General features: G+C 54.2%; 50 protein-coding genes (1 of these 50 running past the window's edge). 25 read left to right on the plus strand and 25 right to left on the minus strand.

Going from position 1 to position 57,671, the window contains the following annotated elements:
- Positions 1 to 313: 313 nt before the first annotated feature.
- Positions 314 to 943: a flavin reductase family protein gene (locus WFP70_RS20055; protein WP_337024188.1), complete on the minus strand. Its 630-nt coding sequence runs from the start codon at positions 941 to 943 to the stop codon at positions 314 to 316.
- A gap of 235 nt (positions 944 to 1,178) precedes the next feature.
- Here WFP70_RS20055 and rlmF point away from each other — a divergent pair, with 235 nt between their 5' ends.
- Entirely contained in the window at positions 1,179 to 2,105 is a 927-nt protein-coding gene (gene rlmF / locus WFP70_RS20060) for a 23S rRNA (adenine(1618)-N(6))-methyltransferase RlmF (protein ID WP_337024187.1), read from the plus strand.
- Between the two features lie 276 nt (positions 2,106 to 2,381).
- Here rlmF and ybiO read toward each other — a convergent pair whose 3' ends face one another.
- From ybiO to rhtA, 6 genes are all read right to left on the minus strand, one after another.
- Positions 2,382 to 4,616, minus strand: a complete 2,235-nt coding sequence (gene ybiO / locus WFP70_RS20065) for a mechanosensitive channel protein (protein WP_337024192.1) — start codon at positions 4,614 to 4,616, stop codon at positions 2,382 to 2,384.
- Positions 4,617 to 4,778: 162 nt separating this feature from the next.
- Positions 4,779 to 5,501 carry a glutamine ABC transporter ATP-binding protein GlnQ gene (glnQ, locus tag WFP70_RS20070; protein ID WP_038647952.1) on the minus strand — a complete coding sequence of 241 codons (723 nt, stop codon included), beginning with the start codon at positions 5,499 to 5,501 and terminating at the stop codon, positions 4,779 to 4,781.
- On the minus strand, positions 5,498 to 6,157 hold the full coding sequence (glnP, locus tag WFP70_RS20075) for a glutamine ABC transporter permease GlnP (RefSeq protein WP_034820909.1): 660 nt from the start codon (positions 6,155 to 6,157) through the stop codon (positions 5,498 to 5,500). Before glnP ends, glnQ begins: the two co-directional genes overlap by 4 nt.
- Positions 6,158 to 6,242: 85 nt before the next feature.
- Positions 6,243 to 6,989: a glutamine ABC transporter substrate-binding protein GlnH gene (gene glnH / locus WFP70_RS20080; protein WP_038647947.1), complete on the minus strand. Its 747-nt coding sequence runs from the start codon at positions 6,987 to 6,989 to the stop codon at positions 6,243 to 6,245.
- 320 nt (positions 6,990 to 7,309) lie between these two features.
- Positions 7,310 to 7,813: a DNA starvation/stationary phase protection protein Dps gene (gene dps, locus WFP70_RS20085; RefSeq protein WP_034820903.1), complete on the minus strand. Its 504-nt coding sequence runs from the start codon at positions 7,811 to 7,813 to the stop codon at positions 7,310 to 7,312.
- Positions 7,814 to 8,106: 293 nt separating this feature from the next.
- A complete protein-coding gene (gene rhtA / locus WFP70_RS20090; RefSeq protein WP_337024186.1) occupies positions 8,107 to 9,015 on the minus strand; it encodes a threonine/homoserine exporter RhtA in 909 nt (302 codons plus the stop codon).
- Between the two features lie 379 nt (positions 9,016 to 9,394).
- On the opposite strand from rhtA, the gene ompX reads away from it, so the two are divergent.
- Positions 9,395 to 9,907, plus strand: coding sequence for an outer membrane protein OmpX (ompX, locus tag WFP70_RS20095; protein ID WP_034820897.1), 513 nt, complete (start codon positions 9,395 to 9,397; stop codon positions 9,905 to 9,907).
- A gap of 59 nt (positions 9,908 to 9,966) precedes the next feature.
- Here ompX and WFP70_RS20100 read toward each other — a convergent pair whose 3' ends face one another.
- From WFP70_RS20100 to WFP70_RS20115, 4 genes are all read right to left on the minus strand, one after another.
- On the minus strand, positions 9,967 to 11,235 hold the full coding sequence (locus WFP70_RS20100) for a c-type cytochrome (RefSeq protein ID WP_442956361.1): 1,269 nt from the start codon (positions 11,233 to 11,235) through the stop codon (positions 9,967 to 9,969).
- An 11-nt stretch (positions 11,236 to 11,246) separates the two neighbouring features.
- A complete protein-coding gene (locus tag WFP70_RS20105; protein ID WP_097119369.1) occupies positions 11,247 to 13,025 on the minus strand; it encodes a GMC family oxidoreductase in 1,779 nt (592 codons plus the stop codon).
- Complete coding sequence (locus tag WFP70_RS20110) at positions 13,025 to 13,753, minus strand: gluconate 2-dehydrogenase subunit 3 family protein (protein WP_166933170.1); 729 nt, start codon at positions 13,751 to 13,753, stop codon at positions 13,025 to 13,027. Before WFP70_RS20110 ends, WFP70_RS20105 begins: the two co-directional genes overlap by 1 nt.
- 305 nt (positions 13,754 to 14,058) lie before the next feature.
- Positions 14,059 to 14,253, minus strand: coding sequence for a hypothetical protein (locus tag WFP70_RS20115; protein WP_034820886.1), 195 nt, complete (start codon positions 14,251 to 14,253; stop codon positions 14,059 to 14,061).
- 265 nt (positions 14,254 to 14,518) lie between these two features.
- Between WFP70_RS20115 and mntR the strand changes: the two genes are divergently transcribed.
- The 8 genes from mntR to WFP70_RS20155 all read left to right on the plus strand — a co-directional run bounded on the left by mntR (position 14,519) and on the right by WFP70_RS20155 (position 24,876).
- On the plus strand, positions 14,519 to 14,977 hold the full coding sequence (gene mntR / locus WFP70_RS20120) for a manganese-binding transcriptional regulator MntR (protein WP_034820884.1): 459 nt from the start codon (positions 14,519 to 14,521) through the stop codon (positions 14,975 to 14,977).
- A 21-nt stretch (positions 14,978 to 14,998) separates the two neighbouring features.
- A complete protein-coding gene (locus WFP70_RS20125; RefSeq protein WP_337024185.1) occupies positions 14,999 to 16,108 on the plus strand; it encodes an SLC13 family permease in 1,110 nt (369 codons plus the stop codon).
- 187 nt (positions 16,109 to 16,295) lie between these two features.
- The gene (locus WFP70_RS20130) at positions 16,296 to 17,426 is read left to right on the plus strand and encodes an HlyD family secretion protein (protein WP_160869708.1); all 1,131 of its coding nucleotides are present in this window, start codon (positions 16,296 to 16,298) and stop codon (positions 17,424 to 17,426) included.
- Positions 17,423 to 18,991, plus strand: a complete 1,569-nt coding sequence (locus WFP70_RS20135) for a DHA2 family efflux MFS transporter permease subunit (protein ID WP_034820876.1) — start codon at positions 17,423 to 17,425, stop codon at positions 18,989 to 18,991. The genes WFP70_RS20130 and WFP70_RS20135 overlap by 4 nt, the downstream gene beginning before the upstream one ends.
- A 1-nt stretch (position 18,992) precedes the next feature.
- Positions 18,993 to 20,510 (plus strand): efflux transporter outer membrane subunit, encoded by a 1,518-nt coding sequence (locus WFP70_RS20140; RefSeq protein ID WP_337024184.1) that lies wholly within the window; start codon positions 18,993 to 18,995, stop codon positions 20,508 to 20,510.
- A 270-nt stretch (positions 20,511 to 20,780) separates the two neighbouring features.
- Positions 20,781 to 22,262: a sugar porter family MFS transporter gene (locus WFP70_RS20145; RefSeq protein ID WP_337024183.1), complete on the plus strand. Its 1,482-nt coding sequence runs from the start codon at positions 20,781 to 20,783 to the stop codon at positions 22,260 to 22,262.
- Between the two features lie 434 nt (positions 22,263 to 22,696).
- A complete protein-coding gene (locus WFP70_RS20150) occupies positions 22,697 to 23,098 on the plus strand; it encodes an H-NS family histone-like protein (protein WP_034820857.1) in 402 nt (133 codons plus the stop codon).
- Between the two features lie 185 nt (positions 23,099 to 23,283).
- A complete protein-coding gene (locus WFP70_RS20155; RefSeq protein ID WP_097119365.1) occupies positions 23,284 to 24,876 on the plus strand; it encodes an ABC-F family ATPase in 1,593 nt (530 codons plus the stop codon).
- Between the two features lie 423 nt (positions 24,877 to 25,299).
- On the opposite strand, the gene WFP70_RS20160 is transcribed toward WFP70_RS20155, so the two are convergent.
- From WFP70_RS20160 to WFP70_RS20175, 4 genes are read right to left on the minus strand one after another with little or no spacing between them, the layout of a single operon-like run.
- Entirely contained in the window at positions 25,300 to 26,739 is a 1,440-nt protein-coding gene (locus tag WFP70_RS20160) for an NAD-dependent succinate-semialdehyde dehydrogenase (protein ID WP_337024182.1), read from the minus strand.
- Positions 26,736 to 27,785 (minus strand): aldo/keto reductase, encoded by a 1,050-nt coding sequence (locus tag WFP70_RS20165; RefSeq protein ID WP_034820847.1) that lies wholly within the window; start codon positions 27,783 to 27,785, stop codon positions 26,736 to 26,738. The genes WFP70_RS20160 and WFP70_RS20165 overlap by 4 nt, the downstream gene beginning before the upstream one ends.
- A gap of 13 nt (positions 27,786 to 27,798) precedes the next feature.
- On the minus strand, positions 27,799 to 28,299 hold the full coding sequence (gene fae, locus WFP70_RS20170) for a formaldehyde-activating enzyme (RefSeq protein ID WP_034820831.1): 501 nt from the start codon (positions 28,297 to 28,299) through the stop codon (positions 27,799 to 27,801).
- A gap of 12 nt (positions 28,300 to 28,311) precedes the next feature.
- Entirely contained in the window at positions 28,312 to 29,676 is a 1,365-nt protein-coding gene (locus tag WFP70_RS20175; protein ID WP_160869702.1) for an MFS transporter, read from the minus strand.
- A gap of 221 nt (positions 29,677 to 29,897) precedes the next feature.
- Between WFP70_RS20175 and WFP70_RS20180 the strand changes: the two genes are divergently transcribed.
- Both WFP70_RS20180 and WFP70_RS20185 read left to right on the plus strand, forming a co-directional pair.
- Positions 29,898 to 30,815, plus strand: coding sequence for a LysR substrate-binding domain-containing protein (locus WFP70_RS20180; RefSeq protein WP_034820825.1), 918 nt, complete (start codon positions 29,898 to 29,900; stop codon positions 30,813 to 30,815).
- Between the two features lie 18 nt (positions 30,816 to 30,833).
- Positions 30,834 to 31,406: a glycerol-3-phosphate responsive antiterminator gene (locus WFP70_RS20185; protein WP_160869700.1), complete on the plus strand. Its 573-nt coding sequence runs from the start codon at positions 30,834 to 30,836 to the stop codon at positions 31,404 to 31,406.
- On the opposite strand, the gene WFP70_RS20190 is transcribed toward WFP70_RS20185, so the two are convergent.
- Positions 31,403 to 32,848, minus strand: a complete 1,446-nt coding sequence (locus tag WFP70_RS20190) for an FGGY-family carbohydrate kinase (RefSeq protein ID WP_337024181.1) — start codon at positions 32,846 to 32,848, stop codon at positions 31,403 to 31,405. The two genes, WFP70_RS20185 and WFP70_RS20190, sit on opposite strands and share 4 nt — an antisense overlap.
- Before the next feature lies 1 nt (position 32,849).
- Positions 32,850 to 34,127 carry an MFS transporter gene (locus tag WFP70_RS20195; protein WP_337024180.1) on the minus strand — a complete coding sequence of 426 codons (1,278 nt, stop codon included), beginning with the start codon at positions 34,125 to 34,127 and terminating at the stop codon, positions 32,850 to 32,852.
- 391 nt (positions 34,128 to 34,518) lie between these two features.
- Here WFP70_RS20195 and WFP70_RS20200 point away from each other — a divergent pair, with 391 nt between their 5' ends.
- Both WFP70_RS20200 and WFP70_RS20205 read left to right on the plus strand, forming a co-directional pair.
- Entirely contained in the window at positions 34,519 to 35,304 is a 786-nt protein-coding gene (locus WFP70_RS20200; RefSeq protein ID WP_337024190.1) for an SDR family oxidoreductase, read from the plus strand.
- Positions 35,305 to 35,334: 30 nt separating this feature from the next.
- On the plus strand, positions 35,335 to 36,786 hold the full coding sequence (locus WFP70_RS20205) for an FAD-binding oxidoreductase (RefSeq protein WP_337024179.1): 1,452 nt from the start codon (positions 35,335 to 35,337) through the stop codon (positions 36,784 to 36,786).
- A gap of 32 nt (positions 36,787 to 36,818) precedes the next feature.
- Here WFP70_RS20205 and moeB read toward each other — a convergent pair whose 3' ends face one another.
- Complete coding sequence (gene moeB, locus WFP70_RS20210; RefSeq protein WP_337024178.1) at positions 36,819 to 37,574, minus strand: molybdopterin-synthase adenylyltransferase MoeB; 756 nt, start codon at positions 37,572 to 37,574, stop codon at positions 36,819 to 36,821.
- On the minus strand, positions 37,574 to 38,809 hold the full coding sequence (gene moeA / locus WFP70_RS20215; protein WP_337024177.1) for a molybdopterin molybdotransferase MoeA: 1,236 nt from the start codon (positions 38,807 to 38,809) through the stop codon (positions 37,574 to 37,576). The genes moeB and moeA overlap by 1 nt, the downstream gene beginning before the upstream one ends.
- 228 nt (positions 38,810 to 39,037) lie before the next feature.
- Here moeA and WFP70_RS20220 point away from each other — a divergent pair, with 228 nt between their 5' ends.
- The 5 genes from WFP70_RS20220 to gsiD all read left to right on the plus strand — a co-directional run bounded on the left by WFP70_RS20220 (position 39,038) and on the right by gsiD (position 45,355).
- A complete protein-coding gene (locus WFP70_RS20220) occupies positions 39,038 to 40,003 on the plus strand; it encodes an isoaspartyl peptidase/L-asparaginase family protein (RefSeq protein ID WP_337024176.1) in 966 nt (321 codons plus the stop codon).
- Positions 40,004 to 40,012: 9 nt separating this feature from the next.
- Positions 40,013 to 41,869 carry a glutathione ABC transporter ATP-binding protein GsiA gene (gene gsiA / locus WFP70_RS20225; protein ID WP_337024175.1) on the plus strand — a complete coding sequence of 619 codons (1,857 nt, stop codon included), beginning with the start codon at positions 40,013 to 40,015 and terminating at the stop codon, positions 41,867 to 41,869.
- Positions 41,870 to 41,933: 64 nt separating this feature from the next.
- Positions 41,934 to 43,469 carry a glutathione ABC transporter substrate-binding protein GsiB gene (gene gsiB / locus WFP70_RS20230; RefSeq protein WP_034820792.1) on the plus strand — a complete coding sequence of 512 codons (1,536 nt, stop codon included), beginning with the start codon at positions 41,934 to 41,936 and terminating at the stop codon, positions 43,467 to 43,469.
- A 49-nt stretch (positions 43,470 to 43,518) separates the two neighbouring features.
- Entirely contained in the window at positions 43,519 to 44,439 is a 921-nt protein-coding gene (gene gsiC / locus WFP70_RS20235) for a glutathione ABC transporter permease GsiC (RefSeq protein WP_034820789.1), read from the plus strand.
- 10 nt (positions 44,440 to 44,449) lie between these two features.
- A complete protein-coding gene (gene gsiD, locus WFP70_RS20240) occupies positions 44,450 to 45,355 on the plus strand; it encodes a glutathione ABC transporter permease GsiD (protein ID WP_038647910.1) in 906 nt (301 codons plus the stop codon).
- A gap of 93 nt (positions 45,356 to 45,448) precedes the next feature.
- Here gsiD and WFP70_RS20245 read toward each other — a convergent pair whose 3' ends face one another.
- Positions 45,449 to 47,116: a methyl-accepting chemotaxis protein gene (locus tag WFP70_RS20245; RefSeq protein WP_337024174.1), complete on the minus strand. Its 1,668-nt coding sequence runs from the start codon at positions 47,114 to 47,116 to the stop codon at positions 45,449 to 45,451.
- 114 nt (positions 47,117 to 47,230) lie between these two features.
- Here WFP70_RS20245 and WFP70_RS20250 point away from each other — a divergent pair, with 114 nt between their 5' ends.
- Positions 47,231 to 47,680: a DUF4385 domain-containing protein gene (locus WFP70_RS20250; RefSeq protein WP_337024173.1), complete on the plus strand. Its 450-nt coding sequence runs from the start codon at positions 47,231 to 47,233 to the stop codon at positions 47,678 to 47,680.
- On the opposite strand, the gene rimO is transcribed toward WFP70_RS20250, so the two are convergent.
- Complete coding sequence (rimO, locus tag WFP70_RS20255) at positions 47,677 to 49,002, minus strand: 30S ribosomal protein S12 methylthiotransferase RimO (protein ID WP_039336388.1); 1,326 nt, start codon at positions 49,000 to 49,002, stop codon at positions 47,677 to 47,679. The genes WFP70_RS20250 and rimO overlap by 4 nt on opposite strands.
- 330 nt (positions 49,003 to 49,332) lie before the next feature.
- Between rimO and WFP70_RS20260 the strand changes: the two genes are divergently transcribed.
- The 3 genes from WFP70_RS20260 (at position 49,333) to WFP70_RS20270 (ending at position 51,981) form a co-directional block, all read left to right on the plus strand.
- Positions 49,333 to 49,968, plus strand: a complete 636-nt coding sequence (locus WFP70_RS20260; protein ID WP_058961964.1) for a carbonic anhydrase — start codon at positions 49,333 to 49,335, stop codon at positions 49,966 to 49,968.
- Positions 49,969 to 50,085: 117 nt separating this feature from the next.
- Positions 50,086 to 50,742, plus strand: coding sequence for a DUF3313 domain-containing protein (locus WFP70_RS20265; protein ID WP_160832410.1), 657 nt, complete (start codon positions 50,086 to 50,088; stop codon positions 50,740 to 50,742).
- A 105-nt stretch (positions 50,743 to 50,847) separates the two neighbouring features.
- Positions 50,848 to 51,981: a PQQ-dependent sugar dehydrogenase gene (locus WFP70_RS20270; RefSeq protein ID WP_337024172.1), complete on the plus strand. Its 1,134-nt coding sequence runs from the start codon at positions 50,848 to 50,850 to the stop codon at positions 51,979 to 51,981.
- Between the two features lies 1 nt (position 51,982).
- On the opposite strand, the gene WFP70_RS20275 is transcribed toward WFP70_RS20270, so the two are convergent.
- The gene (locus WFP70_RS20275; protein WP_337024171.1) at positions 51,983 to 52,639 is read right to left on the minus strand and encodes an HAD family hydrolase; all 657 of its coding nucleotides are present in this window, start codon (positions 52,637 to 52,639) and stop codon (positions 51,983 to 51,985) included.
- A 276-nt stretch (positions 52,640 to 52,915) separates the two neighbouring features.
- Between WFP70_RS20275 and WFP70_RS20280 the strand changes: the two genes are divergently transcribed.
- The gene (locus WFP70_RS20280) at positions 52,916 to 54,121 is read left to right on the plus strand and encodes a serine hydrolase (protein WP_337024170.1); all 1,206 of its coding nucleotides are present in this window, start codon (positions 52,916 to 52,918) and stop codon (positions 54,119 to 54,121) included.
- A 37-nt stretch (positions 54,122 to 54,158) separates the two neighbouring features.
- Here WFP70_RS20280 and ybjG read toward each other — a convergent pair whose 3' ends face one another.
- The 3 genes from ybjG to WFP70_RS20295 all read right to left on the minus strand — a co-directional run bounded on the left by ybjG (position 54,159) and on the right by WFP70_RS20295 (position 57,397).
- The gene (ybjG, locus tag WFP70_RS20285; protein WP_337024169.1) at positions 54,159 to 54,764 is read right to left on the minus strand and encodes an undecaprenyl-diphosphate phosphatase; all 606 of its coding nucleotides are present in this window, start codon (positions 54,762 to 54,764) and stop codon (positions 54,159 to 54,161) included.
- Entirely contained in the window at positions 54,745 to 55,506 is a 762-nt protein-coding gene (locus WFP70_RS20290) for a phosphatase PAP2 family protein (RefSeq protein WP_337024168.1), read from the minus strand. The genes ybjG and WFP70_RS20290 overlap by 20 nt, the downstream gene beginning before the upstream one ends.
- Positions 55,507 to 55,708: 202 nt before the next feature.
- Complete coding sequence (locus WFP70_RS20295) at positions 55,709 to 57,397, minus strand: aspartate:alanine antiporter (protein ID WP_097119352.1); 1,689 nt, start codon at positions 57,395 to 57,397, stop codon at positions 55,709 to 55,711.
- A 255-nt stretch (positions 57,398 to 57,652) separates the two neighbouring features.
- Here WFP70_RS20295 and ybjM point away from each other — a divergent pair, with 255 nt between their 5' ends.
- A protein-coding gene (ybjM, locus tag WFP70_RS20300; RefSeq protein WP_034820751.1) for an inner membrane protein YbjM crosses the window boundary here: on the plus strand, positions 57,653 to 57,671 show its start. 353 nt of this gene lie beyond the right edge of the window; only the first 19 of its 372 coding nucleotides appear in the window; its start codon is at positions 57,653 to 57,655; its stop codon lies beyond the right edge, outside the window.

Genomic DNA, 57,671 nt, shown 5'->3' on the forward strand with positions numbered 1-57,671 from the left:
TCTTACCTTAATGGACGCGTCAGATTCACCCTGTTTCAGGTGAAGGTAGCTAACCATCACCTACTGCAGGATTCAAGATACAAGGACGCGGGCGAAAGGCGGGGCGGCACAGTGATGTGCCATCCCCGCCGTTCCGTGAGGCAGACGAACGAAGTGAGGGAACCGCGTCAGCGGCGCGAGGACGCTAGCCCCCCTGGCCCCCAGCCAGCGTTGACTCGATTTTAAGCCAACCCGTATTTCAGTCAGCAATCCAAACTCGTGTTTCAAACTGCATTCAAACTGCATTCCAACCGCAACCGCCAACCCACAAAATTTAACCGCAGCGCGCATCCGGGCGCACCAAATCAAACCGCAAATCCTCACTGATGCCGTAATACGCAGATGGGCCGCCGGCTCGCAGAATAGGTTGTGCCTTAGCGGTCTGGTAAATGCCATCTTCCAGCAGCGCTTCATCAATATGAATTGCCACCACTTCACCCAACACCAACCAACTCTCCAGTTCAGTGCCTTGCACATCCTGCAGGCGAATCAGCTGGGTCAGGCGGCACTCAAAATTCACCGGGCTCTCTGCCACCATACTGACGTTCACGTGCGAGGCAGCGATGGGTGTCAATCCCGCGAGTGCGAACTCATCTTGTTCAGGCGGCACAGAAGCCGAGCTTTCATTCATCGCTTCGGCGAGCGGGCGAGTAGCCAGATTCCAGACGAATTCTTTGCTTTCACTGATATTGCGTACACTGTCTTTCCAGCCGCTACTGGCAAACCCAATAATCGGCGGATGATAGTTAAAGCAGTTAAAGAAACTGTACGGAGCCAGGTTGCGCTGGCCACTGGCGCTCAGCGAACTCACCCAGCCGATCGGGCGAGGACCAACAATGGCGTTCAGCGGATCGTGTGGCAAACCATGCCCGCTCCTTGGCTGATAAGTATAACGTTGTCGCATTAGCGCTCCTGGCTTGTCTGTTAAACTTCGCACCGCAACGGTGTCATGGCATTCCTGTCGCTATCATCAGGAAGCACTAGCGGATGACCATCACGACAGCCTTGCTGCAGCACGAATTATTTTGGACTCAATTTTGGGATATCAGGTTTAAATGCAATACAGATAATCGTGTAAGCGGATTGTGCGATGCCGCCATCCAGCGTATCTTACGCCCGCGCTACTATCCGGAGAATCTATGAACAAGCCAACCGCCACCTCGCCATTCCATCCCCGTAATCGCCATCAGGGCCGTTATGATTTTGCTGCTCTGACCGCGGCTCATCCGCCGCTGGCGGTGAAAGTCCGTCCTAATGGCTACGGCGAGTTGTCGGTGGATTTTGCCGATCCTGAAGCGGTAATGCTACTCAATCAGGCACTGATTAAGCTGTTTTATAACCTGAACTGGCAGCTACCGGAAGGCTACCTGACGCCACCCGTACCGGGCCGTGCTGACTATGTGCATGCGCTCGCAGATTTGCTGGCCAGTGACAACGGCGGCAAAGTGCCACGCGATGTCGATGTGATGGATATCGGTTGCGGTGCCAACCTCATTTATCCATTGATCGGGCATGCGGAGTACGGCTGGCGTTTTACCGGTACCGATATCACGGCGGAAGCTATCACGGCGGCAAACCAGATTGTCGCGAGCAATCCCGGCTTGCAGCGCGGCGTGCGTCTGCGTCGTCAGAAAGACGAGTCCGCCATTTTCGCCGGTGTGGTGCACAAAAATGAACGCTATCATGCCGTGCTCTGCAATCCGCCATTCCATGGTTCGGCGCAGGAAGCAGCGATGGTCGGTCAGCGTAAAACACGCAATCTGGGCTTAGGTAAAAATGCACCGCTCAACTTTGGCGGTCAACATAAGGAGCTGTGGTGCGAGGGCGGCGAGCGCCAGTTCGTGGGTAAGATGATCGATGAAAGCGTGGCTTATGCCGATCGCATTGTCTGGTTTACTTCATTGGTTTCGCGCAAAGAGAACCTGCCTGCGCTGCGCGATCAGTTGCGCGACCTCGAGGTTGAGGAAGTGCGCATCATCGAGATGGCACAGGGGCAGAAACAGAGCCGCTTTATCGCCTGGACATTCCTGCTGCCAGCCGCGCGCACTAAACGCTTCGCGCGCTGAACCAGCGAATCCTGAGGCCACATTCCACATTGTGTCGTTAGTGGGTGCGAACTCGGGATCGCTCATTTAAAAACGTGTGCTGAATCGTACGGACTCAAGACCCTAGTCCACATCGGTTGAACATTGGGGCGAGCACTGGAAATATCCCACTTGAGTTCTCGCGTTGAGACTGACGGTTAAAGGCTGCAGCCTGCATGTGTTCGGATGCAGGGGCGAGTCTTAGCCCGCGAATGTAAGCGTTTAATCCGGTGTCCTAAGGTTTCACCCAACGTGTTTTTATGATGGGTTGGGCGGCGGCAGCGCTGCCAGCGTGGCCGCAGAACCCACATCGCTGCCCGTTTGCATCACTTCCACCGTCTGATGCGGCGCTTTAATCCCTGCAGCATCAAAATGCTTCTTCACCTTGTCATCCAGCGCAAAACGCACTGTCCACTGCTTCAGCGGTTGGGTGGTGAACGACACGCGCACGGTAAAGGACTGGTTGGTCAGGCCCACCAGTCCGGAAAAACTCGGTTCGCCAATCACCATGCCGCGAATATCCGGATTCTCCAGCAACTCCTTCACCGCTGCCTGCAAGGTCGCATTCACACGCTCGGTGTCTTCACTGCGGTCTACATCATAGTTGGCGACAAACGAGCCAATACCGCGCACAAAGTTGGCGAAAGTGGTGATCGAAGACCACGGAATGATGTGATATGCGCCGGTATCCTGACGCACGCCGACGGAGCGAATTGACATGCGCTCCACCGTGCCAGTGATCGGGCCAATGGTCACCAAATCGCCGGTGTTCATGCCGTTCTCAAACTGAATAAAGATACCGGTGATAATATCCTTCACCAGTGTTTGCGAACCGAAAGACACCGCCAGACCGAGCGCCCCGGCACCCGCCAGCAGCGGCGCGATGTTAACACCCACTTCTGACAGCAGAATCATAATGGTGATGGTGCTGATCACCACCGCCAGCGCATTACGGAATAGCGTCAGTAAGGTGCGCGTACGTGCGCTGGGCATCGGCCTTCCGTGTGAATCCGAAGCCAGACGGCTTTCGATCAGGCTGGCCAGCAGCGTCCAGCCGATGGCGGAGAGCAGCAAAATCATCACGATACGAATCAGCACATCCACCATTTTCTGCCCGGCTCCCAGCGTGAGCCAGTGCCAGAGATCAAACAGATTCCAGGCGTTGAGCAGCAGCAATAGCGTGGCGAACACGGTGATCACACGCGCCAGTTTTAGCAGCGCTTTGACCCAATCATTGACGCGTTTTTGCAGTTCCGGATAGTTACGGCGCAGATCCGGCGACAGCGTCAGCGTTTTGCCAATCCAGCGCGTTAGCATGCCGGAAATCAGCGCGGCGATAACAATAATCGCCATGCTGCGCACCGTGGCCGACATCATAAACTTCAGACTGTCACCCGGATTGAAGATCGAGAACAGGAACAGCGCGATAAAGTAGGCACTCGCCAGCCAATGCCACACCATACCGAAGGCGCGGATAAACAAGGCAAAGAAGCTCATACTGCGATCGGCCAAACGCGACAACTCGTCGTGGATGTTGCGTCGATTGCGGAAAATCAGCCACAGCGCCCAGCCAGTCATGATGCACATGATCAACACATTCACCAACGCAGCGATTTGCATATTCACCTGATTGCCGACAATCGGCACCACCACGAGCAAACCATAACCGATGATGCCGCTGAGCCAGCTAAGACGTGTGTTCCAGTAAGCGGCACGCACATCGGAAAGATGAAAGAAGCGCAGGGTGGGGAAGCGTGGGCAGAATATCAATCGCAACACCGCTTTGAAAAACTCAATCAACGCGAAGGCATTAAGGAATAGTCCCTGCTGATAGGCAATGGTGCGGTTATTGTTGTGGTAGTTGTCACTGATAATCTGACCAACAAACAGCGTCAGCGCCAGAAGCACTAAGTCGAGAAGAAAGGCGACGATAATGGTGGCAGGAAGATGCAGCCACTTGGTGCGATCCAGATTATGATTGCGCCCCCAGCGGCCCATGCGCTGCCACACGGGATACATCAACAGCCGCGTGAACCAGTAGAAAGCAAAAACGGCAGCGGCGAGCCCGGCGAAATACTTCAGTGCATTGAAGAAGGTTTGCTGATTAAAGGATTTGTGCGGTGCGTTAACGATGTTGTCGTGCAAACGGACAAACTGCGAGGCAACGGCTCCTCCGTATTCGCGTGTGACGTTGGTGACGCTCTCCAGTACCGTGGGATCTTCCTGATCGGCCTGCGGCGGAGCCAATACCGGCTGTTCATTATTGGCTTTGCTGGTGGCGGCCTGACGAAGTTGATCGATCAGTTCCTGACGCGAATCGTTATTCTCCAGAATATTCGCCAGCGCGGCATAAGCGGCTTTTTTATCTTCCAGCGTCGGCTCACTCTCAGCGGTGGTGCTGGCAGCAGGCGTTGACGTTTGCTGAGCGGCGACGGCGGCCTGCGGTAGATTGACCGCGTTTGCGGTGGGAACGAGGAACAGACAGATCAGCATCCATATGGTCAGGCCCCATGATGGGCGGGCAAACGACATGACCTTCTCCTTGAGCAACGCACAACGGCACAAGAGAAAAAGTATAGTCAGCGATGGAAGGTGAAGATTCTGAAAGGAAATTTCTTTACGGAAGAAGAGGCGGCTTTACAGCCGCCTCGTCATTTATGACACGTGCTGCAGGAACTCGCGCAGACGATCGCTCGGTGGGTTGGTGATCAACTCATCCGGGTTGCCATCTTCCGCGATGGTGCCTTTATCAATGAAGATCAGGCGCGAAGCCACTTTCTGAGCAAAGCCCACTTCGTGCGTTACGATGACCATCGTCATGCCTTCTTCGGCCAGATCCTGCATCACCTTGAGCACTTCATGGCGCAGTTCTGGATCGAGTGCAGAGGTTGGCTCATCAAACAGCATCATCTTCGGTTTCACCGCCAGCGCACGAGCAATGGCAACACGCTGCTGCTGACCACCGGACAGTTCGGCAGGGAAGTGGTGCGCACGCTCGGCGAGGCCGACTTTACCCAACAGTTCACGTGCCAGTTTCTGTGCGTCGTCCTTCTTCGCACCGCGCACGCGAATCGGGCCGAAAGCCACGTTATCCAGCGCACTCATCTGCGGGAACAGATGGAACTGCTGGAACACCATGCCCGCTTCCTGACGAATCAGGCGTTCGTCGACTTTAGGATCGTTAACTTTCATGCCATCAACGATCAGGTCACCGGTGGTGATCTCTTCCAGCTTGTTGATGCAGCGCAGCAGGGTCGATTTACCTGAGCCAGATGGCCCAATAATCACCACCACTTCGCCCTGATTGATCTTCAGGTTGATGTCATGCAGGACTTTGGTCTGGCCGAAGTTTTTAGAGACGTTTTTAAATTCAATCACAGGATTTTCACCTTCTTCTCAATACGGCGCAGTACAAAGCTCAACACCAACGTAATAATCAAATAGATAATGGCAACGGCACTCCAGATCTCCAGCGCGCGGAAGTTTCCGGCGATGATTTCCTGGCCCTGACGGGTCAGTTCCGCCACGCCGATCACGATAAACAGCGAGGTATCTTTGATACTCACGATCCACTGGTTACCGAGCGGTGGCAGCATACGACGCAGTGCCAACGGCATGATGACGTAACGCAGGGTTTCACGGCGGGAAAGACCCAGCGCCAGGCCTGCTTCACGAAAGCCTTTGTTGATCGACAGCACGGCACCACGCGTGATTTCCGCGATATAGGCACCGGAGTTAATCATGATGGTGACCACGGCGGCGGTAAACGGATCGATACGCAGGTCCGGGAAGGCCATCGGCAAGGCGAAGTAAATAAACATCACCTGCACCACGATTGGCGTACCGCGGATCAGCTCGATAAACACCAGCGCGATATTATTGGCGATCCATCCGCCGTACGCGCGCGCGAAACCGGCGACTAAACCAATGATTAACCCGCCAATTAAGCCGAGTACGGAAATTATCAGGGTCATTTTGGCGCCTTCGATCAAAATCGGCAGGGCTGGCCAAATGACGCTCCAGTCAAACTCCATGGTGTAACTCCAAAATCTGTTGCGATGGAAATGTAAAAAGCAGGGAGACTAAGCTCCCTGCTGGAAAAATCGGCTTAGGCCGGAATTATTTTGGCTCGCTGCCGAACCATTTTTTATAAATTGTGTTGTAAGTGCCGTTGTCGCGCAGGGTTTTCAGCGCGCCATTAATCTGGTTACGCAGTTCATCGCTGCCTTTAGGCAGGGCGATACCATACTGCTGAGCTTCGATAGACTCGCCAACCGCTTTGAAGCGACCTTTACCGGCGGTGTGGATGAAGTACAGGATGTTTGGCGTGTCGTGCAGCACGGCGTCAGCACGATTGGTGCCCAACTCCATGTAAGCGTTGTCGATGTTCGGGAACTGACGCAGATCTTTAGACTTGATGTGCGCTTTCGCGTAATCAACAGAACCGGTACCGCTCTTCACCGCAACCACTTTGCCGTTCAGATCGTCGATGCCTTTGATGTTGTTTTCGTTCTCACGCACCATCACCAACAGACCACTTTTGTAGTAGCCGTCAGAGAAGTCGATAGCCTTTTTGCGCTCGTCGGTAATGGTGATGCCGGCCAGAGCCACGTCAACGTTTTTGGTTTGCAGTGCTGGGATGATGCCGCTGAAATCCATTGGCTTCAGGGTGTAATCCAGCTTCAGTTCTTTGGCGATAGCGGCCCACAGGTCGATGTCGAAACCAACATATTCGTTACCCTGTTTGAATTCAAAAGGAACGAAAGCGGTGTCGGTCGCAACAACCAGTTTCTTATCTGCTGCAGTGGAAGAAAGCGAGAAGGCCAGCGCCAGCGCGGCCACGGAGACTTTAATCAAAGACTTCATCATTATTTTCCTTATTACCCTTCAGACCTGATGGCCTGATGTACGGCTATTCATATGAAAAAATTATGCCAACTTTTCATTTTGGTCGAAATCAGCAGGATGCAGGGCCTGGCTGAAGCGATTTTGCTGTAGTCGAAAAGTCTGCACTAATATGGGTCACCAAAATAGTGCATCGTGCTGTTGTGGTGCAGGCACAGTGTGCACCAAGGGCTGAGCAAGGGAAAGGCAGGATTAAGATTTTGTTAACGACGTCAAAAAAAGCACCAAAATGTTACAGATATAAAAAAAGGCGGGATAACCCGCCTTCGCTGTAACGTACATTATTCAATGTTGGATTCGATAAACCACAGGAATTTATCCAAATCACGCGATGCCGCCGTGAAAATATCAGCGGTATCTTCATCACTCACTTCACTGATGGCCTTACGCGTGTCGTTCGCGACAATCGCGTAACGATCGGCCAGCGCCTTCAGGTGATCCTGAACGGTATGAATGTTGAGCGGATAGCTCTTCAAAGGCGTTTTATCGTTAACGATCTGGGTGGTCCCCAGCGCCACGCCGCCGAGCTGTACAACACGCTCTGCAATGGTGTCCTGATGATCGGTAATAGCAGTACGGAAGCCATCCAGCATTTCGTGTACTGCAATAAAGTTGGCGCCACGCATGTTCCAGTGCGCCTGTTTGGTGATCAGTGACAGGTCAATGTATTCCACTACCAGACGGTTGAGCACCTCGATGGTCGCTTTCTTATCGCTATCAGCAACATCATTACGGGTGTAAATGAGATCAGACGATTTAGTTTTAACCAGTTTTGCGGTACTCATCATTAATGTCCTCTAATTGATGGTTGTCCTAATCAAGCACGGAAATAAGTATAGCAGCAGTTTTCTGCTGTGCCGGATTGTTTAAACCGATGACAGGAATAGATAAACCTTAATGTTGTTTGGGATTTGAGCGTTTGATTTATTTTTCTTTTATAACAGCTGGTTATGCTGTGTGTTAATTATTTTTCAATGATGTTGCAAAATAATAACAAAGAGGGAGTCTGAGATGAAAAAAGGGAATGAGAATGCTTATATATTCAGCCTGCAGCTTAGCAGGCTTAATTTGGCATTATTTATTGCGGATTATTAATATTCACTTCGCTTATTTTGGCACTCTTCTGTTTCATAGTGAGGGTCGAACCCGCCGAGGCGGCAATAATGGCCAGCAGCGCAATCCACTGCTTCAGCGTCAGCAATTCCCCGAGGAACAACATCCCGGAAAGCGCTGCCATCGCGGGTTCCAGGCTCATCAGCGTGCCAAAAATGCGAGCGGGCAGACGGGTCAGGGCCATCATCTCCAGTGAATAAGGAATCGCACTGGAGAGCAGGGCGATAATCAGCGCCAGGGGCAGAATTTCCCAGTGCCAGATGCCGGGTGCTGCAAAGGTTAATCCGAGTGGTACGAAGATCACCGAAGCAATCAACGATCCCATGGCAACGGTTGCTGGACCATGTTCCGCACCGGCGCGTTGCCCCGCCAGGATATAGACCGCCCAGCAGGCACCGGCTCCCACCGCTAATAGTGCACCCAGCGGATCAATATGGCTGATGCCATCACCAATCGGCAGCAGAAACCACAAACCGGTTACCGCCAAAAGTACCCAGAGGAAATCGAGCGGACGTCGCGCACCGGCCAATGCCAGGGTTAAGGGGCCGAGAAACTCCAGGCCAACGGCAACGCCCAGCGGCACGGTGCGAATGGATAAATAGAAGAGATAGTTCATACAACCGAGCGCCAGACCGTACATCAAGAGCGGTTTGCGCTGTGCAGGAGTGAAACGAAGGCGCCACGGCTTAAAGATGATGCACAGAATCAGGGTGCCCAGTCCGAGACGCAATGCGGTGATGCCAGGAGCCCCTACGGTAGGAAACAGTGATTTTGCCAGGGAAGCACCGCCCTGAAGCGAGAGCATGGCAATCAGTAGCACGGCAATCGGGAACAAAACCGGGGCCATTTTGGTGTTCGTCTGAGGCGTAGACATCCTGTAATTCAATCCTGTAGTGATTAACAACACAGCAACAAAACGCCAGTGTAAAGGAATCTTCAGGAAATAAGGAGGTGTGTAAGTGGGAAAATAAATGCGGCGACCGCCTGGGAAATAACCGTTTTCCGGACCATTTAAGTAAAGAAATGTCAGGTTAGTTTAGGAATATCCTTAAAGGCATTATTTGCAGCCCGAAATATTATTGCAGGAAGATGACACTTTTTATAAGTAAAATGAATGACATAGGAAACTTCATTAACTTTCTGTTACACCAAACAATCTGTTAGACAACAAATAGCGGGCAGAGTTTCTTGCTAATTTTTGTTATATTTTCAGCGTTGTCAGGAGAGAAGTATATTCACATTTGAGGTGGTTTATGAAAAAAATTGCATGTCTTTCAGCACTGGCTTGTGTACTGGCAGTTTCAGCAGGTTCAGCCATGGCGCAGAGCACCGTTTCTGCTGGTTACGCGCAGAGCGATTATCAGGGCGTTGCTAACAAAGCAAACGGCTTCAACCTGAAATACCGTTACGAAGATGGTACTAACCCACTGGGTTGGATCGGTTCTTTCACCTACACCGAGAAAGACCGCACTGACGCTGGCGTTTACAACAAAGGCCAGTACTACGGCATCACCGGTGGTCCTGCTTACCGTCTGAACGACTGGGCAAGCATCTACGGCGTGGTCGGTATCGGTTACGGTAAATACCAGGCGAATGACGCTGCTGCACAGTCTAAATCTGACACCAGCGATTACGGTTTCTCCTACGGCGCAGGCATGCAGTTCAACCCAATCCAGAACGTTGCTGTTGACGTGGGTTACGAGCAGAGCCGTATCCGTAGCGTAGACGTAGGCACCTGGATTGCTGGCGTAGGCTACAGCTTCTAAGTTTTTGCTTAGACCAGAGTTGCACAAGAAACGGCCCTTTACGGGCCGTTTTTTTATGCTTACTTTTGCGGGGCGGGAGGAAGCGTGGCGCGGATCTTCTTCACCTGATCGGCCGTTACCGGTGCCGCTTTGTTACCCCATCCATTGCGAATAAAGTTAGCGACATCAGCGACCTGCTGATCATCCAGGCGCCAGGCGAAATCTGGCATGGTGAAACCGGTCGGCGCCTGTTGCGTAATCGCACGCTGGCCGCCTTTCAGAATCACACTGATCACTGATGACGGGTCTTCACTCAACAAGGCCGGATTGTGTGCCAGCGCCGGGAAGGTACTGGCATAGCCTTTACCGTCCGTACGATGGCAGGCAGCGCAGTTATCCACGTACACCTGCGCACCTGGCTGGCTGACATCCCCTTTGAACAGCGCTTGCGACGTCGCATCGCTGACCTGTGGTGCAGCGGTGTTATCCGCAGCCGGTAAAGACTTCAGATAAACGGCAATCGCATTCAGATCTTCATCACTGAGATACTGGGTACTGTGCGCGATCACATCCGTCATCGAACCAAAGGCAGCGCCTTGCTTATTCGCGCCGGTTTTCAGGAAGGTGGCGATATCTTGCTCAGACCAACTGCCCAAACCCGCTGCCGGGCTGGCGGTCAGATCTGGCGCATGCCAGCCTTCCAGTGTGCCGCCGGTCAGATAGCCTTTGCTGTTCTGATCCATGGCTTTCTCCTGGAAGCCGATGCCACGAGGCGTATGGCATGAGCCACAGTGGCCAAGCCCCTGCACCAGATAAGCACCGCGTTGCCACTGTGCCGATTGACCGGCTACAGGAGCGTAAGTGCTGTCATCGGCAAAGGTCCAGCGCCAAAACGCCAGCGGCCAACGCATGCTGAGCGGCCAGGGGATATCACTTTTGCGATTCTCCTGACTCACCGGTTTCACACCCTGCATAAAGTAGTCATACAACGCGTGCATATCGCTGTCGCTGATTTTGGCATACGACGGGAACGGCATGGCGGGGTAGAGCGAGCTGCCATCTTTCGCCACACCGCCACGTACCGCTTTGACGAAGTCGTCGTAGCTGTAGTCGCCAATGCCGTGCGTTTTATCTGGCGTGATGTTGGTGGAGTATATGGCACCAATCGGCGTGCTCATTTTGAGCCCACCGGCGAAAGGTTGCCCGCCTGCTGCGGTATGACAAGCGGCACAATCGCCCGCTTTGGCCAGATACTCGCCTTGCTTAACCGAGGCATCGGTTGCGGCCGATGCGGCGTGGCTGATCAGTGCGCCGCCGAGAGCGAAAAAGAGTGCGGAAAATTTCACTATAACGCTCCTTATCAGGCCTGAACCAGCGGACCAGGGTTAGCCAGATAGCGGTTGCGAATCGCATCCGCCGCGAATAATGCGGTGGCACAGACAATCCCGGTTGGGTTGTATGCCAGGTTTTGCGGGAAGCAGCATGCGCCCGTAACGAATACGTTCGGTACATCCCAGCTTTGCAGGAACTTATTCACCACGCTGGTACGCGGATCGTCGCCCATCACTGCACCACCGGTGGTGTGCGTTGATTGGTAAGGGCGGACATCGTAATGGCTGTTGAGCGTTTTGAAGCCCACTTCATAGTGCTTAGGATTCATCACCTTGACGATCTCCTCGGCCTTATCTTTGATGAAGTTGGTCATCTTCAGTTCATTCTGCTGCCAGTCAAAGGTCATACGCAGTAACGGTTGGCCGTAGATATCACGGTACGTAGGATCAAGGTCGAGATAGCACTGCTTATACGGCATCACTGAACCTGACGAGCCGACGTTCATGTTGTGCAGATAATTATCTTTGATGGCCTGTTTCCAGCCGGAACCCCAACGCGGCGCATCTTTAGGGATGCCCATCTGCTGGATAGGACGTCCACCGGAGAAGGCCGCAGAAATGGTGGCACCGCCAACAAAGCCGACTTTGCTGTGATCGAAGTTTTCCGCATTGAAATCATCGATAACGGTGGAGGTGGCACCCGTGGCGGCAAATGGATTGAACCAATTGTCGTTGTCATAGAACAGCTTGATACCGCCGGTCATCTGATAGGCATAGTTTCTGCCCACCACGCCGTCACCGGTTTGTGGATCGTATGGCTTACCGATTTTTGACAACAGCAGTAAGCGCACATTGTGCAACTGGAAGGCACTAAGGATCACCAGGTCAGCCGGTTGCTCGACTTCGTTACCTTGCGCATCGATATAGGTCACGCCAGTGGCTTTTTTACCGCTGCTGTCGGTATTGACACGAATCACGTGCGCCTGCGTGCGCAACTCAAAGTTACTAAACGGCTTCAGAGCAGGGATAACACAGCTTTGCGGTGAACCTTTGGAGTAGTTGAAACAACCGAAGCGTTCGCAATAACCGCAGTAGTTACACACGCCAAGCTGCACGTTGTAAGGGTTGGTCCAGGGTTCGGTGGTGTTGGCTGCAGGGCACTCAAAGGGGTGATAGCCCAGTTGCTTTGCGGCTTTAGAGAATAATTCGCCGGCATACAGAGTTTTTAACGGTTTGGTGGGATAGCCATTTTTACGCGGAGATTCGAACGGGTTACCGCCTTCGACGGTTTCACCGTTGAGGTTACCGACCTGACCGGCCGCGCCGCAAATTTTCTCAAACTTATCGAAATAGGGCTCCATCTCGGCATAAGAGAAGGGGTAATCCTGCACCGTCATGTCTTTAGGGATGAAGTCAGCACCGTATTTTTCGATGACTGTGCTGCGCATTTTTAAGTCCGCTTCCAGCGGACGCCACAGCTGACCGTTCCAGTGGGTACCGGCGCCGCCCACACCATCACCGGGCAGGAAGGAACCGAATCGGCGATAGGGCAGCGCGGTTTCCTGCGTGGTGTGACGAACCGTCACGGTCTCTTTCGAGGCGTTTTGGAACAGTTTTAAACGAATGCCGTAAGTCAGTTCATCGGCAATACGCGGATAGGAGAAGTCGGGGTAGGTATCGCGATTTTCGCCGCGCTCCAGTGCCACAATATTCAAACCAGAACTGGCCAGTTCCATCGCCATGAGCGAACCGGTCCAGCCGAACCCGACGATGACCACATCGACGGGCGCTTTTTTTACTGCCGCCATTACACGCTCCTTTTACTGGAAATGCTGACTGGGCCAAGAGGGTAGGGTTTATTAGGCTGCTGTACGGTATCGACGAAATCCGCACGTGCACCGGGAAAACCGATCATTTTCCACGAGGCCAGCGTTTGGTTGCCGCCGTGAATCGGATCGGCGAGATAACCCTCTTTGGTGTTCTCCAGCAGTTGCTCGAAAAACTGCTTGCCGTGAATGGCATCGTTACGCAGTTTGTCGGCTTCCAGCGCACGCAAAACCTCTTCTTGTTGCGCCGTCTCCAGTTGGTAAAAATCTTTTTGGTACTGCTGCTGACAATGCTGGTCAGCTAAGGCGATGCCTAACCGATAGGTATCGCGTGGCACCAGATGGGATTGGTAACCCATTTCAGGAATCGAATCGGCGAACGGACCTTGCATGTACCACAAGCGACCATAGCCGTAAGGCAATTCCATCTGCTTATCGATAAACACCTGTACACCTTCACTGACGGCGCCAGGACCGTTGGCATCGGCAGGGATCAGGCGATCCAGCGCGGCGAGCAGAAATTTCCACTCTTTATCGTTGAAGTAAGCGGGAACATAGTCGGATAACACGCCTTGCGGCTTGTCGGCAGCGGGGGAGGAGAGTGACACCACACCGGTACTGGCTGCGGCGGCGAGGGGAATGAGCGAGAGCGATTTTTGTAAAAATCGTCTCCTGCCCGATGGTTGCTCTTCAGGCTTTTTAAGTGACATTGCTAATCTTCCTTACGAAAAACCCACCCTGGGTTGATTTTGTTATAAGTATGTAATTTTTTGTTATGAGGAGATTAATCAGACGTCACAATAGGTTGCAAGCTAAAAGTTAGCAGCCTAATCGTTTAAGCGTTGTTGAAGGTAAAGTTATGTCAGCGCCTGAAGCGATTCAGCCACAGAGAGCGCAAGGGTTTAGAATTTGTTCAATAACAATAGGAAGAGTGGGACTAAAAAGGTAACAAAATGTGAGATCGTGCAAAGGATCCGTTGAGAAAACGGATCCTGAGAAGGAATTTATGGATGAATCAGCCGCGCCAGATCAGATTTGGGCAAGGGCGCTCGGTCAGCTGTTTGCCGGTCAGCTTTTCAATCAGCATCAGACGCAGGGCAAAAGGCGAGCGTTTAAACAGGCACAGCAGCGATTTCAGCTCAAAAGCCGGTTTGCTTTGCTCAACCTGGAAGCATTTGCCACAGTCGAGGCAGCTTTTCATGGTGGTCATGTTCACCTCCCGAATGAATAACGACGTAACAGTAAGCACAAACCTGCGATAAACAGCAGGAAAAGGAGTAGCAGCAGATAGGGTGCGTTCATCGTTGCCTCCTAAATAAGCTATTCGCTTACATTACGAACAAAGATAGCACTGGCTATACTCTTTAGCCAACACTATTTAGGAAAAATTTGTGCTTATTTGTGCCTGGTTTACAATGAGCGCAGCCAGGCCCGCACCGCAGGTAAAGTGCGGCAGATAATAAAGAGGAAGCTGAATGAGTCGTCGTGCAAAGAGCGCCACCAATACGCCCCAGGGGCCGCTTAAAGATATAGAGGAGCATGTCGAAGGATTTCGCCAGGTGCGCGAAGCGCATCGACGTGAACTTATTGATGACTACGTAGAGTTAATCTCTGATTTGATTCGTGAATTTGGTGAAGCCCGCCAGGTCGATATGGCCGCGCGCCTCGGCGTTTCACAGCCCACCGTGGCAAAAATGTTGAAGCGTTTAGGCACCACCGGTCTGGTGGAACAGGTTCCTTATCGCGGTGTGTTTCTGACGCCTGAAGGTGAAAAGCTGGCTGAAGCGAGCCGCGTACGTCACCATATTGTTGAAACTTTCCTGCTGGCGTTAGGTGTCAGCCCGGAAACTGCCCGCCGGGATTCTGAAGGCCTGGAACATCACGTCAGTGATGAAACCCTCGCCGTCTTCCAGAAGTTTTACGAGAGCCGCTAACCTACAAGGCCTTCCGCCATCATGCCCATCGTGCTGCGTTCCTTAATGCGTGATCGTATTTTGCATTTGCTGTTGCTGTTGGGTGTGATTTTATTGCCGCTGGCGGAGTATCGTTGGTCGCAATTGCCTGCCGCCGTTGACTGGCACACTATCATGACGCTCACCGGGCTATTGATGTTGACCAAAGGGCTGGAAAACAGCGGCTATTTTGATGTGCTCGGCGCACGTCTGGTCCAGCGCTTTCAACATGAGCGCACCCTGGCGCTGTTTATGGTCTGTGCTGCGGCGCTGCTTTCCACTTTTCTCACCAATGATGTGGCACTTTTTATTCTGGTGCCGCTGACGCTGACGCTGCGCAAATTTTCACGTCTGCCGATTTCCCGACTGATCATTTTTGAAGCGCTGGCGGTGAATGCCGGATCGCTGTTGACCCCGGTGGGCAATCCGCAAAATATTTTGTTATGGAGCCACGGTACGCTCAGCGTGCCGGGATTTATCCTGCAGATGGCACCGCTGGCTGCAGTATTAATGATCAGCCTGATGGCGCTCACCTGGTGGAGTTTTCCCAAACGAACCATCCAGAAGCATGCGCAAAGCGAAGCGCATCAATGGCAAAAACCGTTGTTTATCATCAGCGTGCTGCTGTATCTGGTGTTTATTGTGGCTTTAGAACTGAAAATGACCGGATGGGCACTGTTATTGGTGGCAGGCTGCTTCCTGATCATGGCGCGCAGCGTATTGATCAGTATTGACTGGAGCTTGTTGCTGGTATTTGTCGCGATGTTCATCGATGTGTTTTTACTGATGCGTCTTCCCCTGCTGCAACCCTATTTCGCCGCGATAGGTCATTTAAGCGAAGGGGGAGTATATTTGCTGGCGATCGGTCTTTCACAGGTCATCAGCAATGTGCCGGCAACCATCCTGTTGCTGCAAAAAGTGCCGCCTACAGAGGCGCTCGCCTGGGCCGTCAACATTGGTGGATTTGGCTTGCTGCCGGGTTCATTGGCTAACCTGATTGCGCTTCGTATGGCGCAAGACAGCAAAGTCTGGTGGCGCTTTCACCTGTTTTCTTTACCCATGCTGGCGTGGTCGATGCTGTGTGGCTGGTTCCTGTTGCGCTGGCTACACTAAGCCTGCCATTTTGTTCTGCCCGATGAGCTGACGCGCTGATTATTCAGCGCGTTATCGCACTCAGTGGCAGAAAATGCGTTGATTGTTGGCTTGTGTAAAGTTGTACTGGCATTTGTCAATTTTCGATCTAAGGTTAAGTTGACCGTTTTTGCCCGTGGATCGGGATCACAGCCAGCGATGATAACCTATGAGTGATAACCACAATCAGCCGCCCGCACGCGAGCAGCAGGATGCGCAGCACGCTTCAGACTCCAGTCAAGACAATAACGAACCACAACGTAAACGCCCCGGCAAAAAGCCACTGGTCATTCTCGCCATCGTGGTGGTGATCATGCTGTTGGTGGGCCTGTGGTTCTGGTTTACCACGCGCAACATTGAAACCACGGATGATGCCTTTACCGAAGGTGATGCCGTGACCATCGCACCGAAAGCGGCCGGTTATGTGGTGAAACTGCTGGTGAAAGATAACCAGCGGGTGAAGCAGGGCGATTTACTGGTGGAGATCGACCCACGCGACACCAGTGCCCAACGCGATCAGGCTAAAGCCCAGCTTGGCCTGGCTCAGGCGCAACTTCATCAGGCGCAGGCACAGTTAGCGCTGTCACGCGTGCAGTATCCTGCGCAGCGCGATCAGGCGTTAGCCGATCAAGCCAAAGCGCAGGCCAATCTTTTGAATGCGCAGGCGGACTATCGTCGTCAGCGCGGCGTGGATCCGCGCGCGACGTCACAACGCAACATCGATACCGCAGCCGCGCAGCTGCGATCCGCTGAAGCACAACTGCAAAGCGCCAAAGCGCAGGTCGAAGTGGCTTCGCAGGTGCAATTGCAGATTCGTCAGCAGGAAACCAATGTGGAAGCGCGCCAGCAGCAGGTTGAGCAGGCGCAGGCACAGCTCAACACCGCCGAACTGAATCTCTCTTATACCCAAGTGCGCGCCCCGTACGATGGCTTTGTCACCAAGCGCAACGTGCAGGTCGGTACGCTGGTACAGGCTGGCACGGCACTGTTTTCACTGGTGTCGCCGGATATCTGGATCAACGCTAACTTCAAAGAGTCCCAACTGGCGCGGATGAATCCTGGTGACAAAGTGGATATCAGTATCGACGCCTGGCCAGATATGAAGCTGGAAGGTCACGTTGATAGCGTGCAGATGGGATCCGGCTCGCGCTTCTCCACCTTCCCGGCTGAAAACGCCACCGGTAACTACGTGAAAATTGTGCAGCGCGTGCCGGTGAAAATCGTCATCGATAAAGGATTGGATCCGAATCATCCATTGCCACTGGGCCTGTCGGTTGAGCCGAAGGTCACCGTCGAATGAGTGCGAGCGAAAGCTGGCGTCCGGCCAGCAATCCCTGGCTGGTCGCCATCACGGTGACGCTGGCGGTGTTTATGGAGATCCTCGACACCACCATCGTTAACGTGGCGCTACCGCACATTGCCGGCTCACTCTCTTCCAGTTACGACGAATCCACCTGGGTGCTGACTTCCTATCTGGTGGCCAACGGCATTGTGTTGCCCATTTCGGCCTTCTTTAGCCGCTTGTTTGGGCGTAAACAGTTCTTCCTGATCTGTATTGTCATGTTCACCATCTGCTCGTTCCTGTGCGGTATCGCCACTGAGCTATGGCAAATCATTCTGTTCCGCGTGTTGCAGGGCTTTTTCGGCGGCGGTTTGCAGCCGGTGCAGCAATCGGTGCTCCTCGATTACTTTAAAGCGGAAGATCGTGGCAAAGCTTTTGGTCTCTCCTCGATTGCGATTATCGTCGCGCCAGTGATCGGCCCAACACTCGGCGGCTGGATCACCGATAACTACAGCTGGCGCTGGGTGTTCTTCATTAACATCCCGGTCGGAATTTTAACGGTGCTGGCGATCTATCAACTGCTGGAAGATCCACCGTGGGAACGTAAATGGGCGAAGGGCAAGCTGAAGATCGATTACATCGGTATCAGCTTGATCACTCTTGGACTCGGCTGTTTGCAGGTGTTCCTTGACCGTGGTGAAGATGAAGACTGGTTCGCCTCGCACTTTATTCGCCTGTTTTGCATGCTGGCGGTGATCGGCATTGTCGGCGCCGTCTACTGGCTGCTGTATGCACGTAAACCAGTGGTAGATATCACGGTCATGAAAGATCGTAACTTCTGGGTGGCCGGTTTGCTGATGGCAGGCATGGCGATGATTCTGTACGGCAGTTCGGTAGTACTTCCACAACTGGCGCAGCAGGATCTGGGCTATACCGCGACCTGGTCGGGGCTGGTACTCTCGCCCGGTGCGATATTGATCGTCCTGACCATTCCGCTGGTGCTGAAGCTGATGCCGATTGTGCAAACACGCTACATCATTGCTTTCGGTTTTACCTGTCTCGCCAGCGCCTTCTTCTATTCCACGACCTTGACGCCGAACGTTGATTTTACCACCCTGGTATTAATGCGCAGTGCGCAATCGATAGGGCTGGGTTTCCTGTTTGTGCCGCTGACGACCATTGCTTTTATTACGGTGCCGCAACGGCTCAATGCAGATGCATCGGCATTGTTTACCATGTTCCGTAATGTGGCGGGATCGATCGGTATTTCACTGGCAACGGCGGGGATCACTGAGCGTATGCAGGCGCGGTCGGCGAGTATGGTGCATAACATGACGCCGCTCAACGAGCCGTTCAATCTCACTTTGCAGCATTGGGCGCAGTCGATTCGCGACTTTACGTCTGCGGTGGGCGATCCCCTGACGCTGGCGACCGGTCAGCTGTACAAAGAGATGATTGCACAGGCGCGAATCCTGGCGTACATCGACGTATTTATGGGCCTGAGTATTGTGGCCTTGCTGTTGATTCCATTTTGTTGGTTGCTTTCGCCGATCAAGAGCGAAGGCAGTGCAGGAGCACACTAAGATGATCACCTCTCCGCGCTTGAGTTTGCTGGCGCTGTCTCTGCTTCTGGCGGGTTGCGCTGTGGGCCCTGATTATCAGCCACCCCATGCGCAGACGCCGGGCAGCTATCGCGATTTGCCGTCGCAGGAAGCCTCAAAACCGCAATCGGCGGCCACCAACCCGCTGTGGTGGAAAAGCTTTAATGATCCACAACTGGATAGCCTGATTGAACGCGCCATTGCCGGTAACTTATCCCTGCAGCAGTCGGTGTTGCGCATTGCTGGCGCGCGTGAGCAACTGGCGCAGGCGCGCGGCGGGCTTTTTCCGTCACTCAATGGCTCGGCTAAAGTCACACGTCAGCAGTTGGGCCTAAAAGGCATACTGAAATCCAACGGGGTTTACGATCAGGTGGACAGTGACGTCGCCAATCAACTGAACGGCCTCGATCATTCTGTCACCCTTTATCAAGGCAGCTTTGACGCCAGCTGGGAGCTGGATCTGTGGGGCAAAGTGCGCCGTCAGATGGAAGCCGCAGATGCGCAGCAGCAGGCTGCCATCGAACAGCGCAATGATGCGCTGGTGTCACTTGAAGCAGAAGTGGCACGTGCCTATCTGCAATTGCGCGGCGCGCAAGCGGTACTCATTACGCTGCAGCAGCAAATCGATGTGGCGCAGCAAACCTGGGAACTGACGCAAAGCCAGCAGCGTAACGGCATGGCGCCGCTCACCGATGTGGAAAATGCGCGCGCACAACTTGCCTCGCTGAACGCGCAATTGCCGGGCTATCAGTCGCAGGAACGTCAGGCCATGAATGGTTTAGCGGTATTGCTGGGCAAAACGCCGGGCGCACTGGATAACGAGCTGATGAGCAGTAAAGCGTTACCGGCGTTGCCGAAAATGGTGGCGGTGGGGATTCCATCCACGCTGGCGCGACGACGTCCGGATATTCGCCAGGCGGAAGCCAATCTGCATGCGCAGACTGCCAACATTGGCGTGTCGGTGGCGGAACTGTTCCCCAGCCTGTCACTGACGGGTCAACTCGGGGTTCGCAACACCGATGCCAGCTATCTGGATGACTGGAGCAGCCATTTCTACAGTATCGGGCCCTCGCTCTCCATTCCGATTTTTCAGGGCGGGCGTTTGGTCTCCAGCGTGAAACTGGCACGCGCGCAGCAGGCCAATGCAGCGCTGGAATATCGTCAGACGGTGCTGACCGCCTTGCAGGATGTCGAGAATGCCCTGGTCAGTTATCGCGCCGATCAGCAGCAGGTGACCGCTCTGGATGAAACCACTGGCGCATTGCAGAGAGCATTTGATCTCGCCAGTGATAGCTACAAGCAGGGGATTTCCAGCTTCCTGGATGTGTTGGACGCACAGCGTCAGTTAGCGCAGGCAGAAGCACAATCGACACAGGCACGAATGCAGAGTGCACTGGATTTAGTCGCGTTGTACAAAGCGCTGGGCGGCGGCTGGGAACCTTATCAAAACGTTAATATGCCGGAATATTCTGTGTTTGGCCCTGCCACCACGGTGCCTTAGTCGTAATAGGGGGGGCAGTCTGCGGGTTGCCCCAGCATCAGGCATCACAATTCGCCCATTTTGAAACGAAAGTTTTCATTTTGGACTAAATGCAAATTCCCCTCTGATCACTCTTCACCGATTTACACGCAGTAAAGCCCCTTTTTGTGATCTGCTCCGCATGTAGATGCGGGGTTTATGATCTGTAGCGCAAAATTTAAATTTCATAATTATTCCTGTTGGTTGAAATAAACTATTTTTAAATCTTCTCTTACTGTTAAGGAGTGGATTATGCCGCGGGAAAACTACCTTACCCCCAACAAAGCATCAGGGCCGAACAGCAGCACGCGCACTGAACCCTTTGTGAAGGTGATAGCAATGATTGCCACCTTAGGGGGGTTGCTGTTCGGCTATGACACCGGTGTGATTTCTGGCGCACTGTTATTTATGGGCAACGATCTCCATCTGACACCCTTTACCACGGGGTTGGTCACCAGCAGCCTGCTGTTTGGCGCGGCTTTTGGTGCCCTGGCATCAGGCCACTTTGCCGCCGCGGCCGGGCGGAGAAAAATCATTCTGGTGCTGGCGGTGATTTTCGCCATTGGCGCAATCGGCACCGCGTTAGCACCTGACGTTGAATGGATGATTTTCTTCCGCCTGGTATTGGGTGTGGCGGTGGGGGGCGCGTCAGCGACAGTCCCGGTGTACATCGCGGAGATGGCGCCCGCCAACAAACGTGGCCAGTTAGTGACCATGCAAGAACTGATGATCGTCTCCGGGCAGATGTTGGCTTACATCTCCAACGCCGGTTTTAACGCGGTATGGGGCGGTGATACCACCTGGCGTTGGATGCTGGCGGTAGCGACGGTGCCTGCCGTGCTGCTGTGGTTTGGCATGCTGTTTATGCCCGACTCACCGCGTTGGTATGCGATGAAAGGGCGGTTAACAGAAGCGCGTCAGGTGCTGGAACGCACGCGAGCTAAACAAGATGTTGAGTGGGAACTCACGGAAATAGAAGAAACCTTAGCTGAAGAGCAATATGAAACGCGCCCACGCCTGCGTGAACTTCGTCAACCCTGGCTGTTTAAATTATTTTTGATTGGCGTGGGTATTGCGGTCATACAGCAGTTAACCGGGGTGAATACCATCATGTATTACGCTCCGACCATGTTAAAAGCCGTGGGCATGAGCGATAACGCAGCATTAATTGCCACCATCGCCAATGGTGTTATTTCAGTATTAATGACTTTCGTCGGTATCTGGCTGCTGGGGCGCATTGGGCGCCGTACCATGACGATGTTAGGACAGTTTGGCTGTACCGCCTGTCTGGTATTTATTGGTGCCGTCAGTTATTTCATGCCGGAGACGGTAAATGGTCAACCTGATGTTCTGCGCAGTTATATGGTGTTGCTGGGAATGCTGATGTTTTTGAGCTTCCAGCAAGGTGCACTCTCACCCGTGACCTGGTTGCTATTGTCTGAAATTTTCCCTACACGTCTGCGTGGGATATTTATGGGCGGCGCCGTGTTTGCAATGTGGATCGCTAATTTCCTTATCTCGCTGATGTTCCCGATCCTGTTGGCATCGGTGGGTTTATCGGGAGCGTTCTTTATTTTTGCGCTAATCGGAATAGGGGGAGCCATTTTTGTGGTTCGCTTTGTACCGGAAACACGAAATCGTTCACTGGAACAGATCGAGCATTATTTGCACGACTGGCTGTCAAATGAAGAACCGCAACCGCAGTTGACGCACGCTGTGAAGAAAAGCTTGTAACCTGAGGTGACGTTTTTATGAGGGTAAAAGCCGGTGCATGCACTGGCTTTTTATCGATAAGTGGGGATAAAAATGCGATTGTGGTCTCAACTGTCAGAATAGAATAATCACCTGTGAAAATAGATTTTCGGCCATAACATTAATCTTCATTAATCTGCTAACACACATCAGCCAGGCAAGGCATTAACCGCTAAATGCTTGTTTATCAGCCGGGAATAACCTCTGAAATCGGTACCAGTTCCAGTCGGTGGTACTAAAGTGCTGTTGTTAATTCACCGTTAATTAAAGCTTCTCGCTGGGGATATCGCTCAAATTGTGAATACGTTAATCAGTTAGGAATTATCCGTCCGCATAAATTAATTTATTTTTTTATTTGAATTGGGTAATCTTGCCACTACAGTTTATTTAAACCCCCCTTAAGCAAGGACCTTGTGATGAGTGACGCATTTAAAGTTCTGAACAACATTCGCACATTACGTGCGCAGGCTCGTGAACTGCCATTGACCGATCTGGAAGAGATTCTGGAGAAATTAACCGTGGTGGTGACTGAGCGCCGCGACGAAGTTCATGCAGAAGAAGCGCAGAATCGCGAGAAAGAAGAAAAGCTGTCTAAATACCGCGAAATGCTGCTGGCTGACGGTATTGACCCGAACGAATTGCTGGGTGCGTTGGAAACCGGTAAAAAACGCGCGAAGCGTGCACCGCGTCCGGCTAAATATTCTTACACCGATGAGAACGGTGAAGAGAAATCATGGACCGGCCAGGGCCGTACCCCAGCAGCGATTAAGAAAGCGCTGGACTCTGGTAAAAGCCTGGACAGCTTCCTGATCAAATAATCGACACAATCCTTGTAAGCGGGAGCCGAAGACCACGTTGTCTTCGGCTTTTTTATTTCTCTATTTGCAACAACGCGTTTAGCGCCTTCGCTCGCTGCCTGCAGGCGCAGAGGTGGCGTCCCGGTGCTGCTTTCTGGCATAATGCCCGCTGTTTTTTCCTCCACTGCGTAACAAAGGTCAATGCCGTGTTAGTTTCCAGCAATATTACTATGCAGTTCGGCAGTAAGCCGCTGTTTGAGAATATCTCCGTTAAGTTTGGCGGCGGTAATCGTTACGGTTTAATCGGTGCGAACGGCAGCGGTAAATCGACCTTCATGAAAATACTGGGCGGCGACCTGGTACCGACCAACGGTAATGTTTCACTCGACCCTAACGAGCGTATCGGTAAGTTACGTCAGGACCAGTTTGCCTTTGAGCAATTCAGCGTGCTGGATACGGTGATTATGGGTCACGCCGAATTATGGGCGGTGAAGGAAGAGCGCGACCGTATTTATGCTTTGCCAGAAATGAGCGAAGAGGAAGGCTATAAAGTTGCCGACCTGGAAGTTGAATACGGCGAAATGGATGGTTACAGCGCAGAATCTCGTGCCGGGGAATTATTGCTGGGCGTGGGTATTCCGGTGGAACAGCATTACGGTCCGATGAGCGAAATCGCACCAGGTTGGAAACTGCGTGTGCTGTTGGCGCAGGCATTATTCTCAAACCCAGATATTTTGCTGCTCGATGAACCGACGAACAACCTGGATATTGATACCATTCGTTGGCTGGAGCAGGTGCTTAACGAACGTAACAGTACCATGATTATCATTTCGCATGACCGTCACTTCCTGAATATGGTGTGCACACACATGGCGGATCTGGATTACGGTGAACTGCGCGTGTATCCAGGTAATTATGACGAATATATGACCGCGGCGACTCAGGCGCGTGAACGTTTAATTTCTGATAACGCGAAGAAGAAAGCGCAAATTGCTGACCTGCAATCATTCGTTAGCCGTTTTAGTGCCAACGCCTCTAAATCGCGTCAGGCGACTTCGCGTGCCAAGCAGATTGATAAAATTAAGCTGGATGAAGTGAAAGCCTCCAGTCGTCAGAACCCTTATATCCGTTTTGATCAGGATAAGAAGCTGTTCCGTAATGCGCTGGAAGTTGAGGCACTGACGAAAGGATTCGATAACGGTCCGCTGTTCAGCAAGCTTAATCTGATGGTTGAAGTTGGCGAGAAAGTGGCCATTCTCGGTGCCAACGGTATCGGTAAAACCACGTTGCTGAAAACATTGGTCGGCGAATTAACGCCTGACAGCGGCACTGTGAAATGGTCCGAGAATGCGCTGATTGGTTATTATGCGCAGGATCACGCAGAAGATTTCGCCGATGACCTGAGTGTTTTCGACTGGATGAGTCAGTGGAAGCAGGAAGGTGACGACGAGCAAGCGGTGCGCAGTATTCTGGGCCGTCTGCTGTTTGGTCATGATGAAATCAAGAAGCCTGCTAAAGTGCTCTCTGGTGGTGAGAAAGGCCGCATGCTGTTTGGCAAGCTGATGATGCAGAAGCCGAACATCTTGATCATGGATGAACCGACCAACCACCTCGATATGGAATCGATTGAGTCGCTTAACCTGGCACTTGAAGGTTACGAAGGCACGCTGATTTTCGTTTCGCATGACCGTGAGTTTGTCAGTTCACTGGCAACCCGCGTGATGGAGATGAAGGGCGATCGCATTATCGACTTCACCGGCAACTACGAAGATTATCTGCGCAGTCAGGGTATTGTTTAAATCGTTACATACCCATAGCTTCGCCCGCCGCATTCCTGCGGTGGGCGCTTTGTTCTGGTTTGCCATTTCGCCTGAGAGTTCTGCACCGTCAGGCATAAATGGTGGGCCGTTCCGCAAAGACGGCGTGAATACATCCCTGTAGCCTCGACCGCCGCATCCCTGCGGCAAACGCTTTACTCCGGACCCACCATTCCTGCCTTTATCAATATTTGTGCTCTCTGTTGGTTAATTCAGTCTGCACGGCCTATGCGGTCTATACAGCAACACCATAGGTTAAAGGGAAGATAAGGTTCGCCCGAAGAGCAAAGCGTCTGGGCCACGGATGGCCCAGCCGATCGGCATGGATGCCGGTTTCCTTTGCGATCGGGCGGACCTTATCTGACGCAGCACCTGACCTTCAGCGAAAAAGCCAAGCCACCCAAACTAACCAATCTGCCCAATATTCACATACTGGGTTTCCAGATACTCCTCCAGCCCAACATCCGCGCCTTCGCGTCCTAATCCTGACGCTTTCACACCCCCAAACGGCGCTACTTCCGTGGAAATGATCCCTTCATTAACGCCAACCATGCCGCTCTCCAGTTGCGGAGTCACGCGCAGTGCCCGCGCCAGATCACGCGTAAACAGATAAGCGGCCAGCCCATACGGCGTATTGTTGGCGCGCTCGATCACTTCCTGCTCCGTACTGAAACGGAAGCAGGCCGCAACCGGTCCAAATGTCTCTTCGTGTGCCAGACGCATCTGCTCATTGGCCTCGGCCAGCACCGTTGGCTGGTAAAAGCTGCCACCCAACGCATGACGCTCACCGCCGCAAACCAAACGTGCACCGTGCTGCAAGGCATCCTGCACATGTGCTTCGACCTTCTCCATGGCTCGCTGATGAATCAGTGGCCCCTGCTGTGCGCCCGGTGTCAGGCCCGGTGCGACTTTCAACGCGTTAGCCGCTGCAGCCAGTTTGGTGACGAATTGATCATACACGCCATCCTGCACGTAGAAGCGGTTCACGCAGATGCAGGTCTGTCCGCTGTTGCGGAATTTGGCTGCCATAGCGCTTTCGATTGCGGCATCAATATCGGCATCATCGAACACGATAAATGGTGCATTACCGCCCAACTCCAGCGACAACTTCTTCACTGAACTCGCGGCATCGCGCATCAGCAACTGGCCAACACCCGTAGAGCCGGTGAAGGAAATTTTCCGCACCGTATCGTGGTGCGTCAGCGTGTGGCCAATCTCCACCGTTTCCCCGCTCACCGCATTCAGTACGCCAGCCGGAACGCCAGCCTGTTCAGCCAGCACCAGCAGGGCAAAGGCTGACAACGGTGTCTCATTCGCCGGCTTCACAATCGCGGTACAACCGGCGGCCAGCGCCGGGCCCAGCTTGCGCGTCAACATCGCCAGTGGGAAATTCCATGGCGTTATCGCGGCGACCACGCCCACCGGCTGTTTCAGCGTCAGGATCAGATTTCCGGCCTTAGTTGAAGGGATCGTTTTGCCGTTAGCACGCTTGCCTTCTTCGGCAAACCACTCAATAAAACTGGCGGCGTAAAGCACTTCGCCACGCGCTTCAGCCAGCACTTTTCCTTGTTCCTGCACCACCAACTGCGCCAGCGGTTCCTGATTTTCGATAATCAATTGATACCAGCGCTGCAGGATCGCAGCGCGCGCTTTGGCGGTTAAGGCACGCCAGGCGGGCAGGGCGGCGGCGGCGGCATCAATCGCGCGGTTGGTTTCCGCCGCGCCAACGTTAGCGACCTGCGCCACCACGCTGTTGTCGGCTGGGTTGGTCACATCATAAGTGCGATCGCTCTCCAGCCATTGTCCATTGCAATACCAGCCGGTACGCAGCAGTGAAGATGTCATGCGATATTCCTTGCAGATTGAAGTGCGTTATCCGTAAACACCGTGCGTGCAGCGCGGCTATGACGGGCGATACGTTTTCCCGCGGTGTAATCGTTGATCACATCGCACGGCGTGTAGTTGCGTTCCAGCTCGAAGCGCTCTTCGCTATCCAGTGGGGTATGCAGTGCCGCAATGGCGCTATCCAATTGGGCGACGCTGTCTGCGCCTACCAGCATCGAATCCACGCCTGGATGGGACAGCACCCAGGCCTGAGCAATCTGCGCACTGGTTAATCCTCGTGCAGCGGCGACACGGCCGACGGATTCGGCAATCTGAATCGAAGCTTCATCGGCATACATTTCACGGGTGAAGAAATCAGTTTGATTGCGGATGGACTGCGCATCGCCGCTTAACAGCCCGCGCGCCAATGGGCTAAACACGGAAACACCCAGGCCCTGATCGCGACAGAACGGCATCATTTCGCGTTCCTCCTCGCGGTAGGCGCAGTTCAGCTGCAGCTGCATATTGATCGGTTTCACAAACCCGTTGCGCTCGCAGCACCACAAAATCTTCGCCAGCTGCCAGCAATACATGGTGGAAACCCCGACATAACGTGCTTTGCCACTGCGCACGATGCTGTTCATGGCTTCCCATGTCTCTTCGATCGGTGTGTTCACGTCGAAATAGTGCAGCATGTAGACATCAACATAGTCGGTGCCGAGGCGGCGCAGGCTGCCATCGATACTGTCGAGAATGTGTTTACGCGAATGGCCCTGATTGTTCTGGCCCCCGCCAAGTGGATAACCCACTTTGGTGGTCAGCACCAATTCATCACGCTGGGCGATGCGTTTGAGCACACGGCCTACCACCTCTTCACCGGCGCCGCTGGAGTAGAAGTCAGCCAGATCGATAAAGTTGATACCGTTTTCCAGCGCGTGACGAATAATCGGCTCGCTTTGCGCCTCGTCAAAAATCCATGGTTTCCAGCTCTTGCTGCCCATATTCATGGTGCCGAGGCAAAGACGCGACACCTGCAAACCGCTGTGGCCCAGTTTGATGTATTCCATGCTGCAACTCCTGCTACTTCGGGGAATAAAAGGGATTGCCCAACTCGGGCAGGGCATTAATCAACTGCTGGCGGCCCGGCAGCTTTTCCATCGCCGCTTCTATCGCCACTTTGCAGGCGCGATAGTTGTTAGCGAACACTTCATCGAGATCGGTACAGCCAGGATTGACCCAGTTAGCGGTGACAATGCACCACTCATCTTCGGCTTCCGGCGGCAGCGTGCCCTGCAACTGTGCCTCGGTCACGGCTTTAGCAATCGCAGCCTGTGATGCGCCCCAGGTGGCATTGCCGTGCAAATCGCTACTGATAGCGGCTTTGTTGACATACAGCGTCATCGGCTTGGCTGGCACATTGGGTTTAATCACCACCATAAACGGGCAGTGGCCTTGTGAAGGCGTCGCCAGGCTGGTGGAGAACGCCTGACCCACCACGCCGTTGCGCGGTCCAATCATGATATTGATATGCGAAGCGTTAACGCCGTCGCCTGCAAAGCCTTCACCGATATACATTTCCATCATTGCCTCCAGTTACAGATGTTGTGTTGAAGTTGAAGCGTTAGGGCTGGGCGCTTTATCCACTGCCGGGGTCTCCTGAGAGGCGTCAGTGAGCGTCAGACCTTTGGTCTCGGGTGCCCAGGCGATGGACACCAGCGCGCCGAGCACCAGAATCGCCGCCAGCAAACCCATGGTGCCGGCGATGCCGTAATTGACGATGGCGAGTGGCAGCAGCAGCGTGCCGACCGCCGAGCCCAGTCGGCTCATTGAGGTGGCGAAACCCACGCCGCGAGAGCGCACATCGGTCGGGAAGCTCTCTGCCGGGAACACGCCCACCAGGTTGCTCACGGCCGACATAATCAGCGTAAAGGCGGCAAACAGCAGAATCAGCCAGATGCCGGGGCTGGTGTGCAGCAGGCTCAGCAGCAGCAAACAGGTCGCAAGGAAAATAAAGGAACCGATCAGGAAGCCTCGGCGCGAGCACATCGCCGTTAGCACGATGCCCAGCACCGCTCCCACCAGCAGCAGACCGCTTAGCAGCAGGTCAGTGGCGAAGCCTTGATCCAGTCCCATCTCGCGCAGGATGGCGGGCAGGAAGGTATAAATAGCGAAATAGGGGATCACCAGGCAGACAAAGAACAGACAGTTGAAGGCGGTGCGACGACGATAGCGCGGGCGGAACAGTGCGCTCAGGCTGCCATCCTGCTCCTGCTGTTTCTCTTCCTGCAAGGTGACGTGCGAGCCAAATAAACGATGAACGATAGCCATGGCTTCCTCGCGTCGACCGCGACGCAGTAACCAGCGCGGGGATTCCGGGGTACCAATGCGCAATAGCAAGATCGCTAAAGCTGGTAGAGCAGAGGATGCGAGTAGCCAGCGCCAGCCATCAACGTGTGCCTGCAGTGCCAGATGTCCGGCAAAGCTGGCGGCGACATAGCCGACCGTCCAGAGCACGCTGAAGGCCCCCAACAGTACGCCGCGATGTTTGCGCGGGGCGAACTCCGCCAGAATGGTATGGCCGACCGAGAAGTCACCGCCTAAGCCGAAACCAATTAGCACACGCAACAGGAACAGTTGCTCTGCTGACTGGGCAAAAAACTGCATACCGGATGCGAGGGTAATCAGGATAAAGCTGAAGCAGAAAATCTTTTGGCGGCCGACACTGTCGGCGATCCAACCGAGAATCAGGCTACCGAGAAATAACCCGATCAACGCCGAGCTGCCAATCATGCCTTGCCAGAACGGCGTGAGTGACATTTGCGGTGTCATCTGTGTCAGCGCGAAGCCAACGGAACCGAGAATGTAGCCATCGGTGAGGTGCGCACCGAAGGTGAGCCCGGTGATTTTGAGGTGAAAGCGATTTAAGGGTACATCATCCATCAGAGTCGTTTGCGTCATGTTCCTTCCTCCTTCGGGGAGAGATGGTTGTTATTTTATTGTTATCTGGATGAGAAATTACTGTGACATTGGAGCCGGGTGCAGGCCAGTGCGAAAAAGTCATACCCCTATTCCGCAATTTCCTGTGATTGCACTCAAAAATTTAGGTTTACGTTCTCCGTTACCGTCTGGGTTGTGATTAGATTGGCGCGATGTTTTACCGCCTGGCTGCTGGAGTCAGAATGAGAAAGTTGCCTTCACTCAGTATGTTACGTCTGTTCGAAGAGACCTGTCGTACGCTGAGCTTCAGTAAAGCCGCCGATGCCTTGTTCATGACGCAAAGCGCCGCCAGCCGTCAGATGCGCCAGCTGGAAACCTTCCTTGGCAAAGACCTGTTCGTGCGGAGCCACAGTGGATTGATGCTGACGCCGGAAGCCATCCAGCTGCTACCCGTGGTACGCCAGTCGCTGGATCTGCTGGAAGAAGGCGTACGCAGCGTGCAGCAGCATAACCCCCGCCAGCACCTGCGTTTACAGGTCGCTCCTACCTTTGCCACGCGCTGGTTAGCGCCGCGTCTGGTGTCATTGCGTCAACAGCATCGTCAGCTGCAAATCATGCTGATCAGTGAAGCGCGTCAGAAATACAGCGACTTCGACTGCGCCATTCGTTTTGGCTCGCAGCAGGATGCGCAAGAGGCGGGCGCGGAAGGCGAATGGCTGTGCCATGAAACTTTGGTGCTGGTGGGCAGTCCGCTGCTGATGCTGGATGGCATCTGGCCAGATATCAGCCTGATGCCACAGTTGCATGTGCTGAACGGCGACAGTCGGCTGGATAACTGGTCGCGCTGGTATCAGGCCTGCGGCGAAACTGCGCCGCCGGAAGATAACGGACTGGCGTTTAGCACGCAGGATCAGGTGATCAACGCCTGTGTTACCGGAGCGGGTTTTGCCGTACTGGATCGTGCCATGGTGCGTAATGAACTCAGCAACGGCGTATTGGTTCAGATCTCGCCGCAGTTGCTTTCCAGCGCTAACGGCTACTGGCTGGAGGTGCCTTACGGTAAACAGATGTTGCCGCGCGTGGCGGTATTTCGGGATTGGCTGCTGGCGGAGATGCAACGTTTCAACGCTGCCACGCCCGCAGCCAGCGTTATCCTTTAGTGAATAGGTGGGTGTGCAGTGGATTTAGTTGAATTGTTAAAGAGCTCGCCGGTGGTCGCCGCCGTCAAAGATGCGCAAAGCCTGCAACAGGCGATTGACTCACCTTGCCAGGTGGTGTCGGTGCTGTATGGCAACATATGCAACATCGGGCGTATCGTCGGGCAGATAAAACAGGCTGGGAAAATCGCCTTTGTGCACGTTGATCTGCTGGAAGGCAGTTCGCGTCAGGAAGTGGTGATCCAGTTCCTGAAAATCGTGACGCAGGCCGATGGCATCATCAGCACTAAACCGGCGATGCTGAAAGCCGCGCGTCAGCACGGTTTCTGGGCAATCCATCGCCTGTTTGTACTGGACTCCATCTCCTTCAACAACATTGATAAACAGGTGGCGCAGTCGCAGCCCGACATTGTGGAGATCCTGCCTGGCTGCATGCCGAAAGTGCTGGGCTGGATCACCGAGCGCATCAGCCAGCCGATCATTGCTGGCGGGCTGGTGTGCGACGAAGAGGATGCACAGTTGGCGTTAGCGGCGGGCGCGCTGGCAGTCTCGACCACCAACGCTGGTGTCTGGCCATTGGCGCAGCGACGCTAAGCCTCCGCGAGTGGGCTAAGGCGCTTAAGCAGAGGATCGAGCGCGCTGTGAAGTTGCTGGTAAACCTGCTGATTGAGTTGCTGATACAGCGCATGATGGCGAGCATTCGGCAGGAATGTCTCGCCGGTTTTCACCAGTGCCGTCACGCCTTCCTGATAGCTTTGCCACACGCCTAATGCCATCCCCGCATTGAGAGCACAGCCGATAGCGGCGGAGCTGCGCATCGCATTGCGGCGTGCAGGCACACCAAAGATATCCGCGAACAGTTGCATAAACAGATCGCTGTTGGCACCGCCACCGGAAATCACTAACTGTGTCAGCGGGCGATCCAGCGCCTGCATCATCGGATCCAGATGGTTTTTCATGGTGAACACGATGCCTTCCAGCAGAGAGCGGAACAGGTGCGCGCGGGTATGACGGCCATCAAAGCCAATGATCGCCCCTTTTCGCCACGGTGCTTCGGCCGGTGCGGCCCAGTCGTGCAGCGTGATCAGCCCGTCGCTGCCGGCCGCAACCACACTGGCTTCAGCACCGAGCAGGGTTTCGATATCCACCCCGGTATCTTGTGCATCCTGAAGTGCCGCTGCGCCAAATTGATCGCGGAACCAACTCACCGTCCACATCCCCCGGCGAACGCCCATGCACTCATAGAGAAAATGGCCCGGCAGCGCTGCCTGGAAAGGCCAGAAGTGCTCGCTGGCGTGCGGCTGCGTGTCGCCATGTACCATCGCACCGATATAAGTGCCCAGTGAAATCAACGCTTCGCCCTGAGCCAGCGCGCCAGCGCCTAAGGCTTCCACGGCTTTATCATGGGCGGTGGCGATAATTGGCAAACCCAGCGGTAACCCGCTCGCCCGCGCGGCGGTGGACGTGACTTCGCCAAGTATTTCACCGGGGCGCACCACATCAAACAGCTGATCCCGGCGCAGATGACAGCTCGCCATTTTGCTGTCGTCCCACGTCTGGCGGGCATCATCCATTGGCCAGCAGCCGATGTAGTTAGCACTGGTATCGCGTGTCTGACCGGTAAGGCGATGGGTGATGTAGCCGGAGGTGGTGGTGATCCAGCGTACGTCACCGTATTCCGGCGCGGGTTGATAAGGCTGGTTGAGCCGTGCATCCATCCAGTTGATCACTGGCCACGCCAGCTCGCCGTCCTGGCGCATCAGCACCCGGCAGCAGCGGATCACGCACAGCCCGGCGGCCAGCAGCTGATGGTCCTGACCACCCAGCTGGTGAAAGCGCGTCATCGCCGCACGGCAGGCCTGCTGCACCGAATGCCAAAGATCGTCATCAGGATGTTCGGCACGATTGGGCTGAGGGATCTCAAGTGCACGCAGCGGCTGCTGTGCGCTGCACATCACCTCGCCATCGGTGCGGAAAATCACCACTTTGGCACTCTGTGTGCCGACATCAATTCCCATCAAATAACGCGCAGACATATCAGACTCCTTTTAATGGCGCGGCGTGACCAGCAGGTGAGACCCGCTTGATCTGGCTAATCAGTAAGGCGGTAAACAACAGCACCAGCAAGCTGGCGCAGCCGCCCATGATCCACATGTTGCGGTAGGCAAGGGCAGGCGGCAGCGTATCCTGCCAGTAGCCCACCAGTGGATAGACAAAGACATCGGGTAAGAAGCCAATCACTGAGCAAATACCAATGGTGGTGCCGAGGATCTGCTTTGGTGTATTCACTTCACCGATGCAGGCAAAATAGAGGCCGCGTGAGGCATAACAGGTGAATCCCATCAATAAAATCAAGCCAATCGCCAGTGCCAGGCTAATAGGCGATTGTGTGACGACATACAGCAAGGCGATCACACACAGGCAGAGTCCTGACAGGAACTGGATCACGCGCGTCGGCGAGCGCCAGCGGCTGTAACTGGTGACCATGCCGCCCAGCGGACCGCAGATGGCGCGGAACACTTTGTTAATGATGATGCCCATGTAGCTGGCTGCCACTAATGACATGCCATAGATTTCGGACAAATAGTTGGTGGAGTAGCTGAGGATGGCGTAGATGGTGTAGACGCCGAAGATAATCATGCTGCAGTACCAGCTGGTGGGCATTTTCAGCACGCGTAGCGCATGCTGCAGACTAAAGGCTGATGATTGCTCCTCGTCCTGCTGGGCAAAACCATCGCTGACCAAAAACCAACAGGCGATGCCGAGTGCTACATAGGTGCCGCTGTAAATCAGGATCACTGTTTTCAGGCTGCTCGGATCGTCAGGGTGAAATTGGGCAAACACCCAGACGGTAAACAGTGCCAGCCCCATCACGCCGACGCCGCGCAGACCTTCCATCCAGCCCATGATTTTGCCTTGCTCTTCACGCGTGCCCAACAGCGAAGCCGCTTTGATCGACACCGCCCACAGCAGCAGAATGGTGGTGATGGCAAAGGCGACCTGAATCAGCAACATCGCCCACAGCGGTGGATAGGTGGCCATAATGGCACCCAAAATGCCAGTGGCGATCATGGCGCCGGACATCACTTTACGATGGGAAAATTTGTCGGAAATTAAGCCGCCGGGCGCATAAAGTAAAATAGCGGTAATTCCAAAGGTGCTCATGATGATACCGATTTCGGTATTCGAAAATCCCATGAATTTCGCCATCGGGATTTGGTAGATATAACGTAAATACGCCAAATCAAAACTAATGCCACCGCTGATGCTAATAACCGCTAATGTTAACCAGCGGATTGAGCTTTTGGTTTGCATCTTCGCCCCCAAATTAGAAACAAAAAAAAGAGAAAAGCGTCCTTTCCGCAATCGCAGAAAGTTACTTTTCTCTTGGTCTCAGACAGTAACGGGGAGCATTTTTAGCATGACAACTTGCTATGGCGTTGTGAAGGAAGTCACAGAATGACGTTATTAAAATGACTCGGCTTATTCTTATATATTTTTCGCTGGCGTATTTATTCTGATGCTTAATTAATCACCTTGATGTCTTCAGGTTTTTTTGTGATTGAGATCGCTTTTTATTTCAAAATGCCCATGCTAGCGTAATAACCAGTTACTCGAGATCTGGAGAAAAGTAACTTCTTCGCTTTACTGCGAAGGAGCTTGCTTTTCTCCTTTTTTTTGCCCGTTATTCAGACCAGGAGATGGAATCATGACGGAATCGCTGGATACATTTTCACTCGATTTCTTTTCGCTGCGAGGGCAGTGCGCCATTGTCACCGGAGGCAACACCGGTTTGGGCCAGGCCTTTGCAGTCGCGCTGGCAAAAGCAGGTGCCAATGTCTTTATTCCTGATCTGGCGCCTGCCAATCCAGAAACAAAGCAACTGATTGAAAAACAGGGTGTTCGTGCAGAATTTATGCAAGCGGATATCACGCAGGCCGGTGAACCGGCGCGCATTGTCGCGGAGTGTCTGGAGCGCTTTGGCCGGCTGGATATTCTGGTCAACAATGCCGGTATCTGTAAGCTCAATAAGGTGCTGGATTTTGGTCGCGAAGATTGGGATCCGATGATCTCAGTGAATCTCACCGCTGCTTTTGAGATGAGTCATCAGGCAGCGAAAATCATGGTGCCGCAGCAGAGCGGTAAAATTATTAATATCTGTTCGCTCTTTTCCTGGCTTGGTGGCCAATGGTCACCGGCTTATTCCGCCACCAAACATGCGCTGGCCGGTTTAACCAAATCCTATTGTGATGAGTTGGGGCAATACAATATTCAGGTTAACGGTATCGCGCCAGGCTATTACGCGACGGCCATCACCACTGCCACGCGCAGTAATCCTGAAACCAATCAATGTGTGTTGGATCATATTCCGGCGAATCGCTGGGGAGATACACAAGATTTAATGGGTGCGATGGTGTATTTAGCCAGCCGCGCATCAAATTACGTCAATGGCCATTTATTGGTTGTCGATGGTGGATATCGGGTTCGTTAATTAATTATATTTGTTGAGAGGAAGAATATTATGACGCTTTCACGTGAAGCCATTGTTGAACAATTAAAAGAGATCGTCGGCCCACAACAGGTAGTGACCGACGAAGCTGAATTAAAACGCAGCAGCCATGATCGTTTTCGTAAATATGCTGATATTCACGGTGTTTACACCCTGCCGATCCCGGCTGCGGTGGTGAAACTGCAAAATACCCAACAGGTTTCGGATGTCTTAGCCTTTATGAATCGCCATCATATTAATGGCGTACCGCGCACCGGTGCATCAGCAACGGAAGGTGGGCTGGAAACCGCCGCACCAAACTCGGTGGTGCTGGATGGATCCGGCATGAATCAGGTCATAAAGATCGATATCGAAAATATGCAGGTCACTGCGCAGTGTGGTGTCACGCTGGAAGTGCTGGAAAACCAGCTGCGGGCACAGGGTTACACCACCGGTCACTCACCGCAGTCGAAGCCGCTGGCGCAGATGGGCGGCCTGGTGGCGACGCGCAGTATTGGCCAGTTCTCGACGCTATATGGTGCGATTGAAGATATGGTAGTGGGGCTGGAAGCGGTGTTCCCCAATGGCGACATCACCCGCATCAAAAACGTGCCGCGCCGTGCGGCGGGGCCAGATATTCGCCATGTGATTATCGGCAACGAAGGCGCACTGTGTTACATCACTGAAGTCACGGTAAAAATCTTCAAATATCAGCCGGAGAATAATCGCTTCTACGGCTATCTGCTGGACTCGATGAAGACCGGATTCGCCATCCTGCGTGAAGTGATGGTGGACGGTTATCGTCCTTCGATTGCTCGTCTTTACGATCCGGAAGATGCGAAGCAGCACTTCAGTCATTTCTCGAAAGACAAGTGTGTGCTGATCTTTATGGCGGAAGGCACGGCGGGCATTAGCGAAGCCACTGGTAAAGGCATCGAAGGCATTGTGGCGAAACATTCTGAGTGCCAGCAGGTTGATAGCCAGCTGATCCAGACGTGGTTTGAGAACCTGAACTGGGGCCCGGAGAAAGTGCAGGCGGAGCGTGACTTTATCCAGCGCACCGGCAATATGGGCTTTACCACCGAGGTGTCGGGTGACTGGTCAACCATCAATGCCATCTATGAAAATGTGCTAAAGCGTATTCGCACTGAATTCCCACATGCTAAAGACATCACCATGCTGGGTGGTCACTCATCACACAGCTACATCAACGGCACCAACATGTACTTTGTTTATGACTACAACGTGGTGGATTGCCGTCCGGAAGAGGAGATGGCGAAGTATCACGTGCCGCTGAATGGCATGATCGTGGAAGAGACCTTGAAGTTGGGCGGCTCGATGGTGCATCACCACGGAATCGGTAAACATCGCGTGCAGTGGGCGAAGCAAGAACACGGCAGTGCATGGCCGATTTTGCAGGCGCTGAAAACTGCATTTGACCCGAACGGGATTATGAATAAAGGCACCATCTTCCCGCAGGAGTAAAACCACAAGGTGCGCAGCCATGCGCACCTTACTTATTTCTCGCCGCACACCTCGCAATGTCTATCCTGCATCACTTTCATGTTGCGGAACTCCGCACTCATCGCATCGTAGATCATCAAGCGTGCACGGGCAGGTTGCCCCAACGCGGTCAGCACTTTTATTGCCTCTAAAGCTTGCATCGCGCCAATCACGCCCACTAATGGCGCCAGCACGCCTGCTTCCACACAACTTAATGTCTGATCGCCAAACAAGCGGCTAATGCAGCGATAACAGGGTTCGCCCGGCTGCCAGGTAAATACGCTGAGCTGACCTTCCATACGAATGGCCGCCCCGGAAATCAGCGGCACCTTGTGCTGGTAACACAAACGATTGATCTGCTCACGCGCACCAACGTTATCCGTGCAATCGAGCACCGCATCATGGCGCGCGATCAGAGCGCTGAGTTGGGCATCATCCAGCTGTGCATCAATCGGTTCGAGCTGGCAATGCGGGTTAATTGCCGCGAGCTGCCGACGCGCAGATTCCACCTTGGGCTGGCCAAGTGTGGCATCGCTGTGCAGAATCTGGCGCTGCAGGTTGCTTAAGCTAACGGTGTCGAAATCCAGCAAGGTAAGATGGCCCACGCCGGCCGAAGCCAGATAGGGTGCGGCGGCACAGCCAAGCCCGCCGAGACCCACAATCAATACCCGCGAGGCTTTGAGCTTCTCCTGGCCGTCAAAATCAAAATCCCGCAACACAATCTGACGGTTGTAACGCAGCATCTCCTCATCGCTCAGTTCGACGCTCATTAGCCCTCCAGCAGGCTATTGAAAACTTCAACCTCAACCCATTCGCCAGGTTCCACATCCGCACGGTCGCGATCCAGCACGATAAAGCAGTCGGCCAGGGCGAAAGAGCTAAACACGTGCGAACCCTGGGCGCCGGTGCTGCGCACTTCTAGCACGCCGTCTTCACCACGACTGAGAATGCCGCGCTGGAAGTCGAGACGTCCTGGCGATTTCTTCAAACGCTGAGTCGCGCGCGCGCGTTGGCGCAGCGGCATAATGCGCGTGGTCTGCCCGGTGAGGGTGGCCAGCAACGGCTGCACCAGCTGATAGAAGGTCACGGCGGCAGACACCGGATTGCCGGGCAGCCCGCAGAACCAGCTGTTGGCTAAGCGGCCAAAGGCGAACGGTTTGCCCGGCTTCATCGCCAGCTTCCAGAAGGTAATCACGCCTAACTCTTCCAGCATCGCTTTAGTGAAATCCGCTTCGCCGACGGAGACGCCGCCGGTGCTGATCACGACATCCGCCTGACGATCGGCTTCGCTGAATGCCTTGCGCAGCGCCTCGGGATCGTCCGCAATCACGCCCAAATCGATCACTTCGCAGCCCAGTTTGTTAAGCATCAGCGATACGGTGAAGCGGTTCGTGTCGTAGATTTGACCGTCAGCCAAGGGCTGGCCGACCGCCTGCAATTCATCGCCGGTAGAGAAAATCGCCACGCGCAGTTTGCGCAGCACGCTCACTTCGGCAATCCCCAGTGAAGCCAGCAGCGGCAACTCGGCGGCTCCGAGGCGAACACCCGCCTCCAGCACCTGTTTGCCCGCCTGAATATCTTCGCCGATGCGACGAATGTTTTGGCCGTCGCGCACTTCAGCGGTGATGACGATACCGCCCGCAAGCTGTTCGGTTTGCTCCTGCATCACCACGGCATCACAGCCTGCTGGAATCGGCGCACCGGTCATAATACGAATCACGCTGCCAGCGGGCCAATCGCCGTTGAACGGCGCGCCGGCAAAAGCTTTGCCTGCGACCGGAAATTCGCGGTCCGGCACGATATCGCTGAGACGTACGGCATAACCATCCATCGCGGAGTTATCAAACGGCGGCACATCCAGTGGAGACGTCACCGGTTTGGCGGTGATGCGACCTGCAGCCTCATACAGCGAGACGCTGAGGCAATCGCTAATGGGCGTGAGCTGTTGCAGCATTTTTTGCTGCGCGTCTTCGAGGGAGATTAATCCTGCGGTGAAAGGTTCCATGTCAGTCTCTGCGTGATGAATTTCAGTTGCTGCCTATTATGGTGACATTTGTCTGCCGAGTCACATGTGACTAAAAAAGCATAATCCACAATAAAAGGTTATGACCGGAGATACACTTTCTGCTTTACAAGCCGGGAGTGCCTTTCTATAGTCGAAAATTGCCTAAAAAAGATGAAAACCATTCTAAATCAGTGTTTTTGGTTCTGATTTCCTGACAGGGTACCGGTTATGGCTAAAGCAGTTATCGCAATTCACGGCGGTGCGGGCGCAATCACGCGTGCCGCTATGAGCGCCGAAAAAGAGCAGCACTATCGTCAGCAACTGAACGCAATCGTTACCGCAGGCCAGCAGATTCTGGCCACAGGCGGCAGTGCACTGGATGCGGTGACCGAGGCGGTGCGCCTGCTGGAAGAGTGCCCACTGTTCAACGCAGGCAAAGGCGCGGTCTTCACCCATCAGGGCACCCACGAACTCGATGCCAGTATTATGGATGGCCGCACCCTGGATGTCGGTGCGGTGGCGGGCGTCAGCCAGATTCGTAACCCGATCCTGGCGGCGCGTAAAGTGATGGAAAATAGCCCGCACGTGCTGTTTATCGGTGCGGGTGCAGAAGCCTTTGCCGCTGAACAGGGGCTGGAACAGGTTGCGCCGGATTTCTTCTCCACGCCTGAACGCTGGGAACAGCTACAGCGTGCGCTGAGCAGCCAGCAGATGGTGCTCGATCATGACGGCGCCGCGCAAAGTCACAGCGACGATCCGCTCGATCCCGATCGCAAATTCGGCACCGTGGGTGCGGTGGCGCTCGATCTTCAGGGTAATCTGGCGGCCGCCACTTCAACCGGCGGCATGACCAATAAGCAGGTCGGCCGCGTGGGCGATTCGCCGCTCGTCGGCGCGGGCTGCTACGCTAATAATGAGACCGTGGCGGTTTCCTGCACCGGCACCGGTGAAGTGTTTATTCGTACTCTGGCAGCGTATGACGTTTCTGCACAGATGGAGTACGGCGGCCGTAGCCTGCAGCAAGCCACTGCCAACGTGATTCATGACAAAGTCCAGGAGCTGGAAGGCAGCGGTGGGCTGATTGCCGTCGACAGGCACGGCAATGTGGTGCTGCCCTTTAACAGTGAAGGGATGTATCGGGGATTCGCCTATGTCGGTGGCGAAGTCGAGGTAGCGATTTACCGCGATAGCTAAGGAGCAGGCATGACGCAGCAGCATCAGCAGTTTGCACCCGAGCAGGTTCTGGCGGTGCGTGACCTCAACGTACGGTTTGAGCATGAAGGGCGAATCACCGAAGCGGTGCGTAACCTTTCACTGGATTTGCATCGTGGGGAAACGCTGGCACTGGTGGGCGAATCCGGTTCGGGCAAATCGGTCACCTCGCTGGCGCTGATGCGCTTGATTCAGCAGGCGGGCGGCGATGTCAGTGGCGAGATCCAACTGCGTCGACGTAACGGCGAGGTGCTGGATGTGATGCGCGCTACCACCAGCCAGATGCGCAAAGTGCGCGGTGCCGATATGGCGATGATTTTCCAGGAGCCGATGACCTCGCTTAACCCGGTGTTTACCGTGGGCGAGCAGATCGCCGAATCCATCCGTTTACATCAGGGCAAAAGCCACCAGCAAGCGCAAGCCGAAGCACGGCGCATGCTGGATCTGGTGCGCATACCTGAAGCCCACAATGTGTTATCGCGTTTTCCGCATCAACTCTCCGGCGGCATGCGTCAACGCGTGATGATTGCCATGGCGCTGTCGTGCAAACCGGCTTTACTGATTGCCGATGAACCCACTACCGCACTGGACGTGACCATCCAGGCGCAAATTCTGCAGCTGATCCGCGTGCTGCAAAAAGAGATGCAGATGGGGGTGATTTTTATCACTCACGATATGGGCGTGGTGGCGGAGATGGCCGATCGCGTACAGGTGATGTATCGCGGCGATGTGGTTGAGCGTGCGCCGGTGCAGCAGCTGTTTGATGCGCCGCAACAGCCTTACACCCGCGCCTTGTTGGCGGCCGTGCCGAAGTTGGGAGCGATGAGCGGCCAGCCGCTGCCCGCTAAATTCCCCTTACTGCACACCAATGGCCGTGAAGAGATTGCCAAACCGCAGGATACGGTGCGCAGCGATGAACCGCCGATTTTGCAGGTACGCGACCTGGTGACGCGTTTTGATATTCGTGGTGGGTTATTGAATCGCGTGAAACGCCGTGTGCATGCGGTTGAGAAGGTCAGCTTTGATCTGCATGCTGGCGAGACGCTGGCGCTGGTCGGCGAATCCGGCTGCGGAAAATCCACTACCGGTCGATCGCTGCTGCGCCTGGTCGCCAGCCAGGGCGGCACGATTACTTTTAATGGTCAGCGTATAGATGCGTTGCAGGGCAACGCGCTGGCTTCGCTGCGCCGCGACATTCAGTTCATTTTTCAGGACCCTTACGCCTCCCTCGATCCGCGCCTGACGGTGGGTTTCTCGATTATGGAACCGCTGCTGGTGCACAAAACCATGGATCGGCGCCAGGCGGAGAAGCGTGTAGCCTGGCTGCTGGAGCGCGTCGGTTTGCTGCCGGAGCATGCGCAACGCTATCCACACGAGTTCTCAGGCGGCCAGCGCCAGCGCATCTGCATCGCTCGCGCCTTGGCCCTGAACCCTAAAGTGGTGATTGCCGATGAGTCAGTCTCGGCGCTGGATGTCTCGATTCAGGCGCAAATTATCAATCTGATGCTCGACTTGCAGCGCGAGTTTGGCATCGCCTTCTTATTTATTTCTCACGATATGGCGGTGGTAGAACGCATCAGCCATCGCGTGGCCGTGATGTATCTCGGACAGATTGTGGAAATGGGGCCGCGCCAGGCGGTGTTTGAGCAGCCGCGCCATCCTTACACGAAAAAACTGATGGCCGCGGTGCCGGTCGCCGATCCGGCGCACCGTCATCGCGAGCGGGCGTTAATGGTGGATGAGATCCCCAGCCCGATCCGCCCCTTGGGTGATGAGCCAGAAGTGGCACCGTTACTGGAAGTGGCACCGGGGCATTTTGTTGCCCGCCACGCCATTAGCGGTGCCTGAGCAGCAAGCAACCGCGTCATCCACGGATGTCGCGCATGACAGGGATTACAGGAGAACGATAACAATGCACCACATTATGCGAAAAGGGGTTATCACTGCCGGGTTGTTGAGTTCAGCGCTGGCGATGCCAGCGTGGGCAGCGAAGGACGCGGTGATTGCTGTGGCGTCAACCTTTACCACTATGGATCCGTACGACGCCAATGACACATTGTCGCAGTCGGTGGCCAAGGCGTTCTATCAGGGACTGTTCGGCTTCGACAAAGACATGAAGCTGCAAAACGTGCTGGCGGAAAGCTATCAGGCGAGCAGCGATGGCTTAACTTACACTATCAAACTGCGCTCGGGCGTGAAGTTCCAGGATGGCACCGATTTCAACGCGGAAGCGGTCAAGGCCAACATCGACCGTGCCAGCAACCCGGATAATCATCTCAAGCGTTACAACTTGTTCAAGTATGTGGCCAGCACCGAAGCGGTGGATCCGACCACGGTGAAGATTACGCTGAAGCAGCCGTTCTCGGCCTTCATCAACAATCTGGCGCACCCGGCGGCAGTGATGATTTCGCCCACCGCCCTGAAGAAATACGGTAAGGACATTGGCTTCCATCCGGTGGGTACCGGTCCGTATGAGTTCGTTACCTGGAATCAGACCGACTTCGTCAAAGTCAAGAAGTGGGATGGCTACTGGAAGAAAGGCTATCCGAAGCTGGACAGCATCACTTTCCGCCCGGTAGTAGACAACAACACCCGTGCGGCGATGTTGCAGACCGGCGAGGCGACCTTTGCTTTCCCGGTGCCGTTTGAGCAGGCCAAACTACTGCAGGGCAACAGCAAGCTCGACGTGGTCACCACGCCATCGATTATGCAGCGCTATATCAGCCTCAACGTGACGCAGAAGCCGTTTGATAATCCAAAAGTACGTGAAGCACTGGAATACGCCATCAATCGTGAGGCGTTGGTCAAAGTGGCGTTTGCTGGTTATGCCACGCCAGCCACCGGCATCGTGCCACCGGCGATTGATTTTGCGCAGAAATATCCAGCGATTAAATATGACCCGGCCAAAGCACGTGAGCTGTTGAAAGAAGCAGGCTTCCCGAACGGTTTCGAAACCACCTTGTGGTCATCTCACAACCACAGTACCGCGCAGAAAGTGCTGCAGTTCACTCAGCAGCAGCTAGCGCAGGTCGGCGTGAAGGTGAAAGTCACGGCGATGGATGCGGGTCAGCGTGCCGCAGAAGTCGAGAGTAAAGGGCAGAAAGAGAGCGGTGTGCGCATGTTCTACACTGGCTGGTCGGCTTCGACCGGTGAAGCAGATTGGGCACTGACGCCGCTGTTTGCCACCACCTCCTGGCCGCCAGCCATCTTTAACACGGCGTTCTACAGCAATCCGCAAGTGGATAAAGATCTGAGCGATGCACTGAAAACCACCGATCGTGAGCAGAAAGCCAAACTGTACAAAGATGCTCAGGATCGTATCTGGAACGACCATCCGTGGATTCCGCTGGTGGTTGAGCAGTTGCTCTCCGCGAACAATAAAAACCTCACCGGTTTTTATGTCATGCCCGACACCTCATTCAATTTTGATGAGGCGGATCTGAAGTAACAGGCGCGGCCAGCCTTGCGAGGCTGGCCGCTGCTGCGCAGGATTTTGCATGCTCAACTATTTTCTCAAACGACTACTGGGGTTGATCCCCACGCTGCTGATTGTCGCGGTGCTGGTGTTCTTGTTTGTCCACCTGCTGCCGGGCGATCCGGCGCGCCTGATTGCGGGTCCGGAAGCGGATGCCTCGGTGGTGGCGCTGGTGCGTCAGGAACTCGGTCTCGATCAGCCGCTGATCCAGCAGTTCTGGCACTTTATTCTTAATGCGTTGCAGGGGGATTTTGGCCAGTCGATGGTGTCGAAACGTCCGGTCTCGGAAGAGATAGCCGCGCGCTTCTTCCCGACGCTGTGGCTGACGCTCACCAGCATGGTGTGGGCGGTGATTTTCGGTATGACCATCGGCATTACATCGGCCGTCTGGCGCAACCGCTGGCCCGATCGCATCGGCATGACGCTGGCCGTATCTGGCATCTCTTTTCCCGCTTTCGCCTTAGGCATGCTACTAATGCAGGTGTTCTCTGTTGAGCTGGGTTGGCTGCCAACGGTCGGTGCCGACAGCTGGAAACACTATATTCTGCCGTCGATAACCCTGGGTGCAGCCGTGGCGGCGGTGATGGCACGCTTTACCCGCGCTTCGTTTGTCGAAGTCATGCAGGAAGATTACATGCGCACCGCGCGCGCCAAAGGGGTTCGTGAGTCGCTGGTGGTGGTCAAACACGGCCTGCGCAATGCGATGATTCCGGTGGTGACCATGATGGGCCTGCAGTTTGGTTTCCTGCTCGGTGGCTCAATTGTGGTGGAAGTGGTGTTCAACTGGCCCGGTTTAGGCCGCTTGCTGGTGGATTCGGTGGAGATGCGCGATTATCCGGTGATTCAGGCCGAGGTGCTGCTGTTCTCGCTGGAGTTCATTTTGATCAATTTGATTGTCGATATGCTGTATGCGGCGATCAACCCGGCCATCCGTTACAGGTAAGGAGTCGCACTTGAAAAACTGGCGACGCGCAGCGGCATTGAAAACCATGCCGATGATGACGGAAACCCGGGTACGTACGCCGTGGCGTGAATTCTGGCGCCGCTTTCGCCATCAACATGTGGCGATGGTGGCGGGCTTATTTGTGCTGCTATTGATTGTGGTGGCGTTTATCGCTCCGTTTATTGCCCCGTTTGATGCGGAAAACTATTTTGATTACGACCGGCTAAATGATGGGCCGTCGATGATGCACTGGTTTGGCGTGGATTCGCTAGGGCGTGACATATTTAGCCGCGTACTGGTCGGTACGCGTATTTCACTGATTGCTGGTTTTTTCTCGGTAGCGATCGGTGCGCTGATTGGTACGCTGCTGGGGTTGCTGGCCGGTTATTACGAAGGCTGGTGGGATCGGATTACCATGCGTATCTGTGACGTGCTGTTTGCTTTCCCCGGCATTCTGCTGGCGATTGCGGTGGTGGCGATCATGGGTAGCGGCATGAGCAATGTGATTGTGGCGGTGGCGATTTTCAGTATTCCAGCCTTTGCTCGTCTGGTGCGTGGCAATACGCTGGTGTTGAAACACCAAACCTTTATTGAATCAGCCCGCAGCATCGGCGCATCCGACTGGACGATTATCATGCGTCACATTCTGCCCGGCACCGTGTCGTCGATTGTGGTCTATTTCACCATGCGCATCGGGACGTCGATCATCACGGCAGCGAGTTTGTCTTTCCTGGGTTTGGGCGCTCAGCCACCCACGCCGGAATGGGGCGCGATGCTCAATGAAGCGCGTGCCGATATGGTGATTGCGCCGCATGTGGCGATTTTCCCCAGTCTGGCGATTTTCCTGACGGTGCTGGCGTTCAATCTGTTGGGTGATGGACTGCGAGATGCGTTAGATCCGAAGTTAAAGACCTGAAATATCAAATCGGTGCGCGTTAGTGCGCACCCTGAAAAATCCCGTTGTGCAGGTCAGGTCGCCATTTATGGCGACCTGATTTTTTCTGTTACCTCAGAACGTTTCCCAGTTGTCGTTGCTGTGTGCACCGGCAGCGGGTAAGGCGCGTGGTGTGGTTGCGACAGGGGCTTTCACCGTGTTTGTCACCGGTGCCATCACGGCCCGCGTCCCGGTTTTAAAGCACGCCACCGCTGAGGACAAGCTGCTGGCCTGCTGCTCCAGCGAAGCCGAGGCGTTAGCCGATTCCTGCACCAGTGTGGCGTTCTGCTGCGTTACGCGATCCATCTCGTTCACTGCCACACCAATCTGATCGATGCCGCGACTCTGCTCGTCAGAGGCCGACGCAATTTCGCCCATGATATCGGTCACGCGCGTTACCGCGCTGACGATCTCCTGCATGGTATCGCCGGCGCTGCTCACCTGTTGTGAACCTAAATTAACGCGCTGCACGGAGCCCTCAATCAGTAGCTTAATCTCTTTCGCTGCCTGTGCACTGCGCTGCGCCAGGCTACGGACTTCACCCGCGACCACAGCAAAGCCACGACCTTGTTCACCGGCGCGAGCGGCCTCAACGGCAGCATTCAGCGCCAGAATATTGGTCTGGAAAGCAATGCCATCGATCACGCTGGTGATGTCGGCGATTTTCTTCGAACTGTCGGCGATGTCGCGCATGGTTTTCACCACGCCGTCCACCACATTCCCACCTTTGTCAGCGGTTTCCGATGCGGTTTTCGCCAGCTGCGTCGCCTGACGTGCGTTATCGGCATTCTGTTTAACGGTGGCGGTCAGCTCTTCCATGCTGGCGGCGGTCTCTTCCAGCGAGGCGGCCTGTTGTTCCGTGCGGGAGGAGAGATCGTTGTTACCGTTGGCGATCGCGCTGGCACTGCTGAAAATGGCATCGGCACTGTCGCGAACATTGTTAATAGTGCCCAACAGTGCTTGCTGCATATGGTTGAGGCTCGCGGCAATGGCGGCCATTTCACTGTGTCCTTCAATCTTCAAACTGGCGGAGAGGTCGCCCTCGGCGAAGCGCTCCATCTGCTGCTGAACTTGCTTCATCGGCGCCAACAGGATGCGGCGAACCAGCAGCCAAACCACCAGCAGCAACAGCACCACAATCACTGCCATCGCAGCAACCATCACCAGCATATGCTGATAAGTGCTATCGTTATCTGCAGCGCGGGAATTGATTAACTGCACGTTGTCGCCACGCCACTGCTTGTAGGCCGCTTCCAAATCATCCTGCGCTTGCTGTGCATCCAGCTCGCCATAGGCGGCGTAGTTGTTGGCTTTCAGAAAGGTCGCGGATTGATTCAGCAGTTGGTAATAGTTCGCGAATTTGCTTTCGATAAGCTCGGCGGCTGCCGCACTTTGCCCCGCAATCCGTGGGACACTTTTGTAGCGGTCAAAGTGCTGTTTCGCTTCATCAAGCGAGGCGCCCGCGGAAACCAGCAGCTTGTTGATGGCAGCGCGTGAAGCATCATCGGTCTGATTCTTCAGGATGCGAATCGCCACGCGGTTGATGATAACGCGCGTTTTCACCAGCGTTTGCCAGCTATCGGAGAACTCACGTTGTTGATGCGACAGCTGGTTACTGGCGGTGAAATTATGCTGGCCAGCGATCAGGGAAGATAAAAACAGTGAGCCGGAGATGGCCTGCATAGCGGTGAATACCAACAGCATCAATATGATGGCAGTCACAATTTTCATTTTCGTTAACATGATTTTCCCTGAGCAAAGTAGGCTAGTAGAGAAGTTATCGGTGTAAAAGCACATTGCTTAAGAGCCGCAAAAAAATAATTGCAGTAAGTGATAATGTCGTGCAGGAGAAATGCAGTGAAACCCTTTGATTACGAACAAGACTTTAAGAATATTGATTTCCGACAGCGGCCAGACCTTTATCAGGTTGGGCGCGGTGAGCAGGGGGTGTTAATGGTGGAGCCTTACAAGAGCGAAATTCTGCCATTCTGGCGCTTCCGGACCGTGGAACTGGCTCAGGAATCTTCCGTTCAGATCATGCAGTTGTTTGAGGAGTACCGCGCACAGGACGACTTTGTCGGCATGGATATGGCGCGAAAATTTATTCAGATGGGTTATACCCGCGCGCGCCGATATAGCAATCACAAAGGCGGACGCAAATATGATGCAGACGGTAACGAGCTACCTCGTACCACAGAAAAAGAAAAGGCCGCAGCGGCGGCCATCTTTAAATCATGCTGGGATCGGCTGAGAGCGGATACCGATTATCTGGCGCGCAAACGTGCGCACCAGCAGCTGCACGGTTAAACGCGCGTACCCCATAAATCGTACTCATCGGCGTGTTCAACTTTGACACGCACCACATCACCGACTTTCACCTGACGATCGCCATTCAGATACACCGCACCGTCGATCTCAGGTGCATCGGCCATGCTGCGACCCACCGCGCCTTCTTCATCCACTTCATCGATGATCACCAACACTTCACGGCCGATTTTCTCCTGCAAACGTTCGCTGGAGATTTTCTGCTGCAATTGCATGAAGCGATCGAAACGCTCCTGCTTCACCTCTTCCGGCACCTGGTCCGGCAGTTGGTTGGCCGTCGCGCCTTCAACCGGGCTGTACTGGAAGCAGCCAACGCGATCCAGACGCGCTTCTTTCAGGAAGTCGAGCAGCATCTGGAAATCTTCTTCGGTTTCGCCGGGGAAGCCGACGATAAAGGTCGAACGCAGCGTCAGTTCCGGGCAAATTTCACGCCAGCGTTTGATGCGCTCCAACGTACGTTCAACCGCACCAGGGCGCTTCATCAGCTTCAGAATGCGCGGGCTGGCGTGCTGCAACGGAATATCAAGATAAGGCAGAATTTTCCCTTCGGCCATTAACGGAATCACGTCATCCACATGCGGATACGGGTAGACATAGTGCAGACGCACCCACACGCCGAGTTTCGCCAGCTGTTCGCACAGGCTGACCATGCTGGTTTTCACCGGGGATCCGTTCCAGAAACCGGTGCGGTGCTTCACATCCACGCCGTAAGCCGAGGTATCCTGTGAGATAACCAGCAGCTCTTTGACGCCAGCTTCCACCAAACGTTTGGCTTCGTCGAGCACCGAACCAATCGGGCGGCTGTCGAGATCGCCACGCATAGAAGGGATGATGCAGAAGGTGCAACGGTGGTTACAGCCTTCGGAAATTTTCAGGTAAGCATAGTGGCGCGGCGTCAGCTTCACGCCTTGCTCTGGCACTAAGCTCAGGAACGGGTTGTGTTCCGGCTTTGGCACATAGGTGTGAACGTGCGACAGCACTTGCTCGTAGCTATGAGGGCCGGTGATTTCCAGTACCTTAGGATGCACTTCGCGGATCTGATCCACTTTGGCACCCAGGCAACCGGTGACGATCACTTTGCCATTCTCGTTCAGCGCTTCACCGATCGCTTCCAGTGATTCCTGTACGGCGCTATCAATAAATCCACAGGTGTTAACGATGACGATCTCCGCATCATCGTAGCGTGGCACCACATCGTAGCCTTCAGTACGCAGTTCCGTCAGGATGCGTTCTGAGTCGACGAGGTTTTTTGGGCAGCCGAGTGAGACGAAGCCTACGCGCGGCGGATTTTTGACATGGCTCATAAGGATAATAATTCATCATAATTAGTGTGGATAGGCGGGGGATTGTACAGAGGTTGCGAGGGAAAATGTATAGGTGATGTAAGAATCTCCTTAACCGCATAATGGGCGTTTCCCGCTATGCTTAATGGAGCTGTTATCCGTTCAAATCGTCGCCGATAAGGCTGGCGACTGCGAACCGTTAACGGTGATCCGAGTTGTGTAATCCAGCCTGTTTTGCTTAAATGTTCGGTTGGTGATTGTAAGTTATTCACCGCACTGAAGAATTTGAACGCGTGCTGACGGTGCAGATCGTACCGCCAGCGCAGATGCGGATAAAGTGAGAGCAGACAAATGCAAGAGATCGTTAAAGGTTTTCTGAATTTCCAACAGAATGTGTTCCCTGAAAGGAAGGATCTTTTCAAAAGTCTGGCGTCAAACCAGAATCCCAAAGCCCTGTTTATCTCATGCTCAGACAGCCGTCTGGTGCCTGAATTAGTCACCCAATCCGAGCCAGGCCAGCTGTTCGTGATCCGTAACGCCGGTAATATTGTGCCGCCGTTTGGTCCCGAACCGGGCGGTGTCTCCGCCACGATTGAATACGCGGTCGTTGCGCTGGGTGTGACTGAGATCATCATTTGCGGTCACTCCAACTGTGGTGCCATGAACGCCATCGCGTCTAATGCGGATTTAGAAAGCATGCCAGCGGTCGATCACTGGTTGCACTACGCCAATGCGGCGAAAGCCGTGGTGGAAGAGCGTAACTATGAAGCGGTGGAAACCCGTCTCAATGAAATGGTCAAAGAGAACGTGATTGCTCAGCTGAACAATATCAAAACACACCCTTCGGTAGCGGTGGCGCTGCGTAAAGGCAAAGTGCGTCTGCATGGGTGGGTTTATGATATTGAGAGCGGCGGCATTATTGCCCTGACCAAAGGCGGCGAAAGGTTCATTTCGTTGTCTGAGAATCCTGAGACCTGCTTCGAGTGATTCCCTAACCACCTGCAATGCAGGTGGTTTCTTCTCCCATTCTGTGAAAATTTCCCGCCAAAGCGCAGCGTGCGCTCTACACTTGAGAAGCGATTTACCTCTTATAAGGGCTTTCTCATGCGATTTCGTCTTTATATTCCTGCTTTAACGCTGGCTATGCTGGCGGTAGGTTGTACCTCTCATGTTGCGGATAAACAGCAGTTTTCCGGCTTTCTCGGCGATTACAGCCAGTTAAAATCTGAACAGTCACCCAGCGGTAAACCGACATTGCGCTGGATCTCGCCGGATTATCACAGCGCGGATTACACCAATGTTGTGTTCGAACCCGTGGTTTACTATCCCGCCGCGCGACCGACTGAACGCATCAGCCAGCAAACATTGGATCAAATCCGTCAGTACACCGATAGTCAGTTAAAACGCGCGGTCGCAGAACGTAAACCGGTGGTGGGCAAGCCTGGTGCACATACGCTCAGGGTGAAAAGCGCCATCACCGCCGTGACGGCAGAAAACGAAGGGATGCAGTTCTACGAAGTGGTGCCGATTGCGGCAGTTGTAGCGAGCACCATGGCGGCCACTGGCCACCGTACGCAAAACAGTGCGCTGTTCCTCGAGGTGGAAGCGGTCGATGCGCAGACCGGTAAGCCAATGATCAAAGTTGTGCGCAAAGCCTTTGGTAAATCCCTGCCGAACAACAGTACGCCAATTACGCTCAACGATCTTCGTCCGGGCATCGACGAAATGATTCGTGATGTTGTGGCCTTCTCCGCGCCTTAATCCCGTCGCCCGGCGCTATGTCGGGCTTAATGTTTTGTAAATCCTGCACATCCTTTCTTACGGGCTGACTACCCTTAACGGCAGACCGTGATAAAGGAGAATCCCATGCGTTTACTGCCTGTCGCGCTGTTGCTTGGCGCATTGAGTTATGCCCATTCGACCCTGGCTGCTGATGTTCAGGTACAGGTACTACAGGACAAACTTGATCATCCGTGGTCAGTGGCTTTTCTGCCTGACAATCAAACGTTGTTAATTACCGAACGCTCCGGGCAACTCCGCAGTTGGCAGCCGGGAAAAGGCTTGTCGCAACCCATTAGTGGCGTACCCAAAGTGTGGGCAAATCGTCAGGGCGGCTTGCTGGATGTGGTGCTGGCACCGGATTTCGCCCAGAGCCGCCGCGTGTGGCTCAGTTACACCACGGCAGATGACGAGGGGCGAGCGGGCGGTGTGGTCGGCTACGGGCGACTCAGCGACGATAACCGTCAATTGAGCGACTTCAAGGTGGTGCTGGAGCAGACACCGAAACTCTCCAGCGGTGCCAATATGGGGACCCGGCTGGCATTTGATGGTCAGGGCTATCTCTACATTGCCTTTGGCGACAACTTTTCCAGCCTCAGCGCCCAACAGCTCGACAAGCTTTCAGGAAAAATCGTGCGCCTGACCCAGAACGGTGAAATCCCGGCAGACAATCCTTTTATCCAGCGCAAAGACGCGCGGGCAGAAATCTGGTCTTACGGCATGCGCAATCCACAGGGATTAGCTTTCAATCCGTGGACGCAGCAAATGTGGGAGAGTGAACACGGCCCACGCGGCGGCGATGAAGTGAATATCCCGCAGAAAGGCAAAAACTACGGCTGGCCATTGGCCACCTACGGCATTGATTACAGCGGACAGAAAGTGCCGGAAGCGCAGGGCACGCACGTGGCGGGCACGGAACAACCGCAGTTCTGGTGGAAAGTGTCACCAGCCATCAGCGGGATGGCGTTTTACAACAGCGCACGTTTCCCGCAGTGGAAAAACTCGCTGTTTATCGGCGCATTAAAGGAAAAAAGCCTGATTCGCCTGCGGGTGAACGGCGAGAAAGTGGTCGAAGAGCAGCGACTGCTGGAGGATCGCGGTGAACGTATTCGCGATGTGCGTCAGGGGCCGGATGGTTATCTCTATGTGCTCACCGATGAAGCTAACGGCAAGCTGTTAAAAGTCGGGCTGGCGGAACCCGCCAGCGCCTCGCGTGGTTAACTTAACGCACCCAGCTGCATACTTCCCAACCCCGCTGCTGCGCTTCCTGCTGCAGCAGCGCATCCGGGTTAATGACCCAGGCGTGATCAGCATGGTTGAGCAAGGGTAAATCGTTCATGGAGTCGCTGTAAGCCCAGGTTTTTTCAAAGCGCTTATCCTGTTGCAAAGCCTTCCAGTCACTCAGACGAGTGACTTTCCCCTCGCGATAGGTGGCTGTGCCATAAATCTGGCCGCTGTAGCGCTCGTCAACCACTTCTACGCAAATCGCCAACGCGCCGTGTACACCCAGACGTTGCGCAATCGGCACCGCCAGATGATCGCCACTGGCGGTAATGATCATCACGGTGTCGCCGCGTTGCTGATGCCAGTTTATGCGTTCCCGTGCGGCGGGGAAGACGCGTGGCAGAATATCGCGATGGATGAAACGCCGTACCCAACCCTCAACCGTCAGGGTCGCCATACCGGCGAGCGGGGATAGCGTGGTGCTCATATACTCTTCAATCGACAGGGTGCCGGCATGGTATTTCTCCATTAAGGCTTGTTCCTGAGAGATGAGTGCTTCGGGGGCAAATCCCTGTGAGACCAGCCAGCGCAGCCACAGGCTGGTACTGTCTTCACAAATCAGGGTTTCGTCCAGATCGAAAACGGCTAAGTCCATCGTGGTTCTCCTCGGGCTGATTGGCATCAGGTTAGCGGAATTTTGTGACTGGCTTAACCGTTCTGCGAAAAATCGGAATTTCTCTCACTTTTTCCACTACGGCGTAACAGTAAAAGTGGCAGCGCGTCGGGGTTGATGCCAGGGTTACTCTAATAAACTCTATAAAACTTTACGGTTGGACGGTTTTGTTCGCAGGTGGTAAGCGTGTAGCTTTTATTAAGACATGTCTTACCTGCTAGAAAACCATGATTTAACAAGGACAATCTGGTCACGCTCATGAGAAAAAACTCCGTCATTTCTGCCTTGCGGCCGCTGGCTGCCACTTCATTATTAGTGCTTTTCCTTCCCGTCACCACTCAGGCTGAACAGGCGCCTGCTGCACCGCAAATTGAGGCCAAAGCCTGGATTTTGATGGACTACAACAGCGGCAAGGTATTGGCTGAGTCCAATGCCGACCAGCGGTTGGACCCCGCCAGCCTGACCAAAATGATGACCAGCTACGTGGTCGGCCAGGCGCTAAAAGCCGGCAAGATCCACAACGATGACCTGGTCACTATCGGCCAGGATGCATGGGCAACCGGCAACCCGAAGCTGCGCGGTTCTTCACTGATGTTCCTGAAACCGGGTGACCGTATTCCGGTCTCTGAACTCAACAAGGGCGTGGTGATTCAGTCAGGCAATGATGCCTGTATCGCGCTGGCCGATTATGTCGCCGGTAGCCAGGACTCGTTTATCGGTCTGATGAACAACTACGTTAAGGCGTTTGGATTACAGAATACCCACTTTATGACCGTGCACGGGCTGGATGCCGATGGGCAATACAGTACCGCGCGCGATATGGCGATTATCGGCCAGCGTTTGATCAGCGATGTACCTGAAGAGTATGCGTTAAACAGTGAGAAAGAGTTCACCTTTAATCACATCAAGCAGATGAACCGTAACCGCCTGTTGTGGAGCAGTAACCTGAAGGTGGATGGGATTAAAACCGGACACACTTCGGGCGCGGGTAATAACCTGGTCGCGTCCGCCGTGGACGGAGACATGCGTTTGATCTCGGTGGTACTGGGTACGCAAACCGATGCGATCCGCTTCCGTGAAAGTGAGAAGCTCCTCACGTGGGGTTTCCGTTTCTACGAAACCGTGACACCGATTAAAAGCGATAAGCCTTTTGCCCAGCAGCGCGTGTGGTTCGGTGAGCAGAGTCAGGTCAATCTCGGTGTCGCGAAAGACGCAGCGATCACTGTGCCGAAAGGGCAGATGAAAAACCTCAAGGCGAGTTTCACCCTGAATTCACCGCAGCTGGAAGCGCCACTGGAGAAGAATCAGGTGGTGGGGACCATTGATTTCCAGCTGGATGGCAAAACCGTGGATCAGCGTCCGCTGGTGGTGATGGAAGCGGTGCCGGAGGGCGGATTTATTGGCCGTATCTGGGACTTCATTATGATGAAATTCAACGGCTGGTTTGGGAAGTGGTTTAGCTAGTCCCCTATCGGGCGGCCCGAGTGAGCCGCCCTTTACCTTATCCGCGTACCCATCCTTTTTTGATCGGCATAGCGAACAGGGCGCGATATAGTTGGTGGGTGAAGGCCAGCATGCGTTCGCCATACAACTGCCACGCCATATGCGAAGCCAGACACGCCAGCAAGCCCACCAAAAATCCGCCCAGCATATCCATTGGCCAATGCACGCCCAGATAGACGCGCGACCAGGCAATGGTGCTGCCGACCGCCAGTAAAATCACCCCTGACCACAGTCGGTGCCAGAAGATAAACGCCAGCGCAAAAGTAAAGATGGTGGTGCCATGATCGCTGGGGTAAGAGTCATCGGCGGCGTGTGCCAGGAATTGATGTCCGAAGCCAATAGCAAACGGGCGCGGATGTGGCAGTAGCTGGCCGACACACCAGGAAATACTTAATGCATAAATCAGCGCTATGCCGGTTTTCAGAACCAGCGCGCGTTGAGATTGCACCTGCTCACGCGGTCCCCAAAACCACAAGGCCACAATCAGCAGTGGGACAATGGCAATCACATCTTTGGCGATAAAGGTCGCCAGATTAATCAACCATGGCGGTGAATCCGTCGTGGCGTTGATCCATAGAAACAGGCTATGGTTGAGCGCTTCCATCACGTTTGCTTTTCCTCATCTTGTCTACCCAAAAAGAAACACCAGCAAAAATCAGCACCTGGCTCAGCCACACCCACCAGCCAGCCCACAAGTTGTGAGAGAAAAAGTGGGCACCGCGCATCACCTGTCCGTATCCCATCAGTAAGCCCACCGCGATACCGAACAACAGCGCCAGCACGGCGCGGCGCGGACGCTCGGGCCACCACAGGAAGAACAGCGCCATCAGGGCAAAGCCGCTGGAAGCGTGACCGCCGGGGAAGCATTGCCCGGGACCGCTGTTAGCCGGAGTCGGGTCCAGCAGTACAAAACTGGCTGCCTTACCGCCAAACATCGCCAAATCCCATGGATAGGAGTGCGCGCTGTGCGCCTTCAGGATGCCCACCACTAATGGCCCCATACCAAACAGCAGGGCCACCAGCACGCGGCGGCCATCACGCTTCTGCACACCTCGTAACAACATCAATACCGCACCGGCGATGATCACATCCTTGAACAAGCGATGATTGATCAGATCCAGCCAGCGGTTGTGTTGCCACGGAAACGTCTGCGTCTGTGGGGCAAACCACTGCTGGCTGATAGCGATATCCAGGCTTTCGTGGCGCGACCACCACATAAACACCAGTGCTGAAATTGCCAGTAAAATAAAGTTGATAGCGTAAAAGCGACCAGACAAACAATAAATAGTCGGGCTCTTAATCTTATCGTGGGTTGTTGGAGTGTTTAACTTTGATGAAAGTTGCATGAATATTGGAAAATAGCGAAACCAGAGTGGCAGGGTCGCAATTTACGCTTAGGAGAACCTTAAGCGGCAGGAATTGCAGGCATAAAAAAACCCGCAAGTCAGTGACCGGCGGGCTCCACAATTTGGGGATTTCAAAGAAAAGCAGTGGCACTTATTCAGACTGCGCCCCAAATAGAAAGTTCTGAACGCAGTAAAAATATTTTTAAAAAGGCAAAAGCGGCCAAATTATCACAATAAGCGTGCCGGCGAGCGTCAGCAAAACGTTAGCAATCGCATAAGTTCCTGCATAGCCGAGTGCCGGAATGCTACTGCGTGCGGTATCGCTGATAATCTCCATGGCCGGGGCACAGGTGCGAGCGCCCATGATGGCACCAAACAGCAGCGCGCGGTTCATACGCAGCACGTAGGCACCAAACAGATAGCAAATCACCACCGGGATCAGACTCACCAGCAGACCGCTGAGCAACATCAAGGCGCCCGCGCTGCCAAGGCCATGTTGCAGGCCACTACCGGCGCTCAGGCCGACACCTGCCATAAACACCATCAAACCGAACTCTTTCACCATGGTCAGCGCCCCTTGCGGAATGTAGCCAAAGGTCGGATGGTTGGCGCGCAGGAAGCCGAGCATGATACCCGCGAACAGCAAACCGGCGGCGTTACCGATGCCAAAGCTGAAGTTGCTGAACTGGAAGGTGATCATGCCGATCATCAACCCAATGATAAAGAAGGCGCAGAAGGCCAGCAGATCGGTCATCTGACTGTGAATCGCAATAAAGCCGATGCGATCCGCCAGGCTTTTCACACGGCGTGCTTCACCGCTCACCTGCAATACATCGCCTTTGTTCAGCATGATGCTGTCATCAATCGGCATCTCAATCTGACTACGAATCACCCGGTTAAGGAAACAACCATGATCGGTGAGTTTCAGATGGCTCAGGCGTTTATTCACCGCATTGTGGTTCTTCACTACAATCTCTTCGGTGACGATGCGCATGTCGAGCAAATCGCGGTCGAACACCTCTTTGCCGTTACGGAAGCTGGCATCGAGGCGTGCGTGTGCGTCGGGATAGCCCACCAGCGAGATCTCATCGCCGAGTTGTAGCATCGCATCCCCATCCGGGCTGGCGAGAATACCGTTACGACGCAGGCGTTCAATGTAGCAGCCGGTCTGACGATGAATGCCCAGCTCGCGCAGATTTTTACCGCCGCTCCATTCCACCAGTTCCGGGCCAACGCGATAGGCGCGGATCACCGGCAGGAACACTTTACGCTGGCTGTCAGCATCCAGACCACGTTCCCGTGCAATCTGCTGCGCACAGGTCGGTAAGTCCTGATGTTGCAGACGAGGCAGATAGCGCGCGCCAAAGATCAGGCTGACCAGACCAATCAAATAGGTGAGGGCGTAACCGAGGCTGAGGTTATCCTGCATCATGCTGAGCTGATGGTTGTCACTGATGCTTTGTCGCAGCGTGTCACCCGCGCCAACCAGTACCGGCGTGGAGGTCATGGAACCGGCCAGCATGCCTGCCGTGAGACCAATATCCCAGCCGAACACTTTGCCGAGTCCCAACGCAACGAGCAGGGCGCTGACCACCATAACAATGGCAAGAAGGAAGTAGTTTTTACCGTCGCGGAAAAAGATCGAGAAAAAGTTAGGTCCGGCTTCAACACCGACACAAAAAATAAACAACATAAAGCCGAGACTGAGTGCGTCGGTATTTATCGCAAAGTGCTGCTGACCTAAAATCAATGAAACAACGAGGACACCAATGGAATTTCCTAGCTGTACCGAGCCGAGACGTAATTTGCCTAAGCACAGCCCCAGGGCTAAGACGACAAATAATAACAGAACGTCATTTCCGCTTAACAATTCTGCGACGTTAATGTTCACGGTTTAACTTCTTCTTTACCTGTAACAAGTTGATGAAAGGGCCTTTTTTCGCTATCTTGTGGCAGCTGTGAATGTCCTTGCCGCCAGGAAGGTGCAGACCATTATTTAAAACGGCGTCATTCTAATCATAAATAACTTCCTCAGCTATCAGCAGTTTTTAATCCTTCTGCCAGCGGCTGTTTCTTTTTATTTCCACTTGTGCGCATCAGGGCAGTAAACGTTTCAATATTGTTAACAACAAAGTTGAGGATGGTTATGTTGCAGCGCAATAATC

This window comes from Pantoea sp. USMM079, assembly GCF_037153115.1.
Taxonomy (GTDB): Bacteria; Pseudomonadota; Gammaproteobacteria; order Enterobacterales; family Enterobacteriaceae; genus Pantoea; species Pantoea communis.

Bases quoted from the DNA above. Each gene is read 5' to 3' on its own strand.
- WFP70_RS20160 (WP_337024182.1), bottom strand. From the start codon at position 26,739: ATGACATCTTCACTGCTGCGTACCGGCTGGTATTGCAATGGACAATGG.
- WFP70_RS20270 (WP_337024172.1), top strand. From the start codon at position 50,848: ATGCGTTTACTGCCTGTCGCGCTGTTGCTTGGCGCATTGAGTTATGCC.
- WFP70_RS20130 (WP_160869708.1), top strand. From the start codon at position 16,296: ATGAGTGATAACCACAATCAGCCGCCCGCACGCGAGCAGCAGGATGCG.
- WFP70_RS20195 (WP_337024180.1), bottom strand. From the start codon at position 34,127: ATGCAAACCAAAAGCTCAATCCGCTGGTTAACATTAGCGGTTATTAGC.
- gsiA (WP_337024175.1), top strand. From the start codon at position 40,013: ATGACGCAGCAGCATCAGCAGTTTGCACCCGAGCAGGTTCTGGCGGTG.
- WFP70_RS20205 (WP_337024179.1), top strand. From the start codon at position 35,335: ATGACGCTTTCACGTGAAGCCATTGTTGAACAATTAAAAGAGATCGTC.
- WFP70_RS20290 (WP_337024168.1), bottom strand. From the start codon at position 55,506: ATGCAACTTTCATCAAAGTTAAACACTCCAACAACCCACGATAAGATT.
- WFP70_RS20140 (WP_337024184.1), top strand. From the start codon at position 18,993: ATGATCACCTCTCCGCGCTTGAGTTTGCTGGCGCTGTCTCTGCTTCTG.
- rimO (WP_039336388.1), bottom strand. From the start codon at position 49,002: ATGAGCCATGTCAAAAATCCGCCGCGCGTAGGCTTCGTCTCACTCGGC.
- glnH (WP_038647947.1), bottom strand. From the start codon at position 6,989: ATGAAGTCTTTGATTAAAGTCTCCGTGGCCGCGCTGGCGCTGGCCTTC.
- WFP70_RS20110 (WP_166933170.1), bottom strand. From the start codon at position 13,753: ATGTCACTTAAAAAGCCTGAAGAGCAACCATCGGGCAGGAGACGATTT.
- ybiO (WP_337024192.1), bottom strand. From the start codon at position 4,616: ATGCTGATCTGTCTGTTCCTCGTTCCCACCGCAAACGCGGTCAATCTA.
- dps (WP_034820903.1), bottom strand. From the start codon at position 7,813: ATGAGTACCGCAAAACTGGTTAAAACTAAATCGTCTGATCTCATTTAC.
- WFP70_RS20190 (WP_337024181.1), bottom strand. From the start codon at position 32,848: ATGTCTGCGCGTTATTTGATGGGAATTGATGTCGGCACACAGAGTGCC.
- WFP70_RS20125 (WP_337024185.1), top strand. From the start codon at position 14,999: ATGCCCATCGTGCTGCGTTCCTTAATGCGTGATCGTATTTTGCATTTG.
- WFP70_RS20165 (WP_034820847.1), bottom strand. From the start codon at position 27,785: ATGGAATACATCAAACTGGGCCACAGCGGTTTGCAGGTGTCGCGTCTT.
- WFP70_RS20055 (WP_337024188.1), bottom strand. From the start codon at position 943: ATGCGACAACGTTATACTTATCAGCCAAGGAGCGGGCATGGTTTGCCA.
- WFP70_RS20105 (WP_097119369.1), bottom strand. From the start codon at position 13,025: ATGGCGGCAGTAAAAAAAGCGCCCGTCGATGTGGTCATCGTCGGGTTC.
- gsiB (WP_034820792.1), top strand. From the start codon at position 41,934: ATGCACCACATTATGCGAAAAGGGGTTATCACTGCCGGGTTGTTGAGT.
- WFP70_RS20145 (WP_337024183.1), top strand. From the start codon at position 20,781: ATGCCGCGGGAAAACTACCTTACCCCCAACAAAGCATCAGGGCCGAAC.
- WFP70_RS20175 (WP_160869702.1), bottom strand. From the start codon at position 29,676: ATGACGCAAACGACTCTGATGGATGATGTACCCTTAAATCGCTTTCAC.
- ompX (WP_034820897.1), top strand. From the start codon at position 9,395: ATGAAAAAAATTGCATGTCTTTCAGCACTGGCTTGTGTACTGGCAGTT.
- mntR (WP_034820884.1), top strand. From the start codon at position 14,519: ATGAGTCGTCGTGCAAAGAGCGCCACCAATACGCCCCAGGGGCCGCTT.
- WFP70_RS20265 (WP_160832410.1), top strand. From the start codon at position 50,086: ATGCGATTTCGTCTTTATATTCCTGCTTTAACGCTGGCTATGCTGGCG.
- WFP70_RS20220 (WP_337024176.1), top strand. From the start codon at position 39,038: ATGGCTAAAGCAGTTATCGCAATTCACGGCGGTGCGGGCGCAATCACG.
- rhtA (WP_337024186.1), bottom strand. From the start codon at position 9,015: ATGTCTACGCCTCAGACGAACACCAAAATGGCCCCGGTTTTGTTCCCG.
- WFP70_RS20245 (WP_337024174.1), bottom strand. From the start codon at position 47,116: ATGTTAACGAAAATGAAAATTGTGACTGCCATCATATTGATGCTGTTG.
- ybjG (WP_337024169.1), bottom strand. From the start codon at position 54,764: ATGGAAGCGCTCAACCATAGCCTGTTTCTATGGATCAACGCCACGACG.
- WFP70_RS20275 (WP_337024171.1), bottom strand. From the start codon at position 52,639: ATGGACTTAGCCGTTTTCGATCTGGACGAAACCCTGATTTGTGAAGAC.
- WFP70_RS20115 (WP_034820886.1), bottom strand. From the start codon at position 14,253: ATGACCACCATGAAAAGCTGCCTCGACTGTGGCAAATGCTTCCAGGTT.
- WFP70_RS20260 (WP_058961964.1), top strand. From the start codon at position 49,333: ATGCAAGAGATCGTTAAAGGTTTTCTGAATTTCCAACAGAATGTGTTC.
- WFP70_RS20280 (WP_337024170.1), top strand. From the start codon at position 52,916: ATGAGAAAAAACTCCGTCATTTCTGCCTTGCGGCCGCTGGCTGCCACT.
- moeA (WP_337024177.1), bottom strand. From the start codon at position 38,809: ATGGAACCTTTCACCGCAGGATTAATCTCCCTCGAAGACGCGCAGCAA.
- WFP70_RS20150 (WP_034820857.1), top strand. From the start codon at position 22,697: ATGAGTGACGCATTTAAAGTTCTGAACAACATTCGCACATTACGTGCG.
- fae (WP_034820831.1), bottom strand. From the start codon at position 28,299: ATGGAAATGTATATCGGTGAAGGCTTTGCAGGCGACGGCGTTAACGCT.
- WFP70_RS20135 (WP_034820876.1), top strand. From the start codon at position 17,423: ATGAGTGCGAGCGAAAGCTGGCGTCCGGCCAGCAATCCCTGGCTGGTC.
- glnP (WP_034820909.1), bottom strand. From the start codon at position 6,157: ATGGAGTTTGACTGGAGCGTCATTTGGCCAGCCCTGCCGATTTTGATC.
- WFP70_RS20180 (WP_034820825.1), top strand. From the start codon at position 29,898: ATGAGAAAGTTGCCTTCACTCAGTATGTTACGTCTGTTCGAAGAGACC.
- moeB (WP_337024178.1), bottom strand. From the start codon at position 37,574: ATGAGCGTCGAACTGAGCGATGAGGAGATGCTGCGTTACAACCGTCAG.
- gsiC (WP_034820789.1), top strand. From the start codon at position 43,519: ATGCTCAACTATTTTCTCAAACGACTACTGGGGTTGATCCCCACGCTG.
- rlmF (WP_337024187.1), top strand. From the start codon at position 1,179: ATGAACAAGCCAACCGCCACCTCGCCATTCCATCCCCGTAATCGCCAT.